Source organism: Sulfitobacter sp. HI0040, assembly GCF_001634885.1.
Classification (GTDB): Bacteria; Pseudomonadota; Alphaproteobacteria; order Rhodobacterales; family Rhodobacteraceae; genus Sulfitobacter.
Genome location: NZ_LWEX01000406.1, coordinates 1 through 56,836 on the forward strand (window position 1 = coordinate 1; position 56,836 = coordinate 56,836).

General features: G+C 62.1%; 53 protein-coding genes (1 of these 53 cut by a window edge). 24 read left to right on the plus strand and 29 right to left on the minus strand.

Annotated features, from left to right (window positions below; genetic code table 11):
• The 4 genes from A3728_RS16570 to A3728_RS16585 form a co-directional block, all read right to left on the minus strand.
• The coding region (locus tag A3728_RS16570; protein ID WP_330220287.1) for a glycoside hydrolase family 36 N-terminal domain-containing protein at positions 1–668 on the minus strand (668 nt) is incomplete at its 3' end.
• The gene (locus tag A3728_RS16575; RefSeq protein ID WP_067926088.1) at positions 665–1,513 is read right to left on the minus strand and encodes a carbohydrate ABC transporter permease; all 849 of its coding nucleotides are present in this window, start codon (positions 1,511–1,513) and stop codon (positions 665–667) included. The genes A3728_RS16570 and A3728_RS16575, both read right to left, overlap by 4 nt.
• Position 1,514: 1 nt before the next feature.
• Positions 1,515–2,441, minus strand: a complete 927-nt coding sequence (locus tag A3728_RS16580; RefSeq protein ID WP_067926093.1) for a carbohydrate ABC transporter permease — start codon at positions 2,439–2,441, stop codon at positions 1,515–1,517.
• A gap of 86 nt (positions 2,442–2,527) precedes the next feature.
• A complete protein-coding gene (locus tag A3728_RS16585; protein WP_067926096.1) occupies positions 2,528–3,766 on the minus strand; it encodes an ABC transporter substrate-binding protein in 1,239 nt (412 codons plus the stop codon).
• A gap of 129 nt (positions 3,767–3,895) precedes the next feature.
• On the opposite strand from A3728_RS16585, the gene A3728_RS16590 reads away from it, so the two are divergent.
• Both A3728_RS16590 and A3728_RS16595 read left to right on the plus strand, forming a co-directional pair.
• The gene (locus tag A3728_RS16590) at positions 3,896–4,681 is read left to right on the plus strand and encodes an IclR family transcriptional regulator (RefSeq protein WP_067926099.1); all 786 of its coding nucleotides are present in this window, start codon (positions 3,896–3,898) and stop codon (positions 4,679–4,681) included.
• 32 nt (positions 4,682–4,713) lie between these two features.
• Entirely contained in the window at positions 4,714–5,775 is a 1,062-nt protein-coding gene (locus tag A3728_RS16595; RefSeq protein WP_067926102.1) for an ABC transporter ATP-binding protein, read from the plus strand.
• A 5-nt stretch (positions 5,776–5,780) separates the two neighbouring features.
• Here the strand turns inward: A3728_RS16595 and comE are convergent, their stop codons facing one another.
• The 3 genes from comE to A3728_RS16610 all read right to left on the minus strand — a co-directional run bounded on the left by comE (position 5,781) and on the right by A3728_RS16610 (position 7,581).
• Positions 5,781–6,335 (minus strand): sulfopyruvate decarboxylase subunit beta, encoded by a 555-nt coding sequence (gene comE, locus A3728_RS16600; protein ID WP_067926106.1) that lies wholly within the window; start codon positions 6,333–6,335, stop codon positions 5,781–5,783.
• The gene (gene comD / locus A3728_RS16605) at positions 6,332–6,838 is read right to left on the minus strand and encodes a sulfopyruvate decarboxylase subunit alpha (protein WP_067926109.1); all 507 of its coding nucleotides are present in this window, start codon (positions 6,836–6,838) and stop codon (positions 6,332–6,334) included. Before comD ends, comE begins: the two co-directional genes overlap by 4 nt.
• A gap of 263 nt (positions 6,839–7,101) precedes the next feature.
• Positions 7,102–7,581, minus strand: a complete 480-nt coding sequence (locus A3728_RS16610) for a hypothetical protein (protein ID WP_067926317.1) — start codon at positions 7,579–7,581, stop codon at positions 7,102–7,104.
• A 155-nt stretch (positions 7,582–7,736) separates the two neighbouring features.
• On the opposite strand from A3728_RS16610, the gene A3728_RS16615 reads away from it, so the two are divergent.
• The gene (locus A3728_RS16615) at positions 7,737–8,765 is read left to right on the plus strand and encodes an aminoglycoside phosphotransferase family protein (protein ID WP_067926113.1); all 1,029 of its coding nucleotides are present in this window, start codon (positions 7,737–7,739) and stop codon (positions 8,763–8,765) included.
• A gap of 21 nt (positions 8,766–8,786) precedes the next feature.
• Here the strand turns inward: A3728_RS16615 and A3728_RS16620 are convergent, their stop codons facing one another.
• Positions 8,787–9,452, minus strand: coding sequence for an SOS response-associated peptidase (locus A3728_RS16620; RefSeq protein ID WP_067926117.1), 666 nt, complete (start codon positions 9,450–9,452; stop codon positions 8,787–8,789).
• Positions 9,453–9,638: 186 nt separating this feature from the next.
• Here A3728_RS16620 and A3728_RS16625 point away from each other — a divergent pair, with 186 nt between their 5' ends.
• Complete coding sequence (locus A3728_RS16625; RefSeq protein WP_067926121.1) at positions 9,639–10,898, plus strand: MFS transporter; 1,260 nt, start codon at positions 9,639–9,641, stop codon at positions 10,896–10,898.
• A 58-nt stretch (positions 10,899–10,956) separates the two neighbouring features.
• On the opposite strand, the gene A3728_RS16630 is transcribed toward A3728_RS16625, so the two are convergent.
• Positions 10,957–12,513 (minus strand): bifunctional metallophosphatase/5'-nucleotidase, encoded by a 1,557-nt coding sequence (locus tag A3728_RS16630; protein WP_067926125.1) that lies wholly within the window; start codon positions 12,511–12,513, stop codon positions 10,957–10,959.
• A gap of 157 nt (positions 12,514–12,670) precedes the next feature.
• Here A3728_RS16630 and A3728_RS16635 point away from each other — a divergent pair, with 157 nt between their 5' ends.
• From A3728_RS16635 to A3728_RS16645, 3 genes are read left to right on the plus strand one after another with little or no spacing between them, the layout of a single operon-like run.
• Positions 12,671–13,021: a DUF952 domain-containing protein gene (locus A3728_RS16635; RefSeq protein WP_067926320.1), complete on the plus strand. Its 351-nt coding sequence runs from the start codon at positions 12,671–12,673 to the stop codon at positions 13,019–13,021.
• A complete protein-coding gene (locus tag A3728_RS16640) occupies positions 13,018–13,449 on the plus strand; it encodes a DUF1330 domain-containing protein (protein ID WP_067926128.1) in 432 nt (143 codons plus the stop codon). The genes A3728_RS16635 and A3728_RS16640 overlap by 4 nt, the downstream gene beginning before the upstream one ends.
• Positions 13,446–14,492, plus strand: coding sequence for a quinone-dependent dihydroorotate dehydrogenase (locus A3728_RS16645; protein ID WP_067926132.1), 1,047 nt, complete (start codon positions 13,446–13,448; stop codon positions 14,490–14,492). Before A3728_RS16640 ends, A3728_RS16645 begins: the two co-directional genes overlap by 4 nt.
• On the opposite strand, the gene A3728_RS16650 is transcribed toward A3728_RS16645, so the two are convergent.
• From A3728_RS16650 to A3728_RS16660, 3 genes are read right to left on the minus strand one after another with little or no spacing between them, the layout of a single operon-like run.
• Positions 14,489–15,895 (minus strand): MATE family efflux transporter, encoded by a 1,407-nt coding sequence (locus A3728_RS16650; RefSeq protein ID WP_067926135.1) that lies wholly within the window; start codon positions 15,893–15,895, stop codon positions 14,489–14,491. The two genes, A3728_RS16645 and A3728_RS16650, sit on opposite strands and share 4 nt — an antisense overlap.
• A 4-nt stretch (positions 15,896–15,899) precedes the next feature.
• Positions 15,900–16,412 carry a PaaI family thioesterase gene (locus A3728_RS16655; RefSeq protein WP_067926139.1) on the minus strand — a complete coding sequence of 171 codons (513 nt, stop codon included), beginning with the start codon at positions 16,410–16,412 and terminating at the stop codon, positions 15,900–15,902.
• A complete protein-coding gene (locus A3728_RS16660; RefSeq protein WP_067926142.1) occupies positions 16,409–16,831 on the minus strand; it encodes a PaaI family thioesterase in 423 nt (140 codons plus the stop codon). The genes A3728_RS16655 and A3728_RS16660 overlap by 4 nt, the downstream gene beginning before the upstream one ends.
• A gap of 117 nt (positions 16,832–16,948) precedes the next feature.
• On the opposite strand from A3728_RS16660, the gene A3728_RS16665 reads away from it, so the two are divergent.
• The 10 genes from A3728_RS16665 (at position 16,949) to A3728_RS16710 (ending at position 26,568) form a co-directional block, all read left to right on the plus strand.
• A complete protein-coding gene (locus A3728_RS16665) occupies positions 16,949–17,317 on the plus strand; it encodes a MerR family transcriptional regulator (protein WP_067926145.1) in 369 nt (122 codons plus the stop codon).
• A gap of 213 nt (positions 17,318–17,530) precedes the next feature.
• Positions 17,531–17,932: a MerR family transcriptional regulator gene (locus A3728_RS16670; protein WP_067926149.1), complete on the plus strand. Its 402-nt coding sequence runs from the start codon at positions 17,531–17,533 to the stop codon at positions 17,930–17,932.
• 43 nt (positions 17,933–17,975) lie between these two features.
• Positions 17,976–19,757 (plus strand): acyl-CoA dehydrogenase C-terminal domain-containing protein, encoded by a 1,782-nt coding sequence (locus tag A3728_RS16675; protein WP_067926152.1) that lies wholly within the window; start codon positions 17,976–17,978, stop codon positions 19,755–19,757.
• 44 nt (positions 19,758–19,801) lie between these two features.
• The gene (locus A3728_RS16680; protein WP_067926155.1) at positions 19,802–20,014 is read left to right on the plus strand and encodes a hypothetical protein; all 213 of its coding nucleotides are present in this window, start codon (positions 19,802–19,804) and stop codon (positions 20,012–20,014) included.
• 29 nt (positions 20,015–20,043) lie between these two features.
• On the plus strand, positions 20,044–21,192 hold the full coding sequence (locus A3728_RS16685; protein ID WP_067926324.1) for an acyl-CoA dehydrogenase family protein: 1,149 nt from the start codon (positions 20,044–20,046) through the stop codon (positions 21,190–21,192).
• 283 nt (positions 21,193–21,475) lie between these two features.
• Positions 21,476–22,114, plus strand: coding sequence for a glutathione S-transferase family protein (locus A3728_RS16690; protein WP_067926159.1), 639 nt, complete (start codon positions 21,476–21,478; stop codon positions 22,112–22,114).
• A 14-nt stretch (positions 22,115–22,128) separates the two neighbouring features.
• Positions 22,129–23,340 (plus strand): acetyl-CoA C-acetyltransferase, encoded by a 1,212-nt coding sequence (locus A3728_RS16695; RefSeq protein ID WP_067926163.1) that lies wholly within the window; start codon positions 22,129–22,131, stop codon positions 23,338–23,340.
• The gene (locus A3728_RS16700) at positions 23,337–23,768 is read left to right on the plus strand and encodes a hypothetical protein (protein WP_067926166.1); all 432 of its coding nucleotides are present in this window, start codon (positions 23,337–23,339) and stop codon (positions 23,766–23,768) included. The genes A3728_RS16695 and A3728_RS16700 overlap by 4 nt, the downstream gene beginning before the upstream one ends.
• Before the next feature lie 19 nt (positions 23,769–23,787).
• Complete coding sequence (locus tag A3728_RS16705) at positions 23,788–25,989, plus strand: 3-hydroxyacyl-CoA dehydrogenase NAD-binding domain-containing protein (RefSeq protein ID WP_067926169.1); 2,202 nt, start codon at positions 23,788–23,790, stop codon at positions 25,987–25,989.
• A 150-nt stretch (positions 25,990–26,139) separates the two neighbouring features.
• Positions 26,140–26,568 (plus strand): PRC-barrel domain-containing protein, encoded by a 429-nt coding sequence (locus A3728_RS16710; RefSeq protein ID WP_067926172.1) that lies wholly within the window; start codon positions 26,140–26,142, stop codon positions 26,566–26,568.
• Between the two features lie 707 nt (positions 26,569–27,275).
• On the opposite strand, the gene A3728_RS16715 is transcribed toward A3728_RS16710, so the two are convergent.
• From A3728_RS16715 to A3728_RS16730, 4 genes are all read right to left on the minus strand, one after another.
• Positions 27,276–28,415, minus strand: a complete 1,140-nt coding sequence (locus A3728_RS16715; protein ID WP_067926175.1) for a PRC-barrel domain-containing protein — start codon at positions 28,413–28,415, stop codon at positions 27,276–27,278.
• 251 nt (positions 28,416–28,666) lie between these two features.
• The gene (locus tag A3728_RS16720; RefSeq protein ID WP_067926179.1) at positions 28,667–29,404 is read right to left on the minus strand and encodes a Hint domain-containing protein; all 738 of its coding nucleotides are present in this window, start codon (positions 29,402–29,404) and stop codon (positions 28,667–28,669) included.
• 209 nt (positions 29,405–29,613) lie between these two features.
• The gene (locus A3728_RS16725) at positions 29,614–30,258 is read right to left on the minus strand and encodes a sulfotransferase family 2 domain-containing protein (RefSeq protein ID WP_067926182.1); all 645 of its coding nucleotides are present in this window, start codon (positions 30,256–30,258) and stop codon (positions 29,614–29,616) included.
• Positions 30,255–31,196, minus strand: coding sequence for a DMT family transporter (locus A3728_RS16730; RefSeq protein WP_150120860.1), 942 nt, complete (start codon positions 31,194–31,196; stop codon positions 30,255–30,257). The genes A3728_RS16725 and A3728_RS16730 overlap by 4 nt, the downstream gene beginning before the upstream one ends.
• 99 nt (positions 31,197–31,295) lie before the next feature.
• Between A3728_RS16730 and A3728_RS16735 the strand changes: the two genes are divergently transcribed.
• Complete coding sequence (locus A3728_RS16735) at positions 31,296–32,924, plus strand: AMP-binding protein (RefSeq protein ID WP_067926185.1); 1,629 nt, start codon at positions 31,296–31,298, stop codon at positions 32,922–32,924.
• Here A3728_RS16735 and A3728_RS16740 read toward each other — a convergent pair whose 3' ends face one another.
• The gene (locus A3728_RS16740) at positions 32,925–33,428 is read right to left on the minus strand and encodes a GNAT family N-acetyltransferase (RefSeq protein WP_082851156.1); all 504 of its coding nucleotides are present in this window, start codon (positions 33,426–33,428) and stop codon (positions 32,925–32,927) included.
• 61 nt (positions 33,429–33,489) lie between these two features.
• On the opposite strand from A3728_RS16740, the gene A3728_RS16745 reads away from it, so the two are divergent.
• Together A3728_RS16745 and A3728_RS16750 are read left to right on the plus strand one after the other, a co-directional pair.
• Positions 33,490–34,503: a hypothetical protein gene (locus A3728_RS16745; RefSeq protein WP_067926188.1), complete on the plus strand. Its 1,014-nt coding sequence runs from the start codon at positions 33,490–33,492 to the stop codon at positions 34,501–34,503.
• 2 nt (positions 34,504–34,505) lie between these two features.
• The gene (locus tag A3728_RS16750; protein WP_067926192.1) at positions 34,506–35,210 is read left to right on the plus strand and encodes an SGNH/GDSL hydrolase family protein; all 705 of its coding nucleotides are present in this window, start codon (positions 34,506–34,508) and stop codon (positions 35,208–35,210) included.
• Between the two features lie 22 nt (positions 35,211–35,232).
• Here the strand turns inward: A3728_RS16750 and A3728_RS16755 are convergent, their stop codons facing one another.
• On the minus strand, positions 35,233–36,795 hold the full coding sequence (locus tag A3728_RS16755; protein WP_067926195.1) for an SPOR domain-containing protein: 1,563 nt from the start codon (positions 36,793–36,795) through the stop codon (positions 35,233–35,235).
• A gap of 90 nt (positions 36,796–36,885) precedes the next feature.
• On the minus strand, positions 36,886–37,527 hold the full coding sequence (upp, locus tag A3728_RS16760) for a uracil phosphoribosyltransferase (RefSeq protein ID WP_067926334.1): 642 nt from the start codon (positions 37,525–37,527) through the stop codon (positions 36,886–36,888).
• A 305-nt stretch (positions 37,528–37,832) separates the two neighbouring features.
• Between upp and A3728_RS22460 the strand changes: the two genes are divergently transcribed.
• Positions 37,833–39,026 carry a hybrid nucleoside-diphosphate sugar epimerase/sugar transferase gene (locus tag A3728_RS22460; RefSeq protein ID WP_161487256.1) on the plus strand — a complete coding sequence of 398 codons (1,194 nt, stop codon included), beginning with the start codon at positions 37,833–37,835 and terminating at the stop codon, positions 39,024–39,026.
• A 102-nt stretch (positions 39,027–39,128) separates the two neighbouring features.
• Here the strand turns inward: A3728_RS22460 and A3728_RS16770 are convergent, their stop codons facing one another.
• The 3 genes from A3728_RS16770 to A3728_RS16780 are packed head-to-tail and all read right to left on the minus strand — an operon-like array spanning position 39,129 to position 42,030.
• Entirely contained in the window at positions 39,129–40,328 is a 1,200-nt protein-coding gene (locus A3728_RS16770; protein ID WP_067926199.1) for a phosphopentomutase, read from the minus strand.
• Positions 40,328–41,632 (minus strand): thymidine phosphorylase, encoded by a 1,305-nt coding sequence (locus A3728_RS16775; RefSeq protein ID WP_067926203.1) that lies wholly within the window; start codon positions 41,630–41,632, stop codon positions 40,328–40,330. Before A3728_RS16775 ends, A3728_RS16770 begins: the two co-directional genes overlap by 1 nt.
• The gene (locus A3728_RS16780; protein WP_067926207.1) at positions 41,629–42,030 is read right to left on the minus strand and encodes a cytidine deaminase; all 402 of its coding nucleotides are present in this window, start codon (positions 42,028–42,030) and stop codon (positions 41,629–41,631) included. Before A3728_RS16780 ends, A3728_RS16775 begins: the two co-directional genes overlap by 4 nt.
• Positions 42,031–42,151: 121 nt before the next feature.
• Here A3728_RS16780 and A3728_RS16785 point away from each other — a divergent pair, with 121 nt between their 5' ends.
• Complete coding sequence (locus A3728_RS16785; protein ID WP_067926211.1) at positions 42,152–44,425, plus strand: NADP-dependent malic enzyme; 2,274 nt, start codon at positions 42,152–42,154, stop codon at positions 44,423–44,425.
• A gap of 520 nt (positions 44,426–44,945) precedes the next feature.
• Here A3728_RS16785 and A3728_RS16795 read toward each other — a convergent pair.
• A complete protein-coding gene (locus tag A3728_RS16795; RefSeq protein WP_067926218.1) occupies positions 44,946–45,722 on the minus strand; it encodes a MipA/OmpV family protein in 777 nt (258 codons plus the stop codon).
• Between the two features lie 257 nt (positions 45,723–45,979).
• Here A3728_RS16795 and A3728_RS16800 point away from each other — a divergent pair, with 257 nt between their 5' ends.
• On the plus strand, positions 45,980–47,881 hold the full coding sequence (locus A3728_RS16800; RefSeq protein WP_067926222.1) for a propionyl-CoA synthetase: 1,902 nt from the start codon (positions 45,980–45,982) through the stop codon (positions 47,879–47,881).
• A gap of 101 nt (positions 47,882–47,982) precedes the next feature.
• Here A3728_RS16800 and A3728_RS16805 read toward each other — a convergent pair whose 3' ends face one another.
• Both A3728_RS16805 and A3728_RS16810 read right to left on the minus strand, forming a co-directional pair.
• The gene (locus A3728_RS16805) at positions 47,983–48,450 is read right to left on the minus strand and encodes a hypothetical protein (protein WP_067926225.1); all 468 of its coding nucleotides are present in this window, start codon (positions 48,448–48,450) and stop codon (positions 47,983–47,985) included.
• Positions 48,451–48,605: 155 nt separating this feature from the next.
• Entirely contained in the window at positions 48,606–51,164 is a 2,559-nt protein-coding gene (locus tag A3728_RS16810; RefSeq protein WP_067926228.1) for an adenosylcobalamin-dependent ribonucleoside-diphosphate reductase, read from the minus strand.
• A 130-nt stretch (positions 51,165–51,294) separates the two neighbouring features.
• On the opposite strand from A3728_RS16810, the gene A3728_RS16815 reads away from it, so the two are divergent.
• Positions 51,295–51,726 (plus strand): DUF1489 family protein, encoded by a 432-nt coding sequence (locus tag A3728_RS16815; RefSeq protein WP_067926232.1) that lies wholly within the window; start codon positions 51,295–51,297, stop codon positions 51,724–51,726.
• Between the two features lie 123 nt (positions 51,727–51,849).
• On the opposite strand, the gene A3728_RS16820 is transcribed toward A3728_RS16815, so the two are convergent.
• The 4 genes from A3728_RS16820 to A3728_RS16835 all read right to left on the minus strand — a co-directional run.
• Positions 51,850–53,667, minus strand: coding sequence for an AMP-dependent synthetase/ligase (locus A3728_RS16820; RefSeq protein WP_067926235.1), 1,818 nt, complete (start codon positions 53,665–53,667; stop codon positions 51,850–51,852).
• A gap of 9 nt (positions 53,668–53,676) precedes the next feature.
• On the minus strand, positions 53,677–54,474 hold the full coding sequence (locus A3728_RS16825) for an ABC transporter ATP-binding protein (RefSeq protein ID WP_082850878.1): 798 nt from the start codon (positions 54,472–54,474) through the stop codon (positions 53,677–53,679).
• Between the two features lie 72 nt (positions 54,475–54,546).
• Entirely contained in the window at positions 54,547–55,755 is a 1,209-nt protein-coding gene (locus A3728_RS16830; protein WP_067926243.1) for an ABC transporter substrate-binding protein, read from the minus strand.
• Between the two features lie 46 nt (positions 55,756–55,801).
• Positions 55,802–56,836, minus strand: partial view of a branched-chain amino acid ABC transporter permease gene (locus tag A3728_RS16835; RefSeq protein ID WP_067926247.1) — the 3' portion only. Its footprint extends 36 nt past the window's final position; the window shows 1,035 of its 1,071 coding nt (coding positions 37–1,071); its start codon lies beyond the right edge, outside the window; the stop codon is at positions 55,802–55,804.

Sequence of the window (56,836 nt, forward strand, 5' to 3'; positions counted from 1 at the left end):
CCGGACCAGCCGTAGTGAAAGGCGCGGGCCTGCCCCGCTGTATGGGTGGTCCCCGGCGACGGCAGCAGAAGACCGGGGAAATGTTCGTGCCCCGTGCGCCCGGTGCGGTTTTCGCGCGCGCGCATGCCTGCCGACCAGGGCGTGGAAACGGGCTGGAACTCGCCGCACCAGCGGCCGGCGAAATCGACCATTTTCCGTCCGTTCTGCGGCGCGGGGAAAACCGGTGCGGCCAGCCAGTCCAGCGTGACGGGGTCGGGCGCATCGACCTCGGCCCGGGCCGTGACCATATGGGTGTCGGGGTCGATCCCGAAAAAGGCGGCATAGCCAATTTCGCTCTCGGCATCGCGAAACCGCAGGGTGAGCATATCTTCCGCGCCCTCGTCACTTTCGAACCGGAAACGCGGGGTGAAGCGGCCCCCTTTGGCGTCCCGCAGGACAATCCCTGGCTGGCCCGGAAAGCCGCGCGTCTCCTCCGGACAGATCGACAGTTCCGGTGTTTCGTCCAGCATGCCGCCGGTCACGTCGATGGCATGCGCCTGCGCAAGCGTCGAAAGCTCTTCGCCATCCGGCAGCCGCGGCCCCCAGTAGACGATCTCCGGCAGGCGGTCCTCGCGGGAGGCGAGAACCAGCGACTGACGGGCATCATCGAGCCGCCAGCTTCGCATCATTTGACGGCCCCCAGTGTCAGCCCCGCGATGAAGTGCCGCTGCATCAGAAAGAACATCAGCACCGGCGGCAGCGCCGCGACGATGGAACCGGCCGACACCAGATGCCACGCGGCGACCCATTGCCCGTTCAGCGAATAGAGCCCGGCGGTGATCGGTTGCTGATCCGCCCCCTGCGTCAGCACGGTGGCCCAGAAATAGTCGTTCCAGATGAAAGTGAATATCAGCACCGACAGGGCCGCCAGCGCGGGTTTCATCAGCGGCAGGACCACGAACCAAAAGATGCGGATCTCGGATATGCCCTCCACCCGCGCCGCCTCGATCAGTTCGAACGGCAGCGCCTTGATGAAATTACGCATGAAGAGCGTGCAGAAACCGGCCTGAAAGGCGATGTGGAACAACGCGAGCCCGTACCACGTGTTGTACATCCCCAGATCGAGCGTGAGATCGCGCACCGGCACCATGAGAATCTGGAAGGGAACGAAATTGCCCGCGATAAACATGAAGAACAGCAGTAGGTTGCCCTTGAACTTGTAGACGGCCAAAGCGAAGCCGCTCATGCAGCTTATCGCGACCGCACCGATGACAGTCGGGATCGTCACCTTGAAGGAATTGAGGATGTACTGCCCGATGGGCGTCTGCTGGAAGATGGCGGTGTAGTTTTCCAACAGGTTGAAGCTGCTGGGCCAGCCCCAGTAATTCCCCGCGGTGATATCCCCCGCGGAACGGACGGAGGTCAGCGCCACGGCAATCAGCGGCAGCAGCCAGACGATGAGTGCCACCGGCAGCGCGACCTTGTAGACGGTCTGCGCCACGGCCGAGCGTTTCTGGATCGGCGTCGGAAACATCTCAGTAGCCCTTCTCGTCGCGGTACATCTTCCACAGGAAGCCGGTGATGTAGACCATCATGATCAGGAAAAGCACGACGGCGATGGCCGCCCCGTATCCCATGCGGAAGCCGTATTCGCTGAACGCCTGTTCATACATGTAGAACGCCAGCACGCGGGAGGAGCCCCATGGCCCGCCGTCCGTCATGATCGAGATAAGGTCAAAGGAGCGCAGCGCGCCGATCACCGTGACCACCACGGCGATGAAGGTCGCGGGCCGTAGCTGCGGCAGGATCACGTACCACAGCAGCTTTGCCCCCTTGGCGTTGTCCAGCCGCGCGGCCTCGATCTGTTCGGGATCAACCGCATTCAGACCGGTGAGGTAAAGGATCATGCAATAGGCCGTCTGCGGCCAGAGACCGGCGGCAATGATCCCGTAGGTCACATAGTCTTCGTTGGCGAGCACGGCGATGGGTTCGATCCCGAACCACCCCAGCGCAATGTTCATCAGCCCGTAGGAGGGATCGTAAAACCATGCGAAAACCAGGCCCACGACAACCTGACTGATGACAAAGGGAAAGAAGAAAAGGGATTTGTAGATGCGGATGCCCCGCACCGTCTGGTTGAGGAACAGGGCCACGAAAAGGCCCATGGGAATGGCCAGCATATAGAGCACCAGCCAGATCACGTTGTTCTTGAGCGAGGTATAGAACGCCTCGTCGTCCATCAGTTCGACGTAGTTGTCGGCGCCGACCCATGTCCTTTCGCCAAGACCGTCCCAGTCGTAGAACGAGATATTGATCGACTGAAAGATCGGAATGATCACGTAGACCGCGAACATGAAGATGCCCGGCGCGAGGAAGAGCCAGGGCGCGAGGCGCTGCTGGTTCTCCTTCCACCATGACCGGCGCAGAGGCGGATGGGTATCGGGAACGATGGGAGCCGTCATGGCGCTGTCTCCGGCTGGAGTGGGGCGGCAGGTTCAGGTGTCCCGCCCGGGAGGGGCCGGGCGAGACGGTAAAGCGCGATGCGGGATTATTCGTAGACCCGCTGCCGCACTTTTTCGAGCCGCTCGAGGATCTTGTCCATGCGCTCTGGTTTGACCATGAATTCCTGAAAGCCTTCCATGCCGGCCTTGGCCATTTCGGCCGGGGCATCCCGGTCGAAGAACTGGGCGATGCCGCCTTCCGTCCCGCTCAGCATTTCGTAGCCTGCCTGCAGGAACTTGTCGTCACCGACCTGGCTGTCCTTGTTGATGGGCAGCTGGCCCAGCGTCTTGTTGACCTCGGTCTGCACTTCGGCGCGCGCGAGGTAGGCAAGGAACTTCTTGGCGTCTTCCTTGTTCTTCGCGTTGGCCGGAATGTGGATCGTATCGGTCGGCGCTTCCTCTGCCATGGGCACATCGTCGGAAATGCGCGGGAACTGGAAGAAGCCGATCTGCTCGTCCGTCAGCCCCGCCTCACGCAGCGGTGCCACGGCGAAGTTGCCCATGACGTACATGGCCGCGTCACCCTGCACCATGGGGGCCAGGGCTTCCTGCCATGAATAGGCGGCATGGTTTTCGAGGAAGCAGTTCGCATCCAGCATGCGCTTCCAGTTTTCCATCGTGGCCTTCACCCGGTCGTCCGTCCAGGGAACCTCCCCCTTGGTGAGCGCCATGTGAAAATCGTACCCGTTGGTCCGTAGGTTGAGGTAGTCGAAGACCCCTGCGGCGGTCCATAGATATTTCGTTCCGATGGTGATGGGTGTAATGCCCGCTTCGGAAAGCGTGTTGCAGGCAGCGAGCAGGTCGTCGAAGGTTTCGGGCGCGGTGATGCCGTTCTGCTCGAAAATGTCACTGCGGTAGTAGATGCCCCACTGGTAATAGGTATAGGGCACGCCCCAGATCTTGCCGTCGATGGTCATCGACCCCTTGGCGGAGGCGAGCGTCTCTCCCAGCCCGTTCTGCTCCCACACGTCGTCGACCGGCTCGAAAAGGCCCGCCTCAACATAAGGCAGCATCCGGTTGCCCGCGTACCAGTTGGCAAGGTCCGGCGCATCGGCCGTCAGGAAGTTGCGGATCGATGTCTTGTACCCTTCGTGATCGAAAAGGTTCCACTTCACCGTGATGTCCGGGTTCTCTGCCTCGAATCCCGCAATCAGCGCCTCGAAGGCGGCCTTCGGCGCTGGGTCCGAGGTATCGGTGTTGATGACAAGCTCACCGGCGACGGCGGTGGACGTGAACAATGTGGTCGCGGCCAGCGCACCGGCCAGCCTGCTGTTGAATGCGTTCATGGTTCTCCCTTTCTCCTCCCGATGCAAAGTCTCAAATAATGGGACAAATGTTTTGCATATTGATAAAATAATCTCATGATGCTAACCGAGTCAATGTCAACTTCGTTAATGCCGGGGCAGAAGGTCGGAATGAACAAGCAGGTCGTATCGGACGGAACGCTGGGCAAATCGCTCGACATCCTCGACTCGGTCGTGGGCTTCGGTCGGGCCGTCCGCTTTTCTGAAGTGCTTGAGATCAGCCCCTACCCCAAGGCCACACTTCACCGCATCATGCAGTCGCTCACCAGTCAGGGCATGCTGGCCTATGACGAGGAACGGCATGTTTACGTGCCGGGCATGCGGCTCGTCCGAACGGCGCGCCATGCGTGGAACCAATCATCGCTCGCACCTTTGGCCGCACCCTTTCTCGATACGCTTGCCAGCGATGTGGGCGAAACCGTTCACCTTGCGCAGATGGAAAACGGCAGGGTCGTGTTCATCGACAAACGCACCCCTGAAAACGGCTTCAAGACGATGGCCGTGGCCGGACGGCGCGCGCCTGCCCATTGCACCGGAGTGGGCAAGGCCATGCTCGCCTTCATGGACGAAAAGCGCAGGGCGCAGGCGCTCGAAAACCAGCTCTACGAACCCTTTACCCCGGCGACCCATACAACCCCCGGCACACTGATGACGGAACTGGACGCGATCCGCGCCAGCGGCGTGGCCTATGACCGCGAAGAGCATGAACAGGGCATCGTGTCCATCGCGGCGCCCATCTTCGACGGGTATCGGCGGGTGATCGGGGCGCTTTCCATCGTGACGTCGACCATGCGGATGGCCCCCGATGCGCTGGAAAATTTCCGGCCCGCCCTGCTGCGCACCACCGCCCAGATCGGGACGGAGGCCGCTGTCTGGCCATTTCCGGCCGCCCAGTGACATGACCTAAATTTCAGGGGAGCGAGGAACGAATGTCAGGCGTAGCACTCAACGGGGCCGTCAAGCGATACGGTGAGGTGCAGGTGATCCACGGGGTCGATCTGCAGATCGATGACGGCGAGTTCTGCGTATTCGTCGGCCCGTCGGGCTGTGGCAAGTCCACCCTGCTGCGGATGATCGCGGGACTTGAGGAAACCACCGACGGCAGCATCGCGATCGGCGGGCGCGACGTGACCCGGGCGGATCCTGCGGAACGCGGCGTGGCGATGGTGTTCCAGACCTATGCGCTCTATCCCCATATGAGCGTTGAGGAGAACATGGGCTTCGGTCTGCGCATGAACGGCGTGGACAAGGCAACCATCAAGTCGAAGGTGCGCGACGCAAGCCGCATCCTGCAGTTGGACGACTACCTCGCCCGGAAACCAAAGGCGCTTTCCGGCGGGCAGCGCCAGCGCGTCGCCATCGGCCGGGCCATCGTACGGGGGCCGGAGGTTTTCCTTTTCGACGAACCCCTGTCCAACCTCGACGCGGAACTCAGGGTCGACATGCGGGTGGAAATCGCCCGACTCCACAAGGAGATCGGCGCCACGATGATCTATGTCACCCACGATCAGGTGGAGGCCATGACACTGGCCGACAAGATCGTCGTGCTGCGGGCGGGCCATATCGAACAGGTCGGCAGCCCGATGACCCTTTACGAGGATCCGGACAACCGCTTCGTTGCCGGGTTCATCGGATCACCCAGCATGAATTTCATGAACGGGGAGGTGACGGGCGGTAAGGTCGTGATCCCCGCGCTCGGCAACATGGCCATTCCCGCCAACGTCGCCCTGCCCGCTGATGGCCGCGCCGTGATCGTCGGTGTGAGGCCGCAGCACCTTTCGGTCACGGCGGCGGAATCCCCTGTGCGGATCGACATTCGCGAACGCCTTGGCGGTGTCGCCTACGACTATCTCGATACGCCGACCGGCGAACGCATCGTCGTCGAAACACGGGGCGACGAAGCCATCCCGGAAGGCAGCGGCGTGCGGGTGGATTTCGACCCGGCACAGGCGATGTTCTTCGACGCGGAAAGCGAATTGCGCCTGCGCTGAGCCGTTCAGGCTTTCACCGCCTCCATGAAGCGGTGCCGGATCACCACCGGGTCCAGCGTGATCACCGGCATCTTCACATTGCCGCTGTCGCACTTGCAGACGATCACGGTCATCTCGTCACTGTCGATCGCGTCCCTCAGGACCGGGCCGAGGTCCTTGTCCTGCACCTCGATCACGTTATCGCATCCGCAGGCGCGCGCCACTTCCGCAAGCGAGGTCTTTTTGCCCGCATAGGTCGGCTGATCGCCCGTTGACCCATAGGACCCGTTGTCGATGATCAGCAGCGTGTAATTGCCTGCGGCGTTGTTGCCGATGGTGGGCAAGGTGCCAAGGTTGGTCAGGACAGAGCCGTCCCCATCGATGGAAATGACCGGCTTCGGCTGCACCAGTGCCAGCCCGAACCCGATGGAAGAGGCCAGCCCCATGGTGCCCAGCATGTAAAAGTTGGTGGGCTGATCATCGATGCTGTGCAGTTCCTGACTGGGCAGGCCGATATTGCAGACGACAAGGTGGTCACGGATGATGGGCGCGATGTCGCGCAGGATCTCGGAACGTATCATTGGTCGCCGTAGCCTCCCCAGAAGTTGGCGTCGGTCAGGATCGCCACGGGCTTGTTGCACATGAAGGTGTACTTGAGGATATTGTCGAGCTCCTCCACGTCCTTCTGGCGGTGAAAGTGATAGGTCGGAATGTTGAGTTGCGCGAGCAGCGCCTTGGTATGGACCGCCATTTCCACCTGACAGGCGACCGGTTCGCGCAACTCGCCCCGGTAGGAAATGATCATCGGCAGCGGCATCCGGTAGAACTGGATCAGCGTGACGAGCGTGTTGATCGTGACCCCGATGGCGGTGTTCTGCATGATGATCGCGGGCCGTTTGCCCCCCATGAAAGCCCCGGCGCAGAGCCCCATGCCTTCGTCCTCCTTGTTCGCGGGGACGTGCATGATGTCGTCGCGGCGCTCGACCTCCTCAATCACGCCGGCCAACTGCTTGCAGGGCACGGTAGTGACGAAGAACACGTCGTTCGCGACAAGGTCATCCGCGATCTTCCTGTCGATGTTCATCTGGAGTCTGCCTTTCCTCTGGGGCGCCCGGCGGCGCTTTGGCGGGATATGGGGTGGGCTCTGTGCGGCAAGGAACCGTTCTGCGCCCGTAGCGGCTGTTGCCCCATTGGTAGCCCCCGGCGGGGGCCACCGCAATACGACCGGATCTGGTGCCGGGGCACGCGTATCGATCAGACCGGCGGCGAAAGAGGAGCCGCACATCGACGGCACGGGCGTGGCCTTCCATATCTTTCAGTCGGGATAAACGCGCCGCCGGGTGCAAACTAGCCGAGGTATCCCACGAAAGAGACGATTTTCCAGTTTCCCCCCTCCTCTCGGACCAGGGTGAAGACGGATTGCCAGCCGTAGGGTTCGCGCGTGCCGTCCCGCAGCGGAAGGGCCCCGTCGAAAACCTTGTGAAGAAGCGCGGTGCCCTCCGCGTAGAAATCAATTCTGGCGATACGCGCGCCTTCGAACATGGCGCGCCGCAGCTTGTCCGGATCGGCCCGCTCCCGCGTGAGCGCCGACATCTCCAGCCAGCGGTCCCGGTATGCCGAAAGGTTTGGAAAACCCACCGTCCACTGGAGAGGATCCCGCGACCCGCCCGCGTCCAGCGCAATGAAGCGGGCCGCGTCGAAGTCATCTGCGACCGCAGCCCAATCTCCGGCGAGGAAGGCATCGATATCGGCACGCATGTGCCTTTCCCAGAGCGTGTGGCGCACAGGATCGTTACCGGAATCGAACGGATTGTCGAAAGGGCTCATGAAAATCTCGCGGTGCAGCCGGGGCGATGTGCTTCGGGTAATACGACGCGGGGCCGGCAGCAATATGGCATCGCAAAGGGTCCGGGGCTGCTTCTGTCCTTTTCATCCGGAGGGCGCTAGGGAGGGGCATCCATTATCGAAATGCGCCCTGCCCAATGACGATACCACCGCCCTCACACCTTTTGCCCGAAGACGCGCGCGGGTTTCTCGCGCGCTGCGGTCTTGCAGACCGCGACCTGCAGGTATTCGCCGCCGATGCATCGAGACGACAATATACCCGCCTTTTCGGGCAGGACGTGATCCTGATGGACGATAGGCACGATCCCGCAGGTTTCGCCGCCTATCTTCAGGTCTCCGCCCATCTGAACGAAATGGGCCTTTCCGCCCCCCGGGTCCTCCATGCGGAACCCGACCCGGGTCTCGCCCTGCTGGAGGATTTCGGCGACGACACCTATGCGCGCTGCCTTGGAAGCGGCAGTGACGAAGAACACCTGTACGCGCTCGCCGTGGATGCGCTGCTTTATCTGCATCACCACCCCAAAGGCCCGGCCATCGAAAGACCCCTTTATGACATGGAGGTCCACCTTGATGAGTTGTCGATCTTTTCCCGGTGGTACGCGCCAGCAATGCGCCCCGATCTTGATATAGCCGCTTTCGACAAGGCGTGGCGGGCGCTCTGGTCCGCTGCCCTGCGCCCGGTGGCGGATCGATATGAAACCCTGGTGCTGAGGGATTTTCACATCGACAACCTGATGCTGTTACCCGGCAGGGAAGGCGTGCGCGCCTGCGGGCTGCTTGATTTTCAGGATGCGATCCTCGGCCCCTGTGAATATGACCTTGTTTCCCTGCTGCAGGACGCCCGGCGCGACATCGATCCCGCACTGGAGGAGCGCTTGTTCCAACGCTACTGCGCCGGTGCACCGGATATGCTGGGCGATGTAGAGCAGATCCGCCAGCGCTACGCGATACTGGGCGCCCAGCGACATGCGCGCATCCTCGGCGTTTTCGTGCGGCTGCATCAGAGGGACGGCAAATCCCGTTATCTGCCTTTCATGCCGCGCGTGCTCACCCAGTTTGAACAGGCGCTGGCTGCGGCAGATTTGGATGAGATCTCGGGCTTTCTGGATGACACCTTGGGGGATTGGCGGGACCTGGCAAAAATCTCCGATATGGCGGCGGGCTGAGCCGCGGCGCCCAAGCTGACCTCAAACCGGTTCGACCAGTTCCGCGCCCTTCGCCCGGTTGGAGTTCACTTCGCGCCCCACACGGTGCCAGGTGAGCGTCTCTTCGGGGGCGGGTTGCAACAGGGTCGCGGCGCCTTTGCCCTCCTCCCCCAGCCAGAGAGGCATATCGGGTTCTTCGATGATGACCGGCATCCGGTTGTGAATGCGCCGCATCGGGGCGTTGGCGGCGATGGTGACGACGGCGCAGGTGGCATGGCGGGCCCCGTCGCCGTCCTTCCAATCCTGCCAGATGGCGGCAAAAGCCAGCGGTGCGCCATCGCTTCGGGTGATGTACCACGGATCACGCCCGCCTTCGGGATCCTTGGTCCATTCGTAAAAACCGCTCGCGATAATGAGGCCCCGCCGCTCGCGCACGGCATTTCGGAAGGCGGGCTTTTCTGCGACGGTCTCTCCCCGCGCGTTGATTAGCAGCGGGCCGTCCGACATCTTCTTGTACCATGGCGGCAGCAGCCCCCAGCGCATTGAACGCAGGGCGCGGCCCGCATCAGCCCCGGATGTCACGATATGGACCTGTGTCGTCGGGCAGACGTTGTAATTCGGCACCTCGGGCAGATCGTTCGCCGGTGCAGCGGCAAAGATCGACGCCATGGCATCATGCGGCAATGTGATCGCCATGCGTCCGCACATGTTGGATACCTCAGGTTTCGCTGCCTCCCCCGGAATATAGGCGCACGCCCCACGCCCCGCAAATCCGCCTAGGCGATAGGCGGCACAACTGACGGAGGCGAACCGCCGATCGCGGCACGCGTGACTTTTACCCCCCTCGTCTTTCTGCGAAAGAGACGGGCAACGTTTCACTTCCAAGGCCCCTTCATGCTTCGTCAACTGCTTCCCGTCAGCGCATTGTTCCTCGGCTCCGCCTTTCTGCTCTTTGGCGGGGGGATCAATGGCCTCATCCTGCCGGTGCGCGGTACGAGCGAAGGGTTCTCCTCCCTCTCACTCGGCATGCTGGGCACGGGCTGGGCACTGGGTTACGTGTCGGGCTGCGTGCTGACGGCGGGACTTGTTTCACGGGTGGGGCATATCCGTGCCTTCGGGGCCATGGCCGCGGTGGCGGCCATTACCATCCTCGCCAGCGCCCTGCTGATCACGCCCTGGGCGTGGATCGTGCTGCGGGGCATCTGCGGCTTTTGCTTTGCGGGCACGGCGATGATCGTCGAAAGCTGGCTGAGCGACAGGACCGACCCGGAGGCGCGGGGCCGCATTTTCGGCATCTACACGATGGTGAATCTGGGGGCCACGACCGCGGGGCAGATGATGCTTACCCTGGGCGATCCCAATGGCTTTGCCTTCTTTGCTCTGGCCGCGATCTTTTATTGCCTCGCCCTTGTACCCACCGCCGTCACATCCAGTTCCACCCCGCCCCCGCTCGCGTCGGTCAAGCTGAACATGCGGGCGCTCTGGCGCAATTCCTCGGTTTCGGTGTTCAGCGTTTTTTGGGTGGGCGTGTCTAACGCAGCCTTCGGTACGCTTGCCGCCGTCTATGCGGAGCGGATCGGGCTGGTTCTGGCAGCGATCGCCTTTTTCACCTCCCTGCCGATCCTTGCCGGTGCTGTCATGCAGGTGCCGGTGGGCTATCTGTCGGACCGGATGGACCGGCGGAAGGTTCTCATCGGTATCGCGGTGTTGGCCCTGCTGGCGGACGCGGGCTTTCTAGTCCTCGCACCCGAAAGCCGTGATCTGAACCTGCTGCTCGCTTCCGTTCTTGGGGGGTCGATCTATGCGATGTATCCGGTGATCGTGGCCCATGCGAATGACCACGCCGAACCGGGCACCTCGCTGCAGATCTCCGGCGGGCTGCTGATGACCTACGGCATCGGGTCCATCGTGGGACCGCTGCTGGCAGGCTGGGCCATGGAGGACCTTGGTCTGCGCGCGCTTTTCGGCATGACCGCGCTGTCACATATCATGATCGTCCTGTTCACCATGTACCGGATCACCCGGCGCGAAGCCCCGTCCGAGGCGGAAAAGACGGTCTTCCAGCCGGCCACGGCAGGCAGAACCTCCACCCTGCAGACCATGCCCCTGAGGAACGGAGACCCCGCGCCCGGCACTGCAGAGCAACCCGCCTGAGAAAGCACAAAGGGGCGTGGCCACACCGGCCACGCCCCTTTCATTCTGAAACAGCTATTTACTTCGCGACGATACGCCCGTCGGTATAGGGTTTGTAGGGCGCGTTCTGGGCCAGGAATTCCGCCGTCACATCCGCGAGGTCGGGGCCGAAGTCATAGGCATTTTCGGCTTCCTTGAACATCGCGTAGCCGTCCCCGCCGTTGCGCACGTAGTTGTTGGAAACCACACCATAGGTCTTTTCCGGCTCGAGCGGCTGACCGGCGATCATCACATCGCTGATACGGCTGCCCGCCGGCTGGCTCGCATCGAAGGTGAATGTCATCCCCGCGACCTGCGGGAAACGGCCTGCGCCTTCCTCGATCTGGGAAACCCCGTTCTCCAGCGCTTCCATCAACTGCTCTCCACTGACCTGAAAGGTGGACAGCGTGTTCTGGAACGGCAGTACCGTCAGCACCTCGCCCATGGTGACATCCCCCGCGTCGATTGAGGCGCGCAAACCGCCGCTGTTGGCGATGGCGACGTCGATCCCCTGATCGGCCACCCGGGCGAGCATCGCATCGGCCACAAGGTTGCCCATGGCGCATTCACCGGCACGGCAAATGTCGCGGCCCCCCTCGATCGCCTCCTCTGCCTGGGCCACCACGCGGTTGCGGATTTCCTCCAGCGGTTTTGCAGCCTCGCCAATGCGGTCCACGGTCGAGCTATCCTCCGTCACTGCGGCGTCGAGCAGAAGCGGGTCACCCACGGCTTCGATCACGCGACCTTCGTCATCGAAGGTGACATTCAACTCCCCGAGGAATTTACCGTAGGCATAGGCCTGCACGATCGCCGTTTCGCCCTCCATGGTGGGATAGGGCCCTTCGGCGCGTTCATGCGTGTTGCTGAGCAGCGTGTTGGAATGACCGCCGACAATCACGTCGACGCCGGTTGTTTCCCGCGCGACGCGCTGGTCCACGCCGAAGCCCGAATGGCTGAGCACGACGATCTTGTTGACGCCCTCTTCTGTCAGGCGGTCGACCTCGGCCTGCACCGCTTCGACCGGGTCGGTGAAGATGATGTTGTCACCGGGGCTGGCGAGTTCATGGGTGTCCTGCGGGGTCAGACCGATCAGCCCGATCTTTTCGCCGTTCTTCTCGATCACCGTCGATTTGCGGATCGCATCCGCCAGCAGCGGCTCACCAGAGACATCGGCGTTCGACATCAGGATGGGGAATTCAACCGCATCCACGAAACCCTTCAGCACTTCGGGGCCGTCGTCGAATTCGTGGTTGCCCACGGTCATCGCGTCATAGCCCATCTTGTTCATCATTTCGGCGGCCAGCGCACCCTTGTAGTGGGTGTAGAAGAGCGTGCCCTGGAACTGGTCGCCCCCGTCCACCAACAGCGCATTGTCGGTCCGGCCCCGCGCTTCGTTGATGGCCGTCACCAGCCGGCCCGAGCCGCCAAAGCATTCGCCGGCGCTGTTGTCCTCGGCGGAACAGGGGCCGTCATACTTGCTGATCGGCTCGAACCGGGCGTGGAAGTCATTGGTGTGCAGGATGGTCAATTTGTACTCGGCGGCTGCCATTCCGCTGGTCATGGCCAGCGCGGCGGCGCTCGTCAGGAATCGTTTCATCGGTCTTCCCCTGTTGTGTTGATACCGCATGGTGGCGCGCGGCCCGGAGGGAGTCAAAGCGGATATGGCACTGCCCCAGCGGCAGGTCGCGCAGCGTCCGGTCAAAGGCGGCGCAGGCGGCCTTGACCGGACCTTCCCGCGCGGGCACTACGGGCCCATGTTGATCTACAAGATATTCCGGTCCGACGAATGGGCCGCGCTGCGCCGGGACGGCCATACCAAAGGCGCCCCCATCGACGTTTCCGACGGCTATGTGCATTTTTCCACCGCCGAACAGGCTCCCGAAACAGCAGCGAAACATTTCGCGGGGGAGGAGGGATTGTATCTGCTGGCGCTTGATGCCGATACGCTCGGCCCCGAGTTGCAATGGGAGCCTTCGCGCGGCGGTGCCCTTTTTCCCCACCTTTACCGGGACCTGCGGATGGAAGATGTCGCCTGGGCCCAGCCGCTGCCGCTCGAAGACGGCCAACACCGCTTTCCCGCAGGTTTCGAAACGGAGGAACAATGACCCGATATATCGATCCGGACCGCGCGCAGTTCGATGCTTTCAAAGCTCTTGACCGGGATGCGCCGCTCGACATGTTCAACCTCGTCAAACTGCAGGACAAGGCCAATTATCCCGGGGATCACGGTCTTGCGCGGGATGGGCTGACCGGGGCGGACGCCTATGAGCTTTACGGGAAGGAAAGTGGCCCTGTTTTCGCCCGTGTGGGCGGAAAGATCGTTTGGCGCGGGCAATTCGATCTGACGCTGATCGGCCCGCAGGATGAAACCTGGGATGTGGCGTTCATTGCCCGCTATCCCAGTGCCCATGCCTTTCTGGAAATGATCTCTGACCCGATCTACAAGGACGCCGTGGTGCATCGGCAGGCGGCGGTGGAAACGTCCCGCCTGATCCGCACGCAGAACCTGCCCCTGACTGACGGCTTCGCGTGAACGCGCTTTTCGAACGGCTGGGCCTGCTCGCCCTGCACCGGCTCGACCCGGAGACGGCCCATGGCCTTGCCCTTCGCGCGCTCAATTCCGGTCTGACGCCGGCACCGGGGCCCATCACCTCCCCCCAGTTGAAGACCACGCTTGCGGGGCTGGCCTTGCCGAACCCCGTGGGTCTCGCTGCGGGTTTCGACAAGAACGCGACGGCGGTAAAGCCGCTGCAACAGGCCGGTTTCGGCTTTCTGGAGGTGGGCGCCGCGACGCCGAAGCCGCAGCCGGGCAACCCGCGCCCGCGGCTTTTTCGCCTGTCCGAAGACCGCGCGGCGATCAACCGTTTCGGGTTCAACAACGATGGCGCGGAGGAGATCGTATCCCGCCTCGCCCGGCCCCGGGACCCGGCGGTACCCGTGGGTCTGAACCTCGGTGCCAACAAGACCTCGACCGACCGGGCCGCCGATTTCGCCACCGTGATGCGTGCGGCCCGCGACCATGTGGATTTCGCCACCGTCAATGTCTCCTCCCCGAACACCGAAAGGCTGCGGGACCTGCAGGGCAAAGCGGCCCTTGCGGGATTGCTCTCCGGGGTCATGTCAGAACGCGGTGCCTGCCCGGTCTTTCTCAAGATCGCGCCGGACCTGTCCGACGCCGAAATAGCCGAGATCGCAGAGGTAGCGCAGGAAGCGGGTGTCGCCGCCATCATCGCCACCAACACGACGCTCGACCGGACCGGCCTTTCCAGCGCCTACGCGCAGGAAACCGGGGGCCTTTCGGGCAGACCGCTCATGGAAAGATCGACCCGCGTATTGGCACGGCTTTCCTTTTCCACCGATGTGCCGCTGATCGGCGTGGGCGGCATCGCAAGCGCGGAGGACGCCTATGCGAAGCTTCGGGCCGGTGCCTCCGCCGTACAGCTCTATACCGCGCTGGTCTATGACGGGCTGTCGCTGGTGAGCCGCATCGTCGAAGGGTTGGACGGGCTTCTGAAACGCGACGGCTTTGCCTCTGTCGCCGATGCGGTCGGCACCGGGCGGGAGGCCTACCTTTAGCCCGCAGTCGCCTTGCCTTGCCTGAGGGGCGGGGGCGGCGCATCCGCATCGGCTTCGAGCGAGGGATACCGCAGGCCCAACGTAATGCCCCGGGCGACGAAAGACGCCAGAAGGGATAGCCACAGCCCGTGATTGCCCAAGGCGGGCACCAGTACCAGCGCAAAACCCACGTAGATGGCGAAGCTGATCGCCATCATGTTGCGCATGTCGCGTGACCGTGTGGCACCGATGAAAATACCGTCCAGCATCCATGCCGCCCAGCCCGCGACCGGGGCCGCCACCATGTAGGGCAGGTAATCCCGCGCCACGGCGCGCACCCCGGTCGCGGTCGCCATCAAATCGATGATCGCACCCCCTGCCAATGCGAAAGCGATTGCCATCCCGACGCAGGTGGCCAAGCCCCAGCCGCTCGTCAGCAAGGCGCCTCGGCGCAACACCGCACGCTGCCGCGCGCCCATGGCCCGCCCCACAAGCGCCTCGGCGGCATAGGCGAACCCGTCGAGCGCGAAGGCCGTGATCATGAGGAACTGCAACAGCACCTGATTGGCGGCGAGTGTGACATCGCCCAGCCCCGACCCCATGAAGAGGAAGGACACGAACATCGCCTCCAGCAGCATGGAACGGATCAGGATATCGGTATTCACCCGCATCATGTGCAGCCAGCGCGGCCCGTCAAAGACCTGGGCCCAGTTGCGCCATTCGGGCAGGCGGAACGCGGCCCGGCAAAACCACAGGCCCAGCGCGGCACCAGACCATTCCGACAGGAAGGTCGCGATGGCCACCCCCTGCACCCCCCAGTCGAGCCCCAGAACGAACCACAAATCGAGCACGATGTTCAGCCCGTTCATCCAGAGCTGGATGGCCAGAACGGCGCGTGTGCGCTCCTGCGCGATAAGCCACCCGGTGATGGCGTAAATCGAAATCGCCGCCGGGGCCGACCAGACGCGGATGGCCATATATTGCTGGGCCAAGCCTTCCACCTCTGCGGAACCGGGCGAAAGCCGGAAGGACGCCCAAAAGAGAGGCAGTTGCAAAAGGATGATCGCGGCCCCTGCCCCTGCCCCGATCAACAGCCCGCGGGTAAGCAGGGCGGCGACTTCGGCATCGTCCCCGTGGCCCGCGGCCTGCGCCGTCAGACCGACAGTGCCCATCCGCAAGAAGCCAAAGATCCAGTAGAGCGCCGAGAGGATGATCGCCCCCAGCCCCACCGCGCCGATGGGGGCGGCAAGGCCCATCTGGCCCACGACCCCGGTATCGACCGAACCAAGGATCGGGACAGTGGCATTGGAGATGACGATCGGGACCGCGATGTTGAGAACCCGGCGATGGGTCACGACGTCGCGCGGTTCCAGCGCGCCCTTGTCGACGGCACGGACCTCCGCGTCGCTGAGAGGTTCGTCCACCGGATCAGCCCTGACGCCGGGGGATCACGAAATGGCCGGTAGCCTGGGCAAAAAGGCGCGCCCGGTTGTCCTGCCAGGCCTCTACGTGAACCGACGCATAGCGACGGCCAGAACGGTTGATGCGGGCGCGGGCATAGGCATCCCGGGGCAGGCCCGACCGCAGATAATCGACAGTGAAGTCGATCGTCTTGGGCAACCGGGGAAGATGCGCATGATCGAGGTTATCGAGATCGAGCGCACCGCTTTCCATATCCTCCCAGATCAATCCCCAGCTGAGCGTGACAATCGCCGTCATCTCCAGAAATGCCGCCGTCACCCCACCGTGGAGCGCGGGCAGCAGCGGATTGCCGATGAGCGTATCGTTGAAGGGTAGAAGCCCGGTCAGCTCATCCCCCCGCCGTTCGAACCGGATGCCCAGAAACTGGATATAGGGCACACCTTCGACAAGCGCGCGCAACACGCCATCCCGCCGCTGCTTGACCACCTGAACGGGTTCGGGGCGTTTCGAAAAGCTCATCTTTTGCCCTCCACCGTGAAGGTGCCGGTCGCGGTGGCGACCGGGTTATCGGCATCATCGTCGGTGGCCGTGGCCCGGACGAAGGCCACCGACCGGGTGACATGATAGCAGGTCGCGGTCGTGCGGATCCGTTGCCCGGGGCGCGCCGCGCGCAGGTATTCGATGCGCAGATCCATGGTTGCCGTCCCGGCGGGATTGGTCGGATGGCTCATCACCGCTGCCCCGCAGGTGGTATCCATTAGGGCCGATACCGCACCGCCGTGAATCACCTTGGTCACCGGATCGCCGATGAACCGCTCGTCATAGGCCATGGAAACAACCGCGGTACCGCGTTCGATATCCTCCACCTCCATCCCCAATGCCACGGCATGCGGCAGGGCCTGTATGAATTGCCTCGCCATGCGCGTTTTGTCTGACATGTATCGCGCCCCTTTTTCCTGCCTGATGAACTTTATCCGTTGATGCCTTCCAAAGGGCAAGAGGACCTGTTGCTCATTCATCTGCTTGGACATAGCCTGTGGCGGAGGAGACCGCCCATGGCCGACGACCGCCTGACTTTCAAGGAAATGTGCGCTACGTTCGACGTAACGCCGCGCACGCTGCGCTACTATGAATACATAGAGCTGCTGCAACCTGACCGCGAAGGCCGTGCACGTTTCTACGGGGCACGGGAACGGGCGCGGATGAAGCTCATCATGCGGGGGCGGAAATTCGGATTCGCGCTCGAAGACATTCGGCAGTGGCTGCTTATCTACGAAAAAGAAGGCACCGACGCCCAGATGCGGACCTGGATCGAAATGGCGGACCGGCAGTTGGCCGAACTGGCCGATCAAAAGGCCCAGCTGGAAGAGGCGATGTCCGAATTGCAGCGCCTGCGCGACGACACCGCCGCCGCGCTCGACTGATCCGAAAACCTTTCCCTTAGTTTGAATCGCTGTTTTCCCCCGATCCGGGGGCAGAACACCGCTGTATCATCCCGCTGACGCACTAGGTCGTTACGTCAACTTCACAAGTGACGCGACGTCCAGCTTACGTCAACGTAAGGCATCGCTTTATATCCACCCCGAGTACCAAGATCGATCATCGAAAGCCAACCGACCCCAGAACGGAGGGACGTCATGACCGAAGATACAAAAACAATTCGACAGATGTGCGACGCATTTGACGTCACGCCCCGGACATTGCGCTTTTACGAAGCCAAGGAACTGCTGTTTCCGATCCGGGACGGGCAAAAGCGCCTCTTCACGAAACGGGACCGCGCCCGGCTCAAACTGATCCTGCGCGGCAAACGCTTCGGCTTTTCGCTCGAACAGATCCGCCAGCTGCTCGATCTCTATCACATGGGGGATCAGCAACATACGCAGATCGCCCGCACCTACGAGATCGCGAAAGAGCGCCTGGCCGATATGGAAGCCCAGCGCGACGAGCTGACCGAAGCGATCGAGGACCTGCAAGCACAGATCAAATGGGGCGAGAAGATGATCTCCTCCATGAACAATTCGCGCAAGGCGGCGGAATAACCGCCCCGCGCCGTCCGAACCAAAGATTCCCAACGGAGACACCATGCCCAGCTATACCGCCCCCATCGACGATCTGCAGTTCGTGTTGCACGACGTACTGAACGTCACCGAGCAGAGCACACCCGGCTACGACGAACTGGAACCCGATTTCACCGCGGCCATCCTCGGCGAAGCGGGCAAACTCACCTCAGAGGTTTTGGCCCCGCTCAACACGGTCGGCGATACCGAGGGCTGCCGGTTGGAGAACGGGGTGGTCTACACGCCCAAGGGGTTCAAGGAAGCCTTCGAAAAGGTCAAGGAAGGCGGCTGGCCCGGTCTGGACATGCCCGAGCAATACGGCGGCCAGAACATGCCCTATGTGGTGGGCACCGCCGTGGGAGAGATGTTTTCCGCCGCGAACCAGGCCTTCACCATGTATCAGGGTCTGACCCACGGTGCGGCCTCCGCGATCCTCGCCCACGGGACCGATGGCCAGAAAGATACCTATCTGCCCAAGATGGTTTCCTGCGAATGGACGGGTACGATGAACCTGACGGAACCGCACTGCGGCACCGATCTGGGCATGATGCGCACCAAGGCCGCCCCGCAGGAAGACGGCAGCTACAAGATCACCGGGCAGAAGATTTTCATCTCTTCCGGCGAACATGACATGGCAGACAACATCATTCACCTCGTTCTGGCCAAGATCGAAGGCGGCCCGGAGGGGATCAAGGGCGTGTCGCTTTTCATCGTGCCGAAATTCATGGTGAACGAAGACGGCTCGCTGGGCGAGCGCAACGGCGTATCCGTGGGTTCCATCGAGGAAAAGATGGGCATTCACGGCAATTCCACCTGCGTGATGAACTACGACGGCGCGACCGGTTACCTGTTGGGCAGTGAGCATAAGGGCATGCGCGCGATGTTCACCATGATGAACGAAGCCCGCCTGGGCGTCGGCATGCAGGGTCTCGCCCAGGCAGAGGTCGCCTATCAGAACGCGCTGATCTACGCCAAGGACCGGCTGCAGGGCCGCGCTGTCACCGGCGCCGAGAATCCCGACGGGCCGGCCGATCCGCTCATCGTGCATCCGGACATTCGCCGCTCGCTGATGGACCAGAAAAGCTTTGCCGAAGGCGCGCGGGCGTTCATCCTGTGGGGGGCCACGCTTATCGACGCCGCGCATCGCAGCGGTGACGCCGATGCGGACGGGCTCGTGTCGCTGATGACGCCGGTCATCAAGGGCTTCCTGACCGATCAGGGCTACGACATGACCGTCAAGGCACAGCAGATCTACGGCGGCCACGGCTACATCGAAGAATGGGGCATGTCGCAGTTCACACGCGACGCGCGTATCGCGATGATCTACGAAGGGGCCAACGGCGTTCAGGCGCTCGACCTCGTGGGCCGCAAACTGGCCGCCGACGGCGGCAAGCACGTGATGGCTTTCTTCGACATGGTGAAAACCTTCATCCGCGACAATTCCGGACAGGATGCGGAATTCGACAAGGCGTTCATGGAACCGCTGAAATCCGCCAGCAAGGATTTGCAGGCCGCCGGGATGTACTTCATGCAGAACGGGATGAAGAATCCCAATGATGCGCTCGCCGGTTCGAACGACTTCATGCATATGTTCGGTCACGTCTGCCTCGGCCTGATGTGGGCAAAGATGGGGCTCGCCGCAAAGAAAGCGCTGGCCGAAGGAAAAGGCGACGCCGCGTTTTACGAAACGAAGCTGACAACCGGGCGTTACTACATGGCACGCCAGTTGCCCGCGACCGCGCTGCACCTCACCCGCATCCAATCGGGCGGCGAGACTGTCATGGCGTTGGAGGCGGCGAACTTCTAAAATCGGCGGCGGGGGATCCCCCGTCTGCCACCTACGGAGACCAGATGCCAAAACGCTTTCGCCTGACCCGCCGCTTTCCCGTCGCCATGACCGAAGACGGCTACCGGCGGCTGAAGAAATTCTCCGCCGATGCGGGGCTCGACGAGGGGGAGGCGCTGTCCTTCCTGTTCGAGAACTTCAACAGCGTGATGAACGAGGAGAACCTCACGGCGCGGCTTCGGCTCTTCAATTCGGAACTGGACGACCGAAAACGCTGACGAACCTGGGAGGGGGGTACATGACACAGATGCAGACCGGTCCGTCCTCCTGGATGACCGACGAACATCGGATGATTGCCGAGCTTACGGCGCAATTCATCACCAAGGAATGGACCCCGCGCTTCGCCGAGTGGCGCGAGCAGGGCATGATGGATCGCAGCGCGTGGAATGAAGCGGGCGAACTGGGCCTGCTCTGCCCATCCATTCCGGAAAACTACGGCGGCGCGGGGGGAGACTTTGGCCATGAGGCGGCGATCCTCATCGAGGTCTCCCGCGCGAACCTCGCCTCATGGGGGCATAGCGTTCACTCCGGAATCGTGGCGCATTACCTGCTGGCCTACGGCACAGAAGAGCAGAAGAAGCGCTGGCTTCCCAAGATGGCCAGCGGCGAGATGGTCGGCGCCATCGCGATGACCGAACCCGCAACGGGTTCCGACCTGCAGCGTATCTCCACCCGCGCGACACGCGAAGGGAACGCCTACAAGCTCAGCGGGCAAAAGACTTACATCACCAACGGCCAACACGCGGATCTCATTATCGTGGCGGCCAAAACCGATCCGTCAGAGGGCGCAAAGGGCGTCTCCCTCATGGTGGTGGAGACGGACGGGGCCGAAGGGTTTCACCGCGGGCGCAACCTCGACAAGATCGCGATGCATGCGTCAGACACCTCCGAATTGTTCTTCGACAATGTGGAAGTGCCGCCTGAAAATCTGCTCGGTCAACAGGAAGGCCGCGGCTTTTATCAGATGATGGAACAGCTTCCGCAGGAACGGCTGATCATCGGGTGCGGTGCCGTGGGCGCCATGGAAGGCGCTGTCGAACGCACCATCGCCTATTGCAAGGAACGCCAGGCTTTCGGCGGCCCCCTCACGCAGTTCCAGAATACCCGGTTCAAACTCGCCGAATGCAAAACCCGCACTGCCGTCGCCCGCAGCTTCCTCGATTCCTGCATCGCCGAACATCTGGCCGGGGAATTGACCGTTGAAAAGGCCGCCATGCAGAAATACTGGCTGACCGAGACACAGGGACAGGTGCTCGACGACTGCCTGCAACTGCACGGCGGCGCCGGGTTCATGCAGGACGTCGCCGTCGGCGAGATGTGGGCCGATGCGCGCGTTCAGCGCATCTACGGCGGAACGAACGAGATCATGAAGGAACTGATCGGGAGGTCGCTGTGACCCGGTCGGCCAAGGAGAATGACGCTTGCCGCCGGACCCTCCGGGGGGAGTATTTGCGGAAGGGTGAAGGATGGAAGACGTCCCCCCGCTACCGACCCTTTGGCCTTGAAGGAACGCCTTCACCCTTTGCGGTCATCGGCTCTCCAACCTGTACCGCATGCCAAGTTTTCAGCCAAACCGGTTCACAAACCGTAAATTTTCTGCCCTTCACCCTTTTTTCAATACTCCACGGGGTCCGGGGGTGTGAAACCCCCGGCGCCCGAGCCAGAAAGGACGGACCGACATGACGATAAAGCTGCACTGCTTCGGGGAATCCGGCAACGCCTACAAGGCGGCCCTTGCCCTTGAACTGTCCGGATTGGACTGGGAACCTGTCAAGGTGGACTTTTTCGGCGGGCAGACGCGCTCCGCCGACTACCGGGCGCAGATCAACAACATGGGCGAAGCGCCCGTGATGATCGACGGTGATGTCCGGTTGACCCAATCCGGGGTCATCCAGGATTATGTATCGGAGAAGAGCGGCAAGTTCGGCGGAGCGAACGCGGAAGAGCGGCGCGAAATCCTGCGCTGGGTGCTGTGGGACAATCACAAGCTCAGCTCGAATGCCGGGGTCACCCGCTTCCTGATGAACTTCCTGCCCGAGGACAAGCGCCCGCAGGAAGTGATCGGCTTTCTGCAGGGGCGCTTGGCCGGCGCCTATGCGGTTCTGGACGACCATCTGAAGGACCGGGACTGGATCGTGGGCGATAAGCTCACGAACGCCGACCTGAGCTGCTGCGGATACCTCTATTATCCCGAGCCTTTCGGTTTCGACCGCAAGGAATGGGGCAACATCGACGCGTGGCTCACGCGTCTGTCCGAAACTCCGGGCTGGAAAGCCCCCTACGACCTGATGCCCGGCAGCCCTGCTGACCGCGCCTGAAAAAGGAGAGAACGATGACCGAAGCCTATATCTATGATGCATTGCGAACCCCGCGTGGCAAGGGCCGCAAGGACGGCGCGCTGCACGAAGTGACCGCCCTGCGCCTCAGCGCCGAAACCCTCAATGCCGTCAAGGAGCGTAACAACCTCGAAGGTCATGCCGTCGAGGACGTGATCTGGGGCAACGTCACCCAGGTGATGGAACAGGGCGGCTGCCTTGCACGGTCCGCGGTTCTGGCGTCCGACCTTGACGAGCGTATTCCCGGCCTTGCGATCAACCGGTTCTGCGCATCCGGCATGGAAGCCGTGAACCTTGCCGCAAACCAGGTAAAGGGTGGCGCGGGCAACGCCTATATCGCCGGCGGCGTGGAGATGATGGGCCGCGTGGCCATGGGGTCGGACGGTGCCGCGATGGCGGTGGACCCTACCCTTGCCATGGAAAAGTATTTCGTTCCGCAGGGCATCTCTGCTGACATCATCGCCACCGAATACGGCTTTTCCCGCGATGAGGCGGACCAGCTTGCCATGCAGTCCCAGCAGCGTGCGAAGCGGGCTTGGGACGAAGGCCGCTTCGACAGGTCGGTCATCACGGTGCGCGACCAGAACGGCCTGCCGATCCTAGACCATGACGAATACATGCGCCCGCAGACCGACATGCAGTCGCTTGGCAGCCTCAACCCCGCCTTCCAGCAGATGGGGGAGGTCATGCCCGGTTTCGACAAGGTGGCACTGATGAAGTACCCCCACCTTGAGAAGATCAACCACATCCACCATGCGGGCAACTCCTCCGGCATCGTGGACGGGGCGGCCGCGGTTCTGATCGGCAACAAGGAATTCGGCGAGCAATACGGGCTGAAGCCCCGGGCCCGCATCAAGGCCACCGCAAAGATCGGGACGGACCCGACCATCATGCTCACCGGTCCTGTCCCCGTGACCCAGAAGATCCTCAAGGACAACGGGATGAACATCAACGACATCGACCTCTTCGAGGTGAACGAGGCCTTTGCCGCGGTTGTCATGCGCTTCATGCAGGCGTTCGATGTGGATGACAGCAAGGTCAACGTGAACGGCGGCGGCATCGCGATGGGCCATCCTCTGGGTGCGACGGGGGCGATGATCATCGGCATCCTGCTCGACGAGATGGAGCGGACCGACAAGGAAGTCGGTCTGGCGACCCTCTGCATCGCGTCGGGGATGGGTGCGGCGACGATCATCGAACGCGTATGACCTTGGATCTTCAGGAATTCGCGGATGAGGTGGTCGATGCGATCAGGAGGGAAGACGTCGACGCCTACCTCAGCCTGATGGCGGTGCCCTACCAGATCGTGACGGCCACGGAGTCGCGCACGATCGAAAAGATGGAAGGGCTGGCCGATCACTTCGCGACCTATTGCAAGGGTCTCAGGCAACTTGGCTTCGAGGACCTGTCGCACAAGATGATCTCGACCACGCTTCTGGGGCCGGACCTTGCCGTAGGTATCTACCAGACGGACCTCTACCGCGACGATCACCTCTATGTCGCGCCTTTCCGGTCCGTCGTGACCGTCAGGCGGGGCGAAGACCTGAAATGGCGCGCCGTGGCATCGGCGCACACCATCAATCACGCGGACTGGACCGGGCGGATGGACGCGGTTTCAGGCTCCACAAATATCTAGGTAAAGGAAACCTTTGCACATGACCGATTTCACAATGCAGACAGGCGATGACGGGATCGCCATCATCACCTGGGACGTTCCGGGAAAATCCATGAACGTGATGTCCTTCGACGGGCTGGTCGAAGTGGGCCAGCTTGTCGATGACGCGCTCGCGGACGAAGCCGTGAAGGGCATCATCATCACTTCAGGCAAGGAAGGGTCATTCGCCGGTGGCATGGACCTGAACCTGCTCGCGAAGCTGAAGGCGGACGCGGGCGACGATCCTGCCAAGGGCCTTTTCGAAGGCACGATGAAAATGCACGAGATGCTGCGCAAGATCGAGCTGGCCGGCATGGACCGCAAGACACAGAAGGGCGGCAAGCCGATTGCCTCTGTCTTGCCCGGCACCGCCGCAGGCATCGGGCTCGAACTGCCGCTCGCGACGCACCGCATTTTTGCCGCCAACAATCCCAAGGCCCGCATCGGCTTGCCCGAGATCCTTGTCGGCATTTTCCCCGGTGCTGGTGGTACCACGCGCCTGACGCGCAAACTGGGCGCCATGGGTGCCTCGCCCTTCCTTCTGGAAGGCAAGATGGTGTCCCCCGACGCGGCCAAGCGTGCCGGCATCATCGACGAAGTCAGCGACGATCCGATGGCGGACGCTCGCGAATGGGTGCTGAATGCCAGGGACGCCGATCTGGTGAAGCCATGGGATGCCAAGGGCTACAAGATGCCCGGCGGCGCCCCCTACCATCCGGCGGGCTTCATGACCTTCGTCGGCGCCAACGCAATGGTCAACGGCAAGACCCAAGGCGCGTTCCCCGCCGCGAAGGCACTGCTGTCGGCGGTCTACGAAGGCGCATTGGTCCCCTTCGACACCGCCCTGAAGATCGAGGCACGCTGGTTCACCTCCGTCCTGATGAATCCCTCCTCCGAGGCGATGATCCGTTCGCTCTTCCTCAACAAGGAGGCGCTCGAAAAAGGCGCGGTGCGGCCCGAAGGCGTACCGGACCAGCGGGTGAAGAAACTCGGTGTACTCGGTGCCGGCATGATGGGTGCGGGTATCGCACTGGTATCGGCACAGGCAGGCATCGAAGTGGTATTGATCGACCGTGATCAGGAAGCCGCCGACAAGGGCAAAGCCTATTCCGAAAGCTTCATGGACAAGGGTATCGCCAAGAAAAAGGCAACGCCCGAGAAGAAGGAAGCCCTCCTGAACCTCATCACGGCGACGACCGATCTGGAGGCGCTGAAAGGCTGCGACCTGATCATCGAAGCCGTTTTCGAGGATCCGGGCGTGAAGGCCGAGATGACAAAGAAGGTCGAGGCCGTGATCCCCGAAGACTGCATCTTCGCGTCAAACACCTCCACCCTGCCCATAACCGAGCTTGCCAAGGCATCGAGCCGGCCCGAGCAGTTCATCGGCATTCACTTCTTCTCTCCGGTCGAGAAAATGCTGCTGGTGGAAATCATCAAGGGCAAGGAAACAGGCGACCGCGCGGTGGCCAAATCGCTCGACTATGTCCGGCAAATTCGCAAGACCCCGATTGTCGTCAACGATGCGCGCTTCTTCTATGCCAACCGCTGCATCATTCCCTACGGCAACGAAGCGACGCGGATGATCACGGAAGGCGTCGCACCGGCGCTGATTGATCATGCCGCGCAGCAGCTCGGTTTCCCCGTGGGGCCGGTGCAGCTCGGCGACGAGACATCGATCGACCTTGCGACCAAGATCATGCGCGCCACGAAGGCGGCGATGGGCAATGCCTATCCAGCCTCCGAAGCGGATGACCTGATCGTGTGGATGGAAGATCTGGGCCGTCTGGGACGCAAGGCCAAGGCCGGCTATTTCGAGTATGACGACAAGGGCAAGCGGCTTGGATACTGGAAAGGCATCCATGACAAATATCCGCTGGCCGATGAACAGCCCGACCTGCGGGAGGTACAGGACAGGCTGATGTTCGCGCAGGTTCTGGAGGCCGTCCGCGCGCTGGAAGAAGGCGTGCTGGAAGACATCCGCGAAGGCGACGTCGGTGCCATCCTCGGCTGGGGCTTCGCACCGTGGTCCGGTGGCCCGTTCAGCTGGCTGGACATCATCGGCGCGCCCTATGCCGCCGAGCGCTGCGATCAGCTGGCAGAGAAATATGGCGAGCGGTTCGAATGCCCCGCCCTGCTGCGCGAAATGGCCGAAAAGAACCAGACGTTCTACGGTCGTTTCGGTCCCCAGGCGGAAGCCGCCTGACCGGGCGCCAACGATTACGGACACCTGAACAGGAAGGGAGCCGTCAGGCTCCCTTTTTTGTTACTTTTTCCGATTTTCCTTGTGTTTCTAAGGAACTTCCCTGCCGCCCAAAGCATTTAATTTACGAAGCAACTGATAAAGGAGATAGAGATGAAACGCTTTGCATCTTTCGCAATGGCAGCGGCCATGGGCGCAACACCCGTTCTGGCAGAAACCCACATGGGCGAAGTCGATTACGCCCAGCTGATCCGGACACGCGACATCACCGGCGGTGAAGTTTACACCTTCGCAACCCCGCTGGACGATGACACTTGGGGCGCCTACGAGGCCGACGCGATCGGCAACGATTGGAATGAAATCGGCGAAATCGAAGACGTGATCCTCGACCGTAGCGGTCAGATGATCGGTGTTGTCGCCGAAGTTGGCGGTTTCCTCGACATCGGTGACAAGCATGTCATGATTCCGGTCGAAAACCTTCGTCTGACGCCTATCGATGATCGTCACTACGCGATCGTGACACGGTACACAGAAGAGCAGCTCGAAGAGCTGCAGAGCGTTGATGAAGGCTGGTGGGACTAATCCCAGCTTGAGTTAACTGCGAAAGGGGAGCCATTTGGCTCCCCTTTTTCTTTGCGCGATTTCACGTGGCAAGGGTGGGTTCGGGTCCAAGGTCTTAAGGCTTAATGAACCACGGACTTAACGGAGTTTAAGGCCGACCTTTGCTTCGGAATCCTTACGCCTGCACATTCTTGGTAGCTCTGCACGGACATTTAGTGAGTGCCGTCGAGAGACCGCAATCGAGACCATCCTGAGAAGCATTGGAAGTACTATCCGGTAGTCATGAATGCGAACTGTGACCCGAGGGACTAATGCTCTCAACCTGCCCTGATAGTCCTCAACCAACCACCTACCATCGCAAATGTCGCTCGCCGGAACCTTACGGAAACAGCCGACGAGATCTGGTCGGTTCTCGACCATAAAACAGGGTGCCAGACTGACATCGCGCCAACCAGACTGATATCGCGCCAAAAGGTATGAGGGTTTTCAAACTTTCCTGGGGAGGCCCGCACAGTCGTCACGGGGCAGAGATGACCGCAGTCGATGCAGAACCACTCGCGGATGTGTGGGCCAACTATCCCCATCCACCAATCAATCCAGCGCTAACGCGAACGGGTCGTAACTGAATGTTCGACCGGGCAAGGCCCCCTCGGCAAACCTCCCCTGCCCTGCCTGCACAAAAAAGGGCCCGCCGAAGCGGGCCCAATCTTACTAAAACGTATTACTGATTACTCAGGGTTGGTCAGATCCACGAGCGGGATGCTGTCATCGTCGATCATGCGGACTTCGTTCTCGTTGAACTCAGGCATGTTTTCCAGCTGGTCCTGCGTGACGCGGGGAACGACGATCTGGTTTTCGAACAGGGCAACCTGATCGATCGGCAGAGCAACGCTGTTCTCACCAAGACCAAGGAAGCCGCCAACGCCCACGATCATGACGATCGTATCGCCACGGACACCGACACCGTCGATTTCACCGACTTCTTCGCCGGTTTCCGTCACGACATTGCGACCCATCAGGTCAACGCCGCGCAGCTTGAAGATCGGACGGATGGTCGCCATCTCGCGATAGCGCGCACGGTCTTCTTCGGCAGCGATACGGCCGGTTTCGTCCGCGTTGAAGTCTTCAGCTTCGAAGTCCTCGATACGAATGACAGCTTCTTCCTGCTGCACATTCACATTGGCTTCGCCACCGTCGACCACGTTAACCTGGGGCTCTTCCGCTTCCTCGACAACGACGTCAGCGTCTTCACCCTGCTGAACGTTGACCTGTGCTTCGGACTGTTCGACATTCACACGGGCAGCGTCGGACTCGGCGACATCCACCTGGGCTTCACCGGATTGCTCAACGCTAATCTTCGGTTCGGATTCCTGAATGGTGATCTTCGGCTCGGGCCGGATGAAGCGCACGACGGGTTCGGGCTGTTCCAGATCGATGATCGGCTCGCCTGTGTTCACGTCGACTTCGGGCTTCGGTACCATCACGGTGACGACCGGCTCCGGAATACGCACCGTGATCTGCGGCTGAGCCTGCTCGACCGTGATGATCGGAGCCTGCTGCTGCACGCGCACGGTGGGTTCCGGAACGACCACGTCGATCTGCGGCTGGGGCTGTTCGACGGTCACGACCGGCGCGCCTTGGCTGACATCAACGTCGGGTTCCGGGACGGTCACATCGACGGTCGCGTCTTCCTGTTCAACAACGACCTGGCCGCCCTGGACGTTGGTCGCCTGAACATCGGTATCCTGCGTCTGTTCCGCTTCAGTCTCTGTCGTGCCGGTCGCGGTCTGAGCCATCGCATGCGGCGCCATCGCGAAAAGCGAGGCGGCGGAAACACCGATCAACAGTTTGGATTTGAGGTTGGTCATAGGTAACAATCCTTTCAATTCGTTAAAAAGCGAAAACGATACGGTCGAAGACCGCTGTGTTCGCTCATTCACCTGAATGTGTTCACACGACCCAACGGCGGTTTTCCGCTTCTGTTCCGAAATTTCTCAGGAAATCGCGGTAAACGCCGCGTGGCCTGCTTTTTGGTCCCTAGGGGAGAAAACCGGTTTCCTAATATAACCAGAGCGTTGTGAAGTCCGCTGCGGGATTTGGGCAGCGGAGGTTCCTGTTTTCAGCTCGCGGGAACGCCGGGGGATACTTCTGGCGTGCGGGGGGCGATCTCATCCTCGATCACGATGCATTCGGCGAGGATCCGCGCGGCGTCGTCCTCGAGCACATCGTAGCGCGGCTCCGGCGCTTCGAGAAAATCGTCCAGCGCGACGGTCCGGGCCGGACAATAGAGAAGCGTGCCCCCCTCCACATAGATGACCTGTTCGCGCGCAAAGCTGATGCTGGTCAACTCGACCGGACGGATCGGGGCGACACGTCTGATCCCCCGCTTCCCCACCAGCGCTGTCGCCGGGACAACTGCAAAGGGATCGCCAAAGGGGTCCCGGGCAGCCGTGCTTTCTACCAGCACCCCCTGTTCAGGCAGCAACGTGAGGGCAGACCGGTTGCCCAGCGCCTCCTGCGGGATTGATACGGGCCATTCGTGCCGGTCGCTTTCCGGCCCGCCCTGCCAGACGATGGTGCGATGTATGGCCGTAATGGGCTGCATCCCCCCATCGAAAGTCAGCACCTTGTCCCCCACGGAGAGCGCCCCCACGGCGCGCAAGCCGAGGTTCGATGCGACCTTCGTTTGCGCCATCAGACCATGGGTCGTCGCGGTATCGGACCGCGGCAGTTCGGCTTCTTCGGGACTGGTGGCAAAAGCGGTCATGACAGGCGCAAAGATGTCGGACAGGCTGGTAGCAACCGAAGCGCCGGTACCGAAGTTTGATCGTTTACGTCTGACTATCTTGCCGAACATCTGCCTTCCCATCGTAAAAATAACCCAACCGTGGGTCTCAATAATTAACTGGTATGCAGGAGGCGCGATTCGAGAGACCGGGGTGCGTCACGAAAACGGTAAGTTCACGGCATTGTCGTCAGAGCGCGAACGATTGGCGCCAGCCGCGGCCATCGATGCCAAGGCGAGGTCAATCAGGTCCATTTCCACTGCAAAAGGTAACGAACCTGTTAGAACGCATAGCCGAAGCGGCCGATGTCCTCTGCGCAGATCTCAGCCACGATATCGCGGGTCGATGCGTCGTAGTGCGACCGATAGTGCCCCCGCCCGTCTGAGGAATTGGCGTGCGGCAATTGAAGCTCGAAGCCGAGGTGATCCATCAACGGGCGCGCGTCCTGCTCGAAATGCTCCAGCCGGATCATCAGGTCACTTCTGTCCCGGCCTTCTCCATCGCGCACGTAATGGGCAGCAGGAGCCGCGCGCTGGCCGGCCTGTGTCAGCGGATCGGACAGGAAACCGGCAAAGCTCATCTCTTTCGCAAGGCGCACTGCAGGGTGGTCAAAGCTCTGCATGCGCAGCCAGTGATAATAGCTTACCATCCTGTCCCACGGGTTTCGCACCATCGTGAAGACGAAACATTGATCCATGTCCTGAGAGGTAATCAGCCCTTCGGCATCCGCCAGCGTTGAATGTTTCCAAAGCCGCCCGCGCGTTTCCACATCCACAAGCCGCCGACGGCGTTTGCAGGCCTTTGGCGTATCGCCCAGCATGATGTCGTCCTTCATCGCGCGTGCCTCCAGCGCCAGCGCGAGCGAGGTGCCCCCGGTCTTGGGGATATGAACAAAGATATACGCCCTTCCACGGCTGATGATCATTCCGGCACCCGCGTTGCCCGAAGGGGCGCGGGCTCCTCGCTGCGCAGGGCAATCACCGCGCCCGCCAGCGCGATGGCCGCCATTCCAACAAGACCAACTGCGGGTACGGTCTGCCCCCACAGGACCCACGCCCAGAAGGACGCGAATACCAGTAGCGAAAATTCGAATACGGCGACATGCCCCGCCTCGCCCAGCTGGTAGCCTCGAAAGATGAGCCCGATTCCGATGATGGAGCCCACCGCCTGCACCGCCGTCCAGAACAGCAGACCGGCGTCGAGCGGCACCCACCCCCGCAAGGCAAAGCCTGCATGGCCGGGTGGCCCGCCCGGGTCCAGCACCAGCAGGCCCACGGCACCGAACACCGTCAGCATCCCGAAGAAGCCGGCCGTCAGTGCCAATGTCCCTTCCCCTTCGCACCAGGACCGCGTCGCCACGGCCCCCACCGCATAGAGCAATCCGGCAAAGATCGGCAGAAAGCTCACCGGGTCGAGCGCACCGGGATCGGGGCGGATCACCAGAAGCGCCCCTGCAAAACCCAGCAACACGGCCCCCCAGCGTATCGCGCCCACCCGCTTGCCCTGAAAAAGGACGGAGATCACCAGCACGAAAAGCGGCGCGGTAAAGAGCCCCGCCACCACCACCCCGATGGGCATGATGGACAGGCAGCCGAAGTAGATCAGCATGGCCCCCGCGGTGAACAGGCTACGCCCCAGTACCGCGCCCCATCGCTTTGGCCGGATCAGACCGAACCCCACCGCCGCGAGACCCAGCAACAGCAGCAGCGCCATAAACCCGCGCAGCATGTGAAACTGCCAGAGCGAACCGCTCTGCGTCAGATAGGGCACGAAATTGTCCGTCAGGCCGAGCGTCATCATGCCACCCAGCACGGTAATGGCTGCCGCTGTCGGACGCGCCGATTGTATTGATTCCTGCTGCATATGCCCCCTGCCCTGTCCTTCTTTTGTACTTTCCAAACTCGCCTCGCCATCGCAATACTCAACCCCAAAAGCGACATCTGCGAAGACGGGGGGACAGTTATGGGCTGGATGCGGGACGAAACGGGGCTGGACAAATGTGCCGCGAACCATGTGGCGCTGACACCGTTGTCCCACCTGAGACGGGCCGCCGACGTCTTTGCCGACCGAACCGCGGTGATCTACGGCAGCCTTCGTCACAGCTATGCTGAATACTACGAACGTTGCACGCGACTGGCTTCGGCGCTCGGGGGCGCTGGGATGGAACCGGGCGACGTCGTGGCGACCCTGTTGCCCAACCTGCCCGCGCAGGCCGAAGCGCATTTCGGCGTTCCCGCCTGCGGGGCCGTGTTGAACACGATCAACACCCGCCTCGACGTGAACACCGTCGCATATATCCTTGAACACGGCGGCGCACGCGTGCTTTTGGCGGATACCCAGTTTCTGGAACTGGCCGAGGCCACCTGCGCGCAGATGGAAGGCGACGCCCCCCTGATCATCGAAGTGCCCGACGCAGAGGCAGGTTTCGCCCCCAGCGGACGGCACAAGACCTATGAAGACCTGCTCGCCGAAGGCGACCCCGGCTTCGACTGGATCATGCCGGAAGACGAATGGGAAAGTCTCGCGCTCAATTATACGTCCGGCACCACGGGGCGACCCAAGGGTGTCGTTTATCATCACCGCGGGGCCTATCTGATGACCATGGGCACGGTGATTTCGTGGCGGATGGTTCTACATCCGGTCTTCATGCAGATCGTTCCCCTGTTTCACTGCAACGGCTGGAACCACACATGGATGATGCCGCTGCTGGGCGGAACGCTCGTCTGCTGCCGCGACATCACAGCACCTGCCATCTATGACGCCATCGCCGATCACGGCGTGACCCACTTCGGCGGCGCGCCCATCGTGCTCAACATGCTGGTGAACGCCCCCGAAAGCGAACGCCGTGCCTTTGACCATCAGGTGGAGGTGTTTACCGCCGGTGCACCCCCCGCCCCGGCCACCCTGTCCAAGATCGAAAAGCTGGGCTTCAACGTCACGCAGGTCTACGGGCTGACGGAAACCTACGGCCACGTGACGGAATGTCTCTGGCGACCGGAGGATTGGGACGCACTCGATCAATCCGCACGGGCGGCGGTAAAGGCGCGGCAGGGCGTCGCCTTTCCGATGATGGAACATATCGACGTGACCGACGATGCAATGGCCCCCGTGCCGCGTGACGGCACCGCCCAGGGTGAGATCATGATCCGGGGCAACGCGGTGATGAAAGGCTACCTCAAGAACCCCGAAGCAACGCGGGAGGCCTTTGCCGGGGGATACTTTCATTCCGGCGACCTCGCCGTGCGGCACGCAGACGGTTACATCCAGATCGCGGACCGCGCGAAGGACATCATCATCTCGGGTGGCGAGAACATTTCTTCCGTTGAGGTCGAAGGCGCGCTGATGGAACATCCTGATGTGAACCTTGCCGCCGTGGTCGCCCGCCCTGATGAGAAATGGGGCGAGGTTCCCTGCGCTTTCGTGGAACTGAAGCCCGGCACACCGGCAGACGAGGCGGCCCTGATCGCCTTTACCCGCGAAAGGCTGGCCGGGTTCAAGACGCCGAAGAAGGTCATTTTCTGCGAATTGCCCAAAACCTCCACCGGCAAGATTCAGAAGTTCGAACTGCGCCGTCAGGCCGCAGCGCTCTGATCAACTGTTGCCCTGGCCGGGCAAGGTCTTCTCATAGCGCCATACGTCGAGCACCCACGCGCCCAGTGCCGCCTCGACCGTGTAGCTTTCGGTTGCCGTACGCCGCCAGCCCGCCCGCTCGTAGAAGCGGGCGGCCCGCCTGTTGCCTACCGTGCAGACCAGTAACTTTTCCCCCGGCCCCATCGCGGCCTCCGCCCGTTTCATCAGCACGGTGGCAAGCCCGCTACCCCGGAGTGAGGGCGCCACGTAAAACTGGTAAAGCTCATCCCCTTCGATCATGCAAAAACCCACGATCCGTCCTCCGTGCCATGCGGCCAGCGTGCCCGGGAGATGGGCCCGGGTTCGATCCTCGAACTCATCCAAGGTGCGCGATGCGGTCAGTTCCGGGGCGACAATCGCCGCGTGGCTATCATGCCAGCCGTCGTGCCAGATGCGTGCCAAACCGGGGATGTCTTCTGCCTGCCCGGGTTTCAACTGCAGATCGTTCCATTCGTCCGGTGCCATTGCGACCTCTACTGCCTATGGTAGACTGCTGACAAAAGAACTGGGGCAGTACAAGCGACAGATGACGGCGCTCACGAAATATGCGCGGATCGAGGCGACCGGCCTGTGGCGTCCCGATCCCAAAAGCCAGCGGCGCGAGGTTGTCGTTTCCATCGGGGATGCGACGCTTGTCATTACCGATACGGCGGATCGTGCGCTGACCCATTGGTCGCTTGCCGCCGTCATGCGCGCGGATACCCAAGGGGCCGAGGCCGTCTATCACCCCGACGGCGATCCGGGCGAAACGCTGGAGCTTTCGGCGGATGAGGGCGAGATGATCGCCGCCATCGAACAGCTGCGCCGCGCCATCAACCGCGCGCGCCCGCGCACGGGACGTCTGCGGTGGCTCGGCGTTCTGCTCTCCGTGGCATTGGTGGCTGGGGTGGCGCTGGTTTGGCTGCCGGGGGCGCTGCGCGATCACACCCTGAACGTCGTGCCGCAGGTGAAGCGTGCTGCCATCGGGGCGGCGCTGCTCCGACGGATCGAACGTCTTTCCGGCCCCGGTTGCGCGGCCCCCGAAGGCAAGCTGGCGCTGGCGCGGCTCGGCGCGCGGCTGAAGGCGGGGGACCTCGCCGTTTTGCCTGACATGGTGCAACCCAGCCTGCACCTTCCCGGACGGCTCATCGTGCTGGACCGCAGTCTGGTCGAGCAATTTGACGAACCGGACGTGGCCGCAGGCTATATCCTGACAGAAGACACCCTGCGGCTCGGCAACGACCCCCTGCGGGATCTGCTGAACTACGTCGGCCTGAGAGAGACCTTTCGCCTGCTTACCACGGGCGAAATCGCGGCCCCCGCGCTCGATACCTATGCAGAGGCGCTGATGACCCGGCCCCGCCCCGCAGCGCCGGTAGGGCCGTTGCTCAAGCGGTTCGAGCGGGCGGCGCTGCGCAGTACCCCCTATGCCTATGCGCGGGATCCCTCGGGGGAAAAAACGCTCGATTTGATCGAAGCCGATCCGATGGCCGGCCGCGCAACAGAACCATTGATGTCCGACGCGGACTGGTTGCGGCTGCAAAGCATCTGCGGGGGGTAGCCATGCTCGACCTGCCGGCCCGCTTGCTGCTGTCCCCCCTATTGGCAGCGCAAGCCGTGGGGGTCCGGCGCCGGGCGCTCCGTCTGCCGGAACCCGAAGGCCCCCGCGCGGGCCAAACGGGGGCGGGACCGCCCCTGTCGCTGCTGATCATCGGTGACAGTTCAGCCGCGGGGGTTGGCGTAACCCGGCAGCAGGACGCGCTTTCAGGGCAGCTTACCCATCGGCTTGCCCAGCGGTTCGATCTGCGCTGGCGGTTGCAGGCCCGCACCGGGGCCACCACCGGCAGCACACTGGCCGATCTGGCGACGGCCAAACCGGAACCGTTCGACGTGATCATCACCGCGCTTGGCGTGAATGACGTGACGCGTCTGGTGCCCTATCCCCTCTGGCTTCGTCGGCAGGGCGCCTTGCTCGAACGCCTGCGCCTGCTTCACGGACCCCGGCGCATCTACGTTTCCGGCGTACCGCCCGTCGGAAGCTTCCCGCTACTGCCCGATCCCCTGCGTTGGACGCTGGGGCGTCAGGCCACCCGATTTGACCAAGGGTTGGCCGCCTTGCTGCACGGCACATCCGATGCGGTGCATGTCCCGTTCGACCTGCCGATGGACCCCTCGCTGATAGCACAGGACGGGTTTCATCCCAGTGCAAGCCTCTACGCGGAATGGGGTGAAAGAAAAGCCAGCCGGATCGTCTCCGACTGGCTTTGATCATGTCTGACGAAGTGGCGCGTCAGCGGCGCGCGAATGCGTCCCGGTATCCGGCACCCCGCAGGCGCGAAATCGCCGTTCTGGTAGCCTGATCCCCGGTGAAGGGACCCGCCTGCACGATCATCAATGTACGACCGCCGGACCTTGCCTGCCCGATATGGGCGCGCATTCCCATCGCGGCAATGCGCTGGGCGGCGCGTTGGGCATTGGCCGGATCGCCATAGCTGCCGACCTGCACGAAACTGGCACCTGCGCCGGTTGTAGCCTGTCGCACCGCGGCGGCGCTTTGCACGCTGGCTCTTGCCGGTGATTGCGCGACCTTGGCGTGGCGCCTGGCCTTCGGGGTGGACCGGCTGGAATAGACAGGTTGGCGGCCAGCGCGGGCGGACGTGCCGTTGCGGATGACCTGTTTCACAACCACGCCATCGCGGCGGACGATTTTCACCACACCCAGTTCACGGCGCTGCACCGCAATGCTGAGATAGGGATAGACGAGCGGCACCGTAGCCGTGACATCCTTGCCCGTGCGCTGGTTGATCAGCCGGCGGGGCAGCTCATTCGTCCAGATCAGCATCATATCGGCGCGGCCACTCAGGGTTTGCTCCGCCCGGTTCGGGTTCAACCGACCGTCTTCCCAGACCCGGCGATAGCCCTGCGGCACGGCAACGTTCCGGGTATTCAACCGATTGATGGCCACATGCTTCGGCACCACACGGGTCTGCCCAGTAATCTCGGGGACAACAGGCCGCGCGACGCGGGAGGCTACCGGCGCAGTAACGACCGCGGTCTGCGCGGCCGGGGCGGCCGTTACGGGCGCAGGCCGGGCCGCGGGGACGGGCGCAGGCTGCAGCGCCGGTGCAACGGCGCTGGTCCGATTGCTCGGCTGCGCGGTCCGCACCCCGGTGCCATGATAGGGAACGATGGGCGCGGCCTGCGGGCCGCAGCGAACAGCGAGCTTGCCGTTCGTAGGCAGATAGCGCTGGCCCATCGCGGAAACCCCCGGGCAGACCGAAGCGGTACGCCGCGTGGTCACCGTCGCCGGGGAGGCAGGCTTGGGTGTGGGGGCGACAGCCGCAGGACGCGAGACAATCACCGGCGCGGGCCGCGGGGCGGTCTGCCGCACCACGACCGGCGCAGGCGCAGGCTTTGGTACACGGCGCACCGTGGTTACCCGCCGCGGCGCGGGCTTCGGCTGGGCCACGGGGGCTGTTACGGCCGCAGTGGCCCTCGGCGTCGTGCGGCGCACAGGCGCCGTGGTGGAAGCAGCGGGCTGCCGTGGTGCATTATCGAGCGTAATCTGCTCCACCGCCGGTGCGGGCTGCGGCGCGGCGGCCACCTGCCCCAGATTGGTGGGGGCAAAGCCACAGACAGTTTGCCGCTTGCGTGAAACCCGAGGCACCCAGGTCACGTTGCCGTCGATCCCTGCACGGATAAATACGCAGCCCTTGCTGTCCACGTATTGCTTGCCCTTGTAGCTTGCAGGCGGGAACTCGGCTGGCAGCTGGTTCCTGATCTGCGCCTGAACTGCACCGGTTCCGACCGTGGCCGAAAGCAGGGCGATAGTGATAATCCTTGTGATCTTCATGTCGTGCCCCCACACAATGTTGTGTCCACGATGCCTCATCGCGCGAATCGAGTAAAGCGGTCCGGGGCACAATTCGACCGCCTCGGGGGATTATTTCGTGCCGAACATCCTGTCGCCCGCGTCGCCGAGTCCGGGCACGATGTAACCCACCTCGTTCAGTGCCTCGTCCACCGCGGCAGTGACGATGGGCACGTCCGGATGCGCCTCTTTCATACGGGCCACGCCTTCGGGTGCGGCGAGCAGGCAAAGAAAGCGAATGTTCGTGGCACCCGCCTGTTTCAACAAATCGATCGCCGCCGCAGAGGAGTTGCCCGTGGCCAGCATCGGGTCTACCGCAATGACCAGTCGGTCATCAAGGCCTTCGGGGACTTTGAAATAATACTGCACCGGCTGCAGCGTCTTTTCATCGCGGTACAGACCCACGAAACCGACCCTCGCGGAAGGAACCAGTTCCAGCACGCCGTCCAGCAGACCATTCCCCGCCCGCAGGATCGAGATGAGCGCCAGCTTCTTGCCGTCCAGCGTCGGGGCATCCATTTCCTGCATCGGGGTGGTGATGCGCTTGGTCGTCATCGGCAGGCCCCGGGTGACTTCATAGGCCAACAACTGGGAGATCTCTCGCAGCAACTGCCGGAAAACCGCCGTGGGGGTATCGCGGTCGCGCATGATCGTCAGCTTGTGCTGCACCAATGGATGATCGACGATCTTGAGGTGTTCGGGTGTATCGGTCATGGGCGGGCTCCTTCGGTTCTTCCGCTTCTGCCGCGAAACGCGCGATATCGCAAGGCGGCGGAACTTTCCTTCGCTGATGTAGCGACCGGAAGGCTGCCGCGTCTTGGGGTTCTGATCAGTATCTTCGATCGGCGTGAACTTGATCATGCAATCTGAAAGTTCGCCGATGCCGCCCCCGGACATGCCACTGGCCTTCCTGCTGTGCGTGACATATAGAAACTTCGCGCAATGCGCCCTGCAAGCATCTGAAATTATTCGTCCCAATTAGCTCGTCTTTACCAGCTAACTTATCCATGGAGCTTCCTTTGAAAGTCGTAATTACCGGCGCCTCGGGATATGTTGGTCAAAATATTGTTCCCATTCTCAAAGCGCAATGCGATGCCATTTTGCTCGTTGGCCGAGATGTAAGTAAATTGCGGGAAACCTTCCCCGGACTGGAATATTGCACTTTTCAAGAGTTGGAAGCGAAGGCGGCAGGCTTCGATACGCTTGTCCATCTATCTGTGTTGAATAACGACCAGGAGGGAACTGAAGCCGATTTCCACAAGGTGAATACAGAACTTACGATCCAAACGGCAAAGTCGGCAGAGGCCTGCGGCATCCAGAGGTTCTACAACATATCTTCGGTACATGCCTTGGATGAGCAGAATCTATCCCTCTATGCCAAAAGCAAGCGTGCCGCCGTCGCGGGTTTATCTGAATTCACCCGCCTTCAGGTTATCAACGTCTATCTTCCTTTCGTGCGCGGAACTCAATGGAACGGAAAGCTGGCCTTTCTCAATTCAGTGCCGCCGGTTGTGGAAAGTTCGCTGAAGACTTTCCTCCTCGCGCTCAAACCCTCGGTGGAAGCCCGCGAATTGGCCGACTTTATTTTGCACTCTGACAGCAAACAAGACACGGTGATCTTATCCAATGGGCAGTCAAACAACCCTGCCTACGCGATAATCAAGCGAGGGATCGACCTCCTCTTTGCCATCGCGGTTATTGTCGTGATGGGTTGGGCGCTTTTGATTGTCTGGGCTCTGATACGCTTCGGGTCGCCCGGGCCCGGAATTTTCGCGCAAGACCGTGTAGGCCAGCATGGGAAGACGTTCACCTGCTATAAATTCCGTACGATGCAGGATGGAACGGTTCAGTTGGGAACCCACGAGGTATCGCAATCGGCTGTTACGCCGATCGGTCGCTTTTTGAGGCGCACCAAGATCGATGAACTGCCTCAGGTCTGGAACATCTTCAAAAATGAAATCAGCCTGATTGGCCCTCGTCCCGGGCTACCTGTTCAGACGGATCTATTTCAGGCCCGGCAAGCCCGCGGTGTGTTCGAGGTAAAGCCGGGTATCAGCGGTTTGGCCCAGGTCAACGATATTGATATGAGCGATCCGGAAAAACTGGCGAAATGGGACGCGCGCTATATTCGGCTGCAGTCGCTGATACTGGACCTTAAACTTGTATTGGCGACCATCAGGGGCAAAGGTCAAGGCGACAAGACTAGCGCTTAGCGCCAGCGGCTCTCTATCAGCCCAAACATTGGCGATTGAGTTGACCCTCGGTTGGCTCGGGTAACATCCGATCGTTGAGCTGCCGGCCTTTCTTCAAGCGACTCAGCCCTCCGGAATGGTCACTCCCAGATGCGCCGCCACCAGTGGCGCCACATCGGCAAATCCTATCTGTCCCAGAGATCCTGCCCTTGTTCCGGCCACGAGAACAGGCACGCGTTCGCGGGTGTGGTCCGTACCGATCCACGTGGGGTCGTTGCCATGATCGGCCGTCAGCAAAAGCATGTCTTCAGGGCGCAAACGTTCAAGTACCTTGCCCAATCGCGCGTCGAACCATTCGAGCGCCCGCGCATAGCCCGATACGTCCCGGCGGTGGCCATAGATGCTGTCGAACTCCACGAAATTGGCGAAGGTCAGACACCCTTCGGGGGCTTCTTCGACAGCGGCGGCGAGATGGTCCATCAGCGTCGCATCCGTCCCCTTGCTGACCCGGTCGATACCCTGCATGGAAAAAATATCGCCAATCTTGCCGATCGCATGCACGGCGTGGCCCGCGTTCTGAACCCAGTTCGTCAGCACCGGGCGGGGGGGCAGGATCGCGAAATCACGCCGGTTGGGCGTCCGCTCGAACCCGTTTTCCGCATCCCCCACGAAGGGGCGCGCGATGACCCGACCGACCTTCATGGAATGGAGCCGGGGTGCCACCGCTTCGCAAAGCTCAAGCAGGCGGTCCAACCCGAAGGTCTTCTCATGCGCGGCAATCTGGAAGACCGAGTCCGCCGAGGTGTAGCAGATGGGCCAGCCACTGCGCATATGCTCCGCGCCCAGCGCCTCGATGATCGCGGTACCGGGGGCGTGGCAGTTCCCGAGGATACCGGCGGTGCCCGCCGCTTCGGCGACATGATCGATGAGGTCGGGCGGAAAGGACTCTTCGGTCTTTTCGAAATAGTGCCAGTCCCAGGGCACCGGCAACCCGGCGAGTTCCCAGTGACCCGATGGCGTGTCCTTGCCGCGGGACGTTTCGGTTGCGGCACCCCAGCGGCCATGTGGCGTGACGCGGGGCAACCCGGCAGGGCCCTCACCGGCCGCCAATTCCATTGCATGTGCCAGACCAAGGCTGTTGAGGTGGGGCACATGGAGCGGGCCGGAGCGCCCCTCTTCTGCCCTGCCCTGCGCGCAAGCCTCCACGATATGGCCGAGCGTATTTGCTCCGGTATCGGGGACGCTGCCGTTGAAGAATTCGCCTGCATCCGGCGCTCCGCCAATGCCGACGGAATCCATTACTACCAAGAAAGCGCGGGCCATCAGCCGATCCTGTCAAGTATGAGCGGGGTCGGCGGCAACGGCTCCGACCCCAGTTCGATGGCGACCAGGAGGCTCTGCGCTGCCTCTTCCGCCTCGGTCTCGTTCCTCGCGTGAACGACAGCAAGCGGATCGCCCTTTTCGACGCGGGTCCCCAATGCGCAGACGTCCGACAGGCCTACCGCGGGATCGATCCGGTCACTTTCGACCGCGCGCCCCCCGCCTAGGCCGACGACCGCGAGGCCCAGCGCTTCACCATCAATGCGGGTGACGAAGCCGGCATCGGGCGCCGGCACGGGCCGCAGGATGGGCGCTGTCGCCAAGTGAGCTTGCCAATTTTCTACGAAATCGGACGGCCCGCCCAATGCCGCCACCATGCGACCGAACCGTTCAGCGGCCTCGCCCGACTGCACGGCACGCCGAATCGCGCCCGCACCGGCTTCCGCATTTTGGAACAGGCCGCTGCGGGCAAGAAGGATGCCGCCCAGCTCGGCGGAAAGCTCCAGCAGCCGCCCTTCGGCCGCACCGGTCAACACCTCCATCACGGCAGCGATTTCGAGCGCATTGCCGAGGCTGCTTGCCAAGGGCTGGCTCATGTCGCTGATAACCGCCGTCGTGGGGCATCCGGCAGCATTCGCCGTATCGCTGAGCGCGCGGGCGAGGTGCCGGGCATCGTCCTGCGTTTTCATGAAGGCGCCGCTGCCGACCTTTACGTCCAGTACCAGCCCGTCGAGCCCCGCCGCCAGCTTCTTGCTGAGGATCGAGGCGGTAATGAGGTCGAGTGAATCGACCGTCGACGTGACATCCCGCACCGCGTAAAGCCGCCGGTCCGCTGGGGCAATATCGGACGTGGCACTCACGATCGCGCACCCCGTATCCGCCACGATGGCCCGGAATCGCGCCTCATCCAACTGAACATCGACCCCCGGGATGGCTTCAAGCTTGTCTAATGTGCCGCCCGTATGCCCCAGCCCCCGGCCCGAGATCATCGGGACATAGGCACCGCAGGCCGCAAGTGCGGGAGCCAGAACCAGCGACACGCAATCGCCCACACCCCCGGTGGAATGTTTGTCGAGCACCGGGCCATCGAGATGCCAGTCAAGAACGCGCCCGCTGTCGCGCATCGCCAGCGTAAGTGCCACACGCCCCGCGTCGCCCAGCCCGTTACGGCAAACCCCCATGGCAAAAGCCCCGGCCTGTGCGTCGCTCAGACCGCCATCAGCTAACCCGCGCGCAATCCACGCAATATCCTCTTCGGACAGGGGATGCCCGTGCCGCAAGCGGGACAGGATGGCGCGCGCACTCATCCCTGTTCCGCCATGTGATCGCGCCCGAAGGCGCCGGGCAGAAGAGAGCCGAGGGTCGTTCGTTCTTCGGCGCCTGCCATGGTTGCCATGGTGACAGGCACATCGCCCTTTCCGAATTCGGCCAATTTCTGCCGACAGCCCCCGCAGGGCGACACCGGTTTTTCGCCGCCCGACACCACGTAGACCTCGCTCAGCTCGGTTTCACCCGCGGCCACCATGGCGGCGATGGCACCCGCTTCGGCGCAGGTCCCCTCCGGATAGGCGACGTTTTCCACGTTGCAACCCCCGAAAATACGGCCCGAAACCGTGCGAACCGCCGCGCCGACCTTGAAGCCGGAATAGGGTGCATGGGCATTCTCTCGCACCTCGCATGCGGCGGATCGTAAATCTTCTGACATCTCGGCTTCCTTTTTTCCGGTTATAGAAAAACCCCGGGCCGGGTGCGACGTGAAACTGTGAACTTGGACCTCCTTCAGGAATAGTTTAACACTGAACTATTCTCAGCAGGAGCGAACCCGCATGTCCGACACCCCCAATGCGCGCCAGGCCGCGCTTGATTATCATGAGTTCCCAAAACCCGGCAAGCTTGAGGTGCGCGCGACAAAACCGCTGGCCAACGGGCGGGATCTGAGCCGGGCCTATTCGCCCGGCGTCGCCGAAGCCTGCATCGAAATCGGCAAGGACCCGGCCAATGCCGCCCGCTTCACCGCGCGGGGTAACCTTGTAGCCGTGGTCACGAATGGCACCGCCGTGCTTGGGCTGGGCAACATCGGGGCGCTCGCTTCAAAGCCGGTGATGGAGGGCAAGGCGGTCCTGTTCAAGAAATTCGCCGGCATCGATTGTTTCGATATAGAAGTCGATCAATCCGACCCCGAAAAGCTGGCCGATATCGTCTGCGCGCTGGAGCCGTCCTTTGGTGCCGTGAACCTCGAAGACATCAAGGCACCCGATTGTTTTACCGTTGAACGTATTTGCCGCGAGCGGATGAACATCCCCGTCTTTCACGACGATCAGCATGGCACCGCCATCGTCGTGGGCGCGGCCGCGACCAACGCGCTCCACGTGGCGGGCAAGAAGTTCGAGGACATCAAGATCGTTTCCACCGGGGGCGGTGCTGCAGGGATCGCCTGTCTCAACATGTTGCTGAAGCTGGGTGTGAAACGCGAAAATGTCTGGCTCTGCGATATTCACGGGCTTGTCTACGAAGGCCGGACGGAGGACATGAACCCCATCAAGTCCGAATTCGCCCAGGAAAGCGACCTGCGGACTCTCGCGGATGTCATCCCCGGAGCGGACTTGTTCCTGGGCCTTTCGGGCCCGAACGTCCTGACGCCCGAGATGGTCCAGCAGATGGCCGAAAAACCGATCATCTTCGCGCTGGCCAACCCGAACCCTGAAATCATGCCGGACCTGGCCCGGGCCGTGTCGCCTGACGCCATTATTGCGACGGGTCGTTCTGATTTTCCCAATCAGGTCAACAACGTCCTGTGCTTTCCCTTCATCTTCCGCGGCGCGCTGGATGTTGGTGCCACCATGATCAACGACGAGATGAAGATTGCCTGTATCGAAGGTATCGCGGCGCTGGCGCGGGCCACAACCTCTGCCGAAGCGGCTGCCGCCTATCAGGGCGAGCAGCTGACATTCGGGCCCGATTACCTCATTCCGAAACCATTCGATCCGCGACTGATCGGCATCGTTTCTTCCGCTGTGGCCGAAGCCGCGATGGCAACGGGCGTGGCGACCCGGCCCATTGAGGACATGGAGGCCTACCGCGACAGGCTCGAAAGTTCGGTGTTCAAATCGGCTCTGCTGATGCGCCCGGTCTTCCAATCCGCGCGATCCGCCCCCCGCCGCATCGTCTTCGCCGAAGGTGAGGACGAACGCGTGCTGCGCTGCGCACAGGCCATGCTGGAGGAAACGACGGAGCGCCCGATCGTGATCGGCCGCCCCGAGGTGATCGAGCGGCGGATTGAGCGCGCGGGGTTGACGATCCGGCTGGGCATGGATGTCGACCTCGTGAACCCGGAGAATGACCCTCGCTACCGCGACTACTGGGAAACCTACCACGGTCTCATGTGCCGCCGTGGCGTTTCCCCCGACATCGCCCGCGCGGTGATGCGGACGAATACGACCGCCATCGGCGCGGTGATGGTCCATCGGGAAGAGGCCGATTGCCTGATCTGCGGCACTTTCGGTGAAACCCGGTGGCATCTCAACTACGTGGAGCAGGTGCTTGGCCGGGACGGGCGGCGTGCCCATGGCGCCCTGTCGATGATGATCCTCGAAGACGGCCCGCTTTTCATCGCCGACACGCAGGTGCACCTGCATCCCGATCCGCAGCAACTGGCGGAAATCGCCATCGGAGCTGCGCGACATGTGCGCCGCTTCGGGATCGAGCCAAAGGTCGCCTTCTGCTCGCAAAGCCAGTTCGGAAATCAGGGGGAAGGGTCGGGCAAACGTCTTAGGGCGGCGATCAGGCTGCTCGACGAAATGTCGCCCGGCTTCTCCTACGAGGGGGAGATGAACATCGATACCGCGCTGGATCCGGATCTGCGCGAGCGACTTCTGCCGGGTAACCGCATGTCGGGGCCTGCCAACGTGCTGATCTTTGCCCATGCGGATGCGGCGTCGGGCGTCCGGAATATTCTGAAGATGAAGGGCGGCGGGCTTGAGGTCGGCCCGATTCTCATGGGCATGGGTAACCGCGCCCATATCGTATCCCCCGCCATCACCGCCCGCGGCCTTCTGAACATGAGCGCCATCGCGGGCACGCCGGTGGCTGAATACGGTTGAACGCCTGAGGTAAAAAAAATCGCGCCGTGCCGGGATGGCAACGGCGCGATCTGATGAAACGGATTGGGGCCTATCGAAGAGTGATCAAGAAATTCGATCAGGTTCCCGCCAAGTCTCTGGACGTTGATTATGGATACGTCCGGCGCGTCGCCCCAAAGAGGGGCGACGGCATTCCGATGAGAACAGAACCTTACTTCTGCTGCGGCTTGTCGCCGGGCTTGGAGGGGTTCTTCTTGGTCTGGGGTTTTGGCGAAGTTGCCATGACGCATACTCTCGTTTGCAGGTCGAACCGACACCATGCCGGCTCTGATACCATGTTGTCACCGCAGCCGCCCCGACGTCTTCCCCTTTTCGACAGCGATGTCGCAAACGCGGATTTTCGGCCAAGCGCCGCGCATTGAGCTCCCGGGGCGGGCAGTTTTTTGCCCCGCTACACGGCCCTTTCCGAAAACGAAAAACGCAGGCGGAACCGCCTGCGCCTCTTGGGTGTTCTGTGGGTCGCGGTCCCGCGGACCCGGGATCAGAAGCGAAGGGTGAATGCCCGGCTCAGACCGATTCGCACCCGCCACTGGTCTTCCGACCCGACAGCGGTGATCGGGCTGTCCCCGGCGTCCTCCACCAGCTTTTCATAGCTCACTAGACCTTCGGCCGCCCAGTCGTCGCTGATCCGGTAGATGGCCTGCACGTCGAAGCCCGCACCCAGAACACCGCCATCAGCATCGAAGGCCGAAAAGCTGGAAGCCGCCGCTTCCGCCGGCGTCACCCCGAAGTAGGTTGAAGAATATTCGCTGTCGCCCAGATGCAGACGGGGGCCAGCAAAGATCGTCCAGCGGTTATCGGGACGGAAAATCGCGTCGGTTCCGACGGTGCCGGTAACGCCGTCATGCCCACCGAAGCCCTTCCGGACGTCGACAAAGGCCTGATAGTTGGTCTGGCGATAGATAAGACCCAGCCCCAGTTCCAATGTCGCATCGACATCGTTCAAACCGGACAGCACCGGATAATCCGCATCGTCCCGCTCACCGATGTAGCGAAACGCGCCGCGCACGCCGAAGCCATTGTCAGGAATGACACCGATGCCGGTCCCGAGGCTCAGCCGGTCGAACCGAAGCGCGCCGAAGGTGAAACCCAGATCGGGGGCGGCTTCGTAGTCGTCCGAACCCGGATATGCCGGCGCGGCAGCGACCCCGCCGCGAATGGCGAAGTTGAGAGAGCGTTCCTGCGCGGCGGCCGGCAGAGCCGTCAGCGCGGCGATGGCCACGGCACAGGAAGCAGAAAAAATTGTGGAAAGGCGCATCGATAACGACTCCTAGCAGGAACAGGCAGCTCCGCGTCCATGGCAGCGGACGCGGTCTTTGTGGCATCTAACCCATCTTCAGAAGACGGACAGCAAAAACCGCGGATTTGGCCGCTATCCTCTCCGGGGTGACACATGAAGTCCACGGTTTTTCTTGAAAAGACCGCATCTCTTACCCCTATGCAGGACAGCGCGGACTTGCCCCGCGCCCAAGGCTCGCCTACCCCTTTGTCACCCGAATTGAGGAGGAGGCTGTGATGGGCTATCGCGAAACCTATGAACGCTGGCAGGACGACCCGGAAAGCTTCTGGCTGGAACTGGCGGAAGACATCGACTGGGTCGAACCGCCAAAGCAGGCCCTGTTCGATCGCGGCAATGATACCTACGAATGGTACGCCGATGCCAAGCTGAACGGCTGTTACAACACGATCGACCGCCATGTGGAAAACGGGCGCGCGGATCAGGTGGCCATCATCCACGACAGCCCCATCACCGGAACCAAATCGCACGTCACCTTCCGCGAGATGCGCGACCGTATCGCGGCGCTGGCCGGGGTGCTGAAAGCACAGGGCCTGGCAAAGGGCGACCGCGTGGTGATCTATATGCCCATGATCCCCGAGGCGATCGAAGCGATGCTGGCCTGCGCCCGCATCGGCGCCGTCCATTCCGTCGTCTTCGGCGGTTTCGCGGCAAATGAACTGTCGGTGCGTATCAACGACTGCAAGCCCAAGGCGATCCTCGCCGCCTCCTGCGGGTTGGAGCCCGGGCGCGTCGTCGCCTACAAACCGCTGATCGACGGGGCCATCGAACTGGCCACCCACAAGCCCGACTTCTGCGTCATCCTTCAGCGCGAACAGCAGCCCTGCACCCTGACCGAGGGCCGGGATCTGGACTGGTACGAAGCGCGCGAAGGCGTGGCCCCGGCGGACTGCGTCCCGGTGGAGGGCAACCACCCCGCCTATATCCTCTACACCTCCGGCACTACCGGCGCGCCCAAGGGCGTGGTGCGCCATACGGCGGGCCATCTGGTCGCGCTCTACTGGAGCATGAAGAACGTCTATGACGTCGAACCGGGAGAGGTCTTCTGGGCGGCGTCGGACGTAGGCTGGGTCGTGGGGCATTCCTACATCTGTTATGCGCCGCTGGTACACGGGAACACGACCGTCGTCTTCGAAGGCAAACCCATCGGCACACCGGATGCCGGCACCTTCTGGCGCATCATCGAAGAACATGACGTGCGCAGCTTCTTCACCGCGCCCACGGCGATCCGGGCCGTGAAACGGGACGATCCCACGGGCGAGGAACGCAAGAAATACGACCTGTCGCGCCTGCGCGCGCTCTACCTTGCGGGGGAACGGGCCGATCCAGATACGATCCTCTGGGCGCAGGACGTTCTGGGCGTGCCGGTCTACGATCACTGGTGGCAGACCGAAAGCGGCTGGCCAATGGTGGCCAATCCCGCTGGCCTTGAAAGACTGCCGGTTAAGATCGGCTCACCCACCGTGGCAATGCCGGGGTACGACATCCGTGTGTTGGACGAGGCGGGCCAGGAAAAGCCCCGGGGACAGCTTGGCGCAATCGCGGTGCGCCTGCCGCTTCCCCCGGGCACCCTGCCGACGCTGTGGAACGCGCCGGAACGGTTCCACAAATCCTACCTCGCCACCTTTCCCGGATATTACGAGACAGGCGATGCCGGGATGATCGACGAAGACGGCTATATCTACATCATGGCCCGCACCGATGACGTCATCAACGTGGCCGGCCACCGCCTGTCCACAGGCGCGATGGAAGAGGTGCTGGCGGGCCACCCCGACGTGGCCGAATGTGCCGTTATCGGCGCGTCCGATCCGCTAAAGGGGCAGACGCCGGTCGGTTTTCTGTGTCTCAGCAAGGGCGTGGACCGCCCCCACGAAGAGATCGTGGCCGAATGCGTCCAGAGGGTCCGGGATCAGATCGGCCCCGTTGCCGCCTTCAAAAAGGCAGTCGTGGTGGACCGTCTGCCCAAGACCCGCTCGGGCAAGATCCTGCGGGCGACCATGGTAAAGCTCGCCGACGGCGAAGACTTCAAACTGCCCGCCACAATCGACGATCCCGCCATTCTGGACGAGATCAGCGTGGCTTTGGGCGAAGTGGGGCTAGGAAAGAAAGCAGCTTCCTGACACGTGGCGGGAGGCCACCGCCACCACCCGGCCTTCCTCACGAAAAAAGGCGACGAGCGATCTGAAACCGCTCGCCGCCTTTTTCAATGATGTGGCCCGGATCAAGCGGCCTTGGTCTCAGCCTTCGGGCTGACGGCGGCATCCGCGTTTTGGTCGGCCATCAGGGTCGCCTTGTAGGAATTGGCCCCCTGCGACGCCTTGCTCACACCGGAGATCTGATCGATCAGCAGTCGAGCCTTCGCCGCCTGCTGCTGCCGCTCCGCGGCAACCCGGGCAAAGGATTCATCTGTGACCGCCTGCTCGGGCTTTACCAGCGTGCGCTCGACAGATGTACTCGCCTGAGCGGCGCCGGTGGCCTGAACAGCACGCGACTGCGATACCTGCTTGCTTTCCGGAGCGGCACTGGCGGCCGCGGCGCCTTCGCTGCGGGACGGCTCTGCAGTGTTGGTGCCTGACTTGGTCTCGGCTGATGCTTTGTCCTTGTTCTGACCCTGGGCTTCGGACTTGCCCGGGGGCGGAGAATACGCCCGGGGGGCGCCTCCTCCAAAGAGTGGAGAAATCGGATTCATTGGTTCACCTATTTCAATTTGGTTACTCGGAATGAACCGTAGAAGAAGCCTCGAACTAAGGCATCTTCATGTCGCCGCCCGGGCCTTTCGCGTACATATCAGCGCATTGTATTGGGGTGGTAAACAGTTGTGATTTAATGGTTTTATTGTCCACATTACCCGCATTTGCTGTGGCCGCAACTTCCGCAGGTCATACATCCCTCGACCATGCGCAGATCGAACTGACCGCAAGAGGGGCAGGTCTTTCCACGGGGCGCATCCAGACCGACGACCTTGGCTTGCGGGTCGGTCTTGAGCCCCATGCCCTCGCCCGCGATAAAGCCCGTGGCGATCATATGCCGTTCGATCACCCCGCCGATGGCCGCGAGGATCGAGGGGATGTATTTGCCCCCCATCCAGGCACCGCCACGCGGGTCGAAGACGGCCTTCAGCTCTTCCACCACGAAGGACACGTCACCGCCACGCCGGAACACGGCGGAGATCATCCGGGTGAGCGCCACGGTCCATGCGAAATGTTCCATGTTTTTCGAGTTGATAAAGACCTCGAAGGGGCGACGGTGGCCGTTCAGGACAATGTCGTTGATGGTGATATAGAGCGCATGTTCGCTGTCAGGCCATTTGACCTTGTAGGTGTTACCCTCCAACTCGTTCGGCCGGTCCAGCGGTTCGGACATGTAGATGACATCGCCTGCGTTGGCGTCTTCCACAACCTCTGGCGTGCCACTGCCCAAGGGCTGGCCCTGACTGCGGGCGGGGTCGAAGGCCCCGCCCATGGGGGCGGTCGGGGCCTGCCCGGCTGCGCCGGGCGTATCGCCGCCAATTAGCTGACCAACTGGAACGCCGAGAGCTCGCGCGATACTTTGAAGGGTAGAGACTTTCGGTGACCCAATTTTTCCACTCAGAATATCATATACCCCAGTGTAGTTAAGGCCCGCCTTCCCCGCCAAACTCTTCGCGTTCACCTTTTTTTCTTCCATTAGCACTTTCAAGTTATGACGAAGGTCAAACTTCGGCTTCTCCTCCGCCACGCTCAACACGCTGCCGGTCACGTCGTTCGGGCGGTAGGTCGTGCAGCCCTTGCAGCCGGAATCCCACGCTTCCATATAGACGTCCTTGAACGCCTCGAAGCTGATATCCTCGGGGCAGTTGATCGTCTTTGAAATGCTCGAATCCACCCATTTCTGCGCCGCCGCCTGCATCTTGACGTGATCGAGCGGCGCCAGCGTCTGCGCATTGACGAAGTAATCGGGCAGGTCCGCATCCCCCTTCAGGTCGCGCCACATCTGCACGGCGTAATCCACCACCTCCTCCTCGGTGCGGCTGCCATCCTTCTGAAGCACCTTGCGGGTGTAGGCATAGGCAAAGACCGGCTCGATCCCCGAAGAGACATTGCCCGCATAAAGGCTGATCGTCCCCGTGGGCGCGATGGAAGTAAGGAGCGCATTACGAATGCCATGGGTCCGCACGGCTTCGCGCACGTCCTCGTCCATCCCCTGCATCGTGCCCGACGCCAGATAGGCCTCGGCATCGAAAAGGGGAAAGGCGCCCTTTTCCTTCGCAAGTTCCACTGATGCAAGGTAGGCGGCGCGGGCAATGGCGTGCAGCCATTCTTCGGTCTGCGCCGCCGCCTCATCGGACCCATAGCGCAGCCCCATCATCAAAAGCGCGTCCGCAAGCCCGGTGACCCCAAGCCCGATCCGCCGCTTGGCCTGCGCTTCGCGCGCCTGCGCCTCCAACGGAAACTGGGACACGTCCACCACGTTGTCCATCATGCGCACCGCTGTCGCCACCAGCTCGTTCAACGCATCCTGATCGAGCGCCGCGCCTGCGTCGAACGGGTCCGTCACCAACCGCGCGAGGTTGATCGACCCGAGAAGGCAGGCCCCGTAGGGCGGCAGCGGCTGTTCGCCGCAGGGGTTCGTCGCGGCAATCGTCTCGCAGTAGGACAGGTTGTTGGCCGCATTGATCCGGTCGATGAAGATGACACCCGGCTCGGCGAAATCATAGGTCGCCTGCATGATCCGGTTCCACAGGTCGCGCGCCTCCACGGTGCGATAGACCTTGTCGCCGAAAACAAGGTCCCATGACGCATCGGCTTTCACCGCCTCCATGAAGGCATCGGTGATCAGAACCGACATGTTGAACATGCGCAGCCGGGCCGGGTCCGACTTGGCAGAAATGAAATCTTCCACATCGGGATGATCGCAGCGCATGGTCGCCATCATCGCACCCCGCCGCGATCCGGCGGACATGATGGTACGGCACATGGCATCCCAGACGTCCATGAAACTGAGCGGCCCCGATGCATCCGCCGAGACACCCAGCACATCCGCCCCCCGGGGCCGGATCGTCGAGAAATCGTAGCCGATGCCGCCGCCCTGCTGCATGGTCAGGGCCGCCTCCTTCAGCATATCGAAAATGCCCGCCATGCTGTCCGGAACGGTGCCCATGACGAAGCAGTTGAACAATGTGACGCGCCGCGCCGTGCCGGCCCCCGCCGTGATGCGGCCCGCAGGCAGGTATTTGAAGTCCTGCAAAGCATCGTAAAAACGCTCCGTCCAGAGCGCCTTGTCCTCCTCGACCTGCGCCAGATCGGTGGCGATACGGCGCCATGTATCCTCCACCGTGACATCGCGCGGGGTTCCGTCGGCGTCCTTGAACCGGTATTTCATGTCCCAGATCTGTTCGGCAATGGGGGTGGAGAAACGGGTCATGGCGATTCCTGCAGCTTGGGGAAGGCGACCAAGATAACCCAATCCAAGACGCCAGTCCACCACACCTTGATCGAACTCTGCGCCCGGCTACCTTATATCGTAGGTTTCACCCATGCCCCCGGAAGGCCCCATGAATCCATATATGAACCTCATCAAGCTCAGCGTTGGCAGTGATAGCGTGGAATCGCTCATCGACTGGCAGACCAACCGCTCCGGCCAGCGATCCGAAGGTAAATATTACCATGTCACCCGGATGTGGCCCAAACGCGAAGCGGAGATCCTCGCCGGCGGTTCGATCTATTGGGTGATAAAGGGCGAGATCCTGTGCCGCCAACGCATCCTCGGTTTCGACGAGAAAATAGGCAATGACGGGATCCGCCGCTGCGGTATCGTTCTGGATGCCGATATTCGCCGCGTCTCTCCGGTTCTGCGGCGTCCCTTCCAAGGCTGGCGCTACCTGTCGCCCGTCGATGCGCCCCCCGACCTACGCCACGGGCGGGAGGACGAACCCGCCTTGCCCCGCGATCTCGACCGAGCCTTGGCGGAAATCGGCGTTCTCTGATCAGACGGCGGGAAGCGCTGCATCCGGGGTGCTTGAGTATTTATGAAAGGGTGAAGGAGGGCAGACCGCTCCCTTCACCCTTTTCCAAATACTCAAATCCACCGTTCCTACCGAAAGCTCCGTTCACCGGTAAAGGGCTTCTATTTCCTCGGCATAGATTTCGAATATTTTCGCGCGCCTGACCTTCATCGTCGCGGTAACTTCGCCGTCATCGTGATCCAGCTCCTTGCGCAGCAGCCAGATTTTCTTGACCTGCTCGACCCGTGCCAGATCGTCATTGCGCTTTTGCACCTCGCCTTCGATCAATGACTGAACCTGCGGATTCTCCGCCAGCGAACGGAAGGTCGTATAGGCGATACCCTGGCCCTCCGCCCAGAGGCGCACGTTGTCCATATCGAGCTGTAAAAGTGCCGCGACATAGGGGCGCTTGTCGGCCACGACGATCACCTCTTTGATAAAGGGGCTGGCCTTGATGACGTTCTCGATATGCGCGGGCGACAGGTTCTTGCCGGCGGCGTTGATCATGATGTCTTTCTTCCGGTCCACAAGCGACAATGACCCGTCTGGCTCGATCCGTCCCACGTCCCCGGTGTGCAGCCATCCATCCTGAATAGCTTCGGCGGTCGCCTTCGGGTTCTTGTAGTAACCTTTGAAGATCGTGGGGCCCTTGAACAGTACCTCGCCATCTTCGGCCAATCTTGTCTCGACGCCTTCCACGGGAAAGCCGATCCGACCGTCGCAGGCTCCCCAGTCCGACTGGATGGTTCCCACCCCCGATGTCTCGGACATCCCCCAGGCTTCACGGATATTGATCCCGATCCCGCGCAGAAAGCCGAGAAGGTCGGCACTGATCGGAGCGGCCGCCGTAATGGCGAAACGGGTGCGGCCGAGGCCCAGGTAGCTGCGAATATGACGGTAAATAAGCGCATCCCAGAAGCTGTGCGCCAACCGGTCGCGCAGGGTCCACCGGTCGCGGCGTATCGCGCCGCGGCGCTGGGCGCCCCTGAGTGCCGCGAGCGTCAGTGGGCGGCGCAAAGGCCCTGCCGTCTGTGCCTGTACCAGCACACCGGCTTGCATCTTTTCCCAGATGCGGGGTACGCCAAAGAAGATCTGCGGCGCGACTTCGCGAAGGTCCAGTGTAATGGTCCGCAAGCTCTCGCCGAAGTTCATCACGAACTGCTGGCTGAGCCCGTTGATCACCGTGACCGCCTGTTCCGCGATATGACACAGGGGAAGATAGCTGAGGACGTCTGTACCGGCTGGAAAATGCCCAAAAGTCGCCCGGGCGATCGCCCCGCCCGCGTGAATATTGCCAAAGGAGATCTCTGCCGCCTTCGGCAGCCCCGTGGAACCGGAGGTAAAGACCATCATCGCCGTGTCGTCAGATGTGATCCCTGCCTGTCGCGCCGCGAGGTCCCCGGCCAGTTCCGACAGCTGCGCCCGCCCCAGTTCCAGCAGGCGTTCGAAACTGATGAGGCCAAGCGTTTCATCCCCTAGGCACCCCTTGGGATCGAAAACGATGAGTTGCGTCAGCGCGGGCACCTTCCCGTCGAGATCCTTGATCTTGTCGAGCTGCTCCTGATCCTCGATGAACAGGATCGTGGTGTCGGAGGCATTGATCAGGTGATCCAGCTCCGCGGCGGGGCTGGTGGGATACATGCCCACCACCACGCCCGCGGCGGCGTTGATCCCGAACTGCGCCTGCACCCATTCGCTGCGGTTTTCTGACAGGATGCCAACGTGGCCACCGGGCGCCAGGCCCAGCGCCATCAGGCCCGCGCCCACCGCTTCCATGATGTCGCGCAGATCGGCCCAGTTGATCTCATGCCAGATGCCGAATTCCTTCTGGCGCATTGCCACCGCCGCGCCATGTTCGGCAGCGTGATCGTGGACCATTTGCACGAGGGGCCGAAATCCACCGGGCCTTTCGTCGAATGCCATGTGCTTTTCCTAGCTCAGCCAGCGCTTGCGGCGCTTGTAGTGTTTCACGTCGCGGAAGGATTGCCGCGCTTCACTGCCATCGTCGGAAACCCCAAGGTAGAACGACTGGATGTCCTTGTCGTTGCGCAGGGTCGAAACGTCACCCTCCAGCACGATCTGGCCGCTTTCCATGATGTAACCGTAATCGGCCACCGAAAAGGCGACGCCCGCGTTCTGTTCGACCAACAATATGCTCGTTCCGTCCTCTTCGTTCAGGCGGCGGATCGTATCGAAGATCTCCTCGACGATCTTGGGGGCGAGCCCCAGCGATGGTTCGTCCATCAGGATCAGTTCGGGCCGTGCGATCATTGCCCGCCCGAAGGCCAGCATCTGCTGTTCCCCGCCCGAAAGGTAGCCCGCGATCTGGCGGCGGCGTTCCTGCAGGCGCGGGAAGAAAGCATAGACCTTGTCGTAATCGGGCTTCGCCTTGCGTTGGTCCAGCGCATAGGAAGCGGCGATCAGGTTGTCTTCCACCGTCATCTCCGAAAAGATACGTCGCCCCTCGCGGACATGAAAAAGCCCCTGCTGCACGAGCCGGTCCGGCTGGATCGACAGGATGGATTTGCCCTTGAACGAGATGCGCCCCTCGCCCACTTCGCCGTTTTCCAGCGCCAGCAGGTTGCTCGCGGCTTTCAGCGTCGTCGTCTTGCCCGCGCCGTTCGTGCCCAACAGGGTCACGATCTTGCCGTCCGGCACCTCCAGCGACAGGCCGCGCAGGGCCTGTACCGTATGGTGATAGGTGACTTCGATGTTCTCGATGGTCAGCACGCGGGCGATCCTCGTTTCGGCAAGGCATGGGAATGGTCGACGGGCCGGAGGTACCCCCCGGCCCGCTTCGTGTCACTCGACGGTGAACCAGTCCGACGTGGGCTGGAACAGGCCGCTCGCCGCTTCGTAGGTATAGACCCGCCCGGTGCCGATCTTGTTGTTCTTCATGCTTACAGGTCCGCCGAAGAAGCCGCCGGTATCGTAGTCGGTGATGCCAGCCAGTTCCTCTGCCGCCCGCTCCGCGGTCAGTTCCTCGCCCTTCCCGGCCACCCGGCGCAGCGCCTCGACCCCGAGGTTCATCGAAATCAGCGATTGCAGACCCCAGGTCGGCATGTAGTTTTCCAACGGCGTGCCCGCGAAAGCGGACTTCTGGAAAGCCGCATAGCGCTGATAGATCGGCGCCTCTTCGGCATCGTAGGAATAGCGGTAGGGCATCACCCCGGAATAGCCGTCGAGGAAGGGGCCCGCCTCTGCCGTTACCCGATCCGCTATCAGTTTCTCCATGCCCCAGAACGTGCCGTAGAACTGCGTGGGCAGACCGAACTGGCGCGCGCCGCCGATAAGCTGCGGCCAGACCCCGGTGACATAGCCCTGCAGGATGCAATGTTCCGCACCCGACTGGGCGAGCTTGGTCACATGGGTCGGGATATCCGCCCCCTGCGCCTTGGTCGTCTCTTCCAGCACGACTTCGAGGCCAAGCTTCTCTGCTTTCTTGCGACCGTGTTCGATAGGGTCGCGCCCAAACTCGGTGTTGGAGAAGATGAAGGCGACGTTGGTGCCACCCGCGTTCTTGATGTTTTGCAGCAGGATGTCGACCTGATCCTCATAAGAGGGGCCCGGCAGATACTGGTACGGGTTCTCCGCCGGGTTCGCGAGGTCGGAGGCGAATGAGGTGGAGCCCATCAACGTCGCATTCTTGCCCTTCAGTTCGGGCGCCACCAGTTTCATGAAGCCGGTGCTGTCACCGTAATAGAGCACCATGTTCGGCTCCGTCGCCAAGGCGCGCTGGTAATTCGCAAGCGCCGTCGCGGGCACATAGCCTGAATCCTCGATCACTGTACGGATGGGCACGCCGCCGATGCCGCCGTCCTCATTCACCAGCGCCTCGAACATCTTCATGGCCGGTGAAACGAGCTGACCTGCCGTGGCGAAGGGGCCGGTAAGCGGCAGCGAAGAAGCCACGACATATTCCTTGGGCTGGGCGCGCAGGATCATGGGCGTTCCCATAACGGCGGTCGCCGCGGCGGATGTGGCTAGAAACGAACGTCTGCTGAGTGTCATGTTGGTCTCCCTGTCTGGTTTGGTCGTTTATCTTGGTATTCCGGTATCACCCGCGCGCGAAGGGCCAGCGGTTCGCCGCGCGCAGGATGCGATCCACGATCTGATTGATGCCCAGCGGCTCCTTCAGCAGAAACAGAACGAGCAATGCGCCGAAAGCGATTTCCTGCAAGGGCGCGCGCAGTTGCGCCATTCCGGCGGCATCGCCGGTGACGGCCCCGAAGGTGATCTTGATCAACTCGGGCACCAGCACGATCACGATAACACCGAAAACCGGGCCCATGGTGCGCCCCAACCCCCCGACGATCAGCGCCGCGACGAGTTGAAGCGACAGCGCGAGTTCAAATTGTTCGGGCAGGATGCGCGCGTAGAAATATGCAAACAACGCCCCGGCAAGGCCGCAATAGGCAGCGGAGATCGCGAAGCTCGTCAGTTTGTAGCGCAAAAGCGAGATACCGAGGATCTCGGCGGAATAATCACGGTCGCGGATCGCGATGAAGGCGCGGCCCACGCGCGTCCGCATGAGGTTTTGTGCCGCCAGAAGCGCCAGCACCCCAAGCACCGCGATCAGGCCGAACATCTCGCGTTTGGTGTCCAGCACCCATCCGAAGAAGTTGGGCGCATTGGTGGTAAGCCCCACCATCCCGCCCGTCCAGGGTGCGAACAATTCCTCCTCGATCAGGAAGATGACGATGAAGTTCGCCGCCAGCGTCGCCACGGCAAGGTAAAGCCCCTTCACCCGCAGTGAAGGCAGCCCCACCAGCACGCCGACCGCGGCGGCAAGAAAGACGGCAAAAGGCAGCGACAGGAACGGCATGATCCCTGCCGGGATAATCCCCGTGGCGACATTGTTGAAGATCGTCACCGCATAGGCACCGATCGCCACGAAGGCCCCGTGCCCCAGCGACACCAGCCCGGTATAGCCTGTCAGTACGTTGATCCCCACCACCGCGATGAGCAGGATGCCCATCTGGCTGCCGATCAGAATGGCATAGTCGCTCCCGAAAAGCGTAAAGAGCGCAAGCAGCAGGATCGATCCGTAGACGAAGCCCTGCTTGTAGCGGTTGTCCAGCACGCGTTCGTC

Coding starts and splice junctions, on each gene's coding strand:
- A3728_RS16655 (WP_067926139.1), bottom strand. CDS start 16,412: ATGAGCTTTTCGAAACGCCCCGAACCCGTTCAGGTGGTCAAGCAGCGG.
- A3728_RS16680 (WP_067926155.1), top strand. CDS start 19,802: ATGCCAAAACGCTTTCGCCTGACCCGCCGCTTTCCCGTCGCCATGACC.
- A3728_RS16590 (WP_067926099.1), top strand. CDS start 3,896: ATGAACAAGCAGGTCGTATCGGACGGAACGCTGGGCAAATCGCTCGAC.
- A3728_RS16770 (WP_067926199.1), bottom strand. CDS start 40,328: ATGGCCCGCGCTTTCTTGGTAGTAATGGATTCCGTCGGCATTGGCGGA.
- A3728_RS16775 (WP_067926203.1), bottom strand. CDS start 41,632: ATGAGTGCGCGCGCCATCCTGTCCCGCTTGCGGCACGGGCATCCCCTG.
- A3728_RS16720 (WP_067926179.1), bottom strand. CDS start 29,404: ATGTTCGGCAAGATAGTCAGACGTAAACGATCAAACTTCGGTACCGGC.
- A3728_RS16625 (WP_067926121.1), top strand. CDS start 9,639: ATGCTTCGTCAACTGCTTCCCGTCAGCGCATTGTTCCTCGGCTCCGCC.
- A3728_RS16690 (WP_067926159.1), top strand. CDS start 21,476: ATGACGATAAAGCTGCACTGCTTCGGGGAATCCGGCAACGCCTACAAG.
- A3728_RS16815 (WP_067926232.1), top strand. CDS start 51,295: ATGAATCCATATATGAACCTCATCAAGCTCAGCGTTGGCAGTGATAGC.
- A3728_RS16620 (WP_067926117.1), bottom strand. CDS start 9,452: ATGTGCGGACGCATGGCGATCACATTGCCGCATGATGCCATGGCGTCG.
- A3728_RS16575 (WP_067926088.1), bottom strand. CDS start 1,513: ATGTTTCCGACGCCGATCCAGAAACGCTCGGCCGTGGCGCAGACCGTC.
- A3728_RS16725 (WP_067926182.1), bottom strand. CDS start 30,258: ATGATCATCAGCCGTGGAAGGGCGTATATCTTTGTTCATATCCCCAAG.
- A3728_RS16745 (WP_067926188.1), top strand. CDS start 33,490: ATGACGGCGCTCACGAAATATGCGCGGATCGAGGCGACCGGCCTGTGG.
- A3728_RS16675 (WP_067926152.1), top strand. CDS start 17,976: ATGCCCAGCTATACCGCCCCCATCGACGATCTGCAGTTCGTGTTGCAC.
- A3728_RS16705 (WP_067926169.1), top strand. CDS start 23,788: ATGACCGATTTCACAATGCAGACAGGCGATGACGGGATCGCCATCATC.
- A3728_RS16630 (WP_067926125.1), bottom strand. CDS start 12,513: ATGAAACGATTCCTGACGAGCGCCGCCGCGCTGGCCATGACCAGCGGA.
- A3728_RS16715 (WP_067926175.1), bottom strand. CDS start 28,415: ATGACCAACCTCAAATCCAAACTGTTGATCGGTGTTTCCGCCGCCTCG.
- A3728_RS16580 (WP_067926093.1), bottom strand. CDS start 2,441: ATGACGGCTCCCATCGTTCCCGATACCCATCCGCCTCTGCGCCGGTCA.
- A3728_RS16670 (WP_067926149.1), top strand. CDS start 17,531: ATGACCGAAGATACAAAAACAATTCGACAGATGTGCGACGCATTTGAC.
- A3728_RS16785 (WP_067926211.1), top strand. CDS start 42,152: ATGTCCGACACCCCCAATGCGCGCCAGGCCGCGCTTGATTATCATGAG.
- A3728_RS16640 (WP_067926128.1), top strand. CDS start 13,018: ATGACCCGATATATCGATCCGGACCGCGCGCAGTTCGATGCTTTCAAA.
- A3728_RS16810 (WP_067926228.1), bottom strand. CDS start 51,164: ATGACCCGTTTCTCCACCCCCATTGCCGAACAGATCTGGGACATGAAA.
- A3728_RS16800 (WP_067926222.1), top strand. CDS start 45,980: ATGGGCTATCGCGAAACCTATGAACGCTGGCAGGACGACCCGGAAAGC.
- A3728_RS16730 (WP_150120860.1), bottom strand. CDS start 31,196: ATGCAGCAGGAATCAATACAATCGGCGCGTCCGACAGCGGCAGCCATT.
- A3728_RS16740 (WP_082851156.1), bottom strand. CDS start 33,428: ATGGCACCGGACGAATGGAACGATCTGCAGTTGAAACCCGGGCAGGCA.
- A3728_RS16660 (WP_067926142.1), bottom strand. CDS start 16,831: ATGTCAGACAAAACGCGCATGGCGAGGCAATTCATACAGGCCCTGCCG.
- A3728_RS16735 (WP_067926185.1), top strand. CDS start 31,296: ATGGGCTGGATGCGGGACGAAACGGGGCTGGACAAATGTGCCGCGAAC.
- A3728_RS16665 (WP_067926145.1), top strand. CDS start 16,949: ATGGCCGACGACCGCCTGACTTTCAAGGAAATGTGCGCTACGTTCGAC.
- A3728_RS16595 (WP_067926102.1), top strand. CDS start 4,714: ATGTCAGGCGTAGCACTCAACGGGGCCGTCAAGCGATACGGTGAGGTG.
- A3728_RS16755 (WP_067926195.1), bottom strand. CDS start 36,795: ATGAAGATCACAAGGATTATCACTATCGCCCTGCTTTCGGCCACGGTC.
- comE (WP_067926106.1), bottom strand. CDS start 6,335: ATGATACGTTCCGAGATCCTGCGCGACATCGCGCCCATCATCCGTGAC.
- A3728_RS16780 (WP_067926207.1), bottom strand. CDS start 42,030: ATGTCAGAAGATTTACGATCCGCCGCATGCGAGGTGCGAGAGAATGCC.
- A3728_RS16820 (WP_067926235.1), bottom strand. CDS start 53,667: ATGGCATTCGACGAAAGGCCCGGTGGATTTCGGCCCCTCGTGCAAATG.
- A3728_RS16585 (WP_067926096.1), bottom strand. CDS start 3,766: ATGAACGCATTCAACAGCAGGCTGGCCGGTGCGCTGGCCGCGACCACA.
- A3728_RS16830 (WP_067926243.1), bottom strand. CDS start 55,755: ATGACACTCAGCAGACGTTCGTTTCTAGCCACATCCGCCGCGGCGACC.
- A3728_RS16685 (WP_067926324.1), top strand. CDS start 20,044: ATGCAGACCGGTCCGTCCTCCTGGATGACCGACGAACATCGGATGATT.
- upp (WP_067926334.1), bottom strand. CDS start 37,527: ATGACCGATACACCCGAACACCTCAAGATCGTCGATCATCCATTGGTG.
- A3728_RS16795 (WP_067926218.1), bottom strand. CDS start 45,722: ATGCGCCTTTCCACAATTTTTTCTGCTTCCTGTGCCGTGGCCATCGCC.
- A3728_RS16695 (WP_067926163.1), top strand. CDS start 22,129: ATGACCGAAGCCTATATCTATGATGCATTGCGAACCCCGCGTGGCAAG.
- A3728_RS16710 (WP_067926172.1), top strand. CDS start 26,140: ATGAAACGCTTTGCATCTTTCGCAATGGCAGCGGCCATGGGCGCAACA.
- A3728_RS16610 (WP_067926317.1), bottom strand. CDS start 7,581: ATGAGCCCTTTCGACAATCCGTTCGATTCCGGTAACGATCCTGTGCGC.
- A3728_RS16805 (WP_067926225.1), bottom strand. CDS start 48,450: ATGAATCCGATTTCTCCACTCTTTGGAGGAGGCGCCCCCCGGGCGTAT.
- A3728_RS16615 (WP_067926113.1), top strand. CDS start 7,737: ATGACGATACCACCGCCCTCACACCTTTTGCCCGAAGACGCGCGCGGG.
- comD (WP_067926109.1), bottom strand. CDS start 6,838: ATGAACATCGACAGGAAGATCGCGGATGACCTTGTCGCGAACGACGTG.
- A3728_RS16750 (WP_067926192.1), top strand. CDS start 34,506: ATGCTCGACCTGCCGGCCCGCTTGCTGCTGTCCCCCCTATTGGCAGCG.
- A3728_RS16700 (WP_067926166.1), top strand. CDS start 23,337: ATGACCTTGGATCTTCAGGAATTCGCGGATGAGGTGGTCGATGCGATC.
- A3728_RS16635 (WP_067926320.1), top strand. CDS start 12,671: ATGTTGATCTACAAGATATTCCGGTCCGACGAATGGGCCGCGCTGCGC.